Genomic DNA, 55983 nt, shown 5'->3' on the forward strand with positions numbered 1-55983 from the left:
CGGACAGCTCTTCGACGAGCAACATGCTTTCACCTCCTCAGCAGCGGACTCGGCCGTCGCGGCTTGACTTCTTAGGCACGTGAGATGTCTTTCGGCCTGCTCGGCAGGTTGCTGCGAGCTGATACGAGGTTCTTCCGTCGCGCCCATGACTACCCCAATTCACCTGCCTTTTCGGCGAGTTGCGGGATGGTGGCGTGAAGGTGGCACCCAGGTGGTACCTCCATGGCACTCGCATGGACCCCTGCTGGGTGCTTGGGTGCCGGTATGGATGTGGATGTTGCCACCGCGGTTGCCGAGTCGTTGCTTGCCGAGCCGTTGCCCCGCCGGTGGGCACACAGTCAGGGTGTGGCTGCTGCCGCCCGGACGCTTCGCGAGGTGATGGGGGCCGAGGCGCCTGCGCTGGAGGCGGCGGCGGTCTTGCACGACATTGGGTACTCCCCCGCCATCGCGGTCACCGGTTTTCACCCCTTGGACGGGGCCCGCCATCTGCGCGAGCTCGGCGCCGCTGATGACCTGGTGGTGTGTTTGGTGGCGAACCATTCGTTCGCCCTGATGGAGGCAGAGGAACGGGGGCTGTACGCCGAGCTGGCGGCCGAGTTCCCGTTGCCGGATCGGCCGGAACTGGTGGAGGCGCTGGTGTACTGCGACATGACGACGACCCCGCAGGGCCAGCCGACCACGACGGTGGACCGGCTCGCCGAGATCACGCAGCGGTACGGGCCGGACAGTGTGGTGGGCAGGTTCATCGCCCGCGCCACGCCGGGGATCCGAAGGGCTGTGGGCAATGTGGAGTCCCGGCTTGGCATGTGGCCGTAGCTGCGGTGGTCATTCTGGGCGCGGGTAGTCGCCGCTGAGGTAGACGGCGATCTGGTGGCGCATCGAGACGTGGATGTCGAAGGCATCGAGGTCGTCGGGGTGGATCCACCGCACGCCGTCCGCCTCGTCGTTGATGGTGGGTTCGCCGCCGATGGGCGTGCCGATGAAGGTCACTTCGAAGGCCTGCCGGATCTCGCCGTCGCTGTAGGCGACAACGTGTCCGGGCGGTGAGAACACACCCAGGAGGCCGGTGACCTCGGCGATGATCCCGGTCTCTTCCTCGCACTCGCGGGCGGCGCACTGTGCGGGTGATTCCCCGATGTCCTGCACGCCTCCCGGCAGAGCCCATTGGCCGGTGTCCCGCCGGCGCTGAAGGAGGATGCGGCCGGTCTCGTCGACGACGAGCAGGTTCGAGGCAGGGATCAGCGTGTTGGGCTTCGGGGCCTTGGGGTCGTTCCAGTACTCGGTGCGGGCCACGCGGTGCTCCGTTCGTGTTCAGGACCAGGGCTTCGCAGTGTTCCAGACCGCGTCGAAGCTGCTGGTGTATCCGTCGAACCAGCCTCCGGCACCGTCGAATCTCTGGAGGTGCAGGACCGGGTTGGCGCTGGCGGGCTGGCCCCAGACGTGGGGGTTGACCAGCAGGTGGTGGTCGTAGCGGAAGATCGAGTTGTAGAGGGTGGTGTCGTGCAGCCGCACCTCGCAGTTGGGCTTGCCCAGCAAGCTGCGGTAGTAGGAGAGCGAGGCCTTGATCTTCGCGCCCATGACGTCGCCGATGCCTTCTTCTTCGCCGCGCCGCATCGCGGCTTCACCGTCGGGGTCACCGAAGCACAGCCGCACCTGGGCTCCCTGTTCGGCGCGTTCGGCGAGCATGGCGGCCACGTGGGGGTTGGTCTGGGCGAAGAACGTGCCGGAGAGCACCAGGACGTCGATGTGGGCGCTGGCTTCGCCGAGGAGCGAGAGCCAGACCTCGCGGGGCACGGAGGCACGGTTGGGGTAGGCCTGGATGATCTCGTTGCTGACCGCTGCGGTGGTGCTGCTGCTGCTGCTGTTCGCATGGGGCCAGAGGTAATTCTCGTCGACGGCGAGCAGTTGGGCGGCGATCCACCGGTGCTTCTTGTGGGGTTGGCGGCCTTGAGTGATCCACCGGTCCACTGACTTGGGGTGGACTGCGCACCGGTTGGCCATGTCTTCCGTCGAGATCCCGCGCTGCATCATCATCGAGCGTAGTCGCGTGTTCACTCGGCCTATTGTGTCGGGACGTCTTGGAACGTTTCTGCGTTTCGGGGAAGTCCGCCCGCGTACGACTCGACTGTTTGCCGGATCGGGGAGGCACGCATCTACGCTGTCGGGATGCACCGCCTTGTCCTGTGGGACGTTGACCATACGCTGGTGGAGAACTCCGGTATCAGCAAGGAGACTTACGCCGGCGCCTACCTGCGTCTCACCGGGGAAAGCGCACGGTTCGCGGCCCGCACCGAGGGGCGTACGGACCGGGCGATCATGCGGACCATGTTCGAGGACCACGACCAGTTCGTGCCCCGGTGGCCGGAGGTGGAAGCCGCGCTCACCGCAGCCGGCCGGGAGCGGGCGGAGGCCCTTCGGGACCGGGGTATGGCACTGCCGGGAGCGGTGGAGGCGTTGCAGGCGCTCGCCGCGGCTACCGGTTTCGTGCAGTCCGCGCTGACGGGCAACATCCGTGCGAACGCCTGGATGAAGCTGCACGCCTTCGGCCTGGACAAGTTCCTCGACCTGGAGGTCGGCGCGTACGGGGCCGATGCCGACGACCGCGCCGACCTGGTGCCCGTGGCACGGCGGCGGGCCGCCCTGGCCTACCCGGAGCGGGACAGCTACCCGTCCGTCCTGCTGATCGGCGATACCCCTCGGGATGTCGCTGCCGCGGTAGCGAATGAGGTTCAGATCCTCGCCGTCGCGACGGGGGTTCATGGTGTTGACGAACTCCGTGAAGCGGGGGCCCGCGAAGTCCTGGAGGACCTTGCCGATACTGCCTCGTTCCTGGGCGCTGTGCAGCGGCTGATTCCGTAGGCGCAACACTTCCAGGGAGAGCCGAACAGCGCGTTCTGGTTCGCTGAGCTGCGACGACCAGGACCGGACGCAAGATGCTTCTGGTACGTGGCCACGGGTTGCCCGCTCACGTCCCCGGTCACGTCACCGCTGCCTCGCCCTGGCCGGGCAGGGCTCAGGGCCTGGAACGTCTGAGGGACGTTTTGGTGTCCGTAGACGTCTTCGAGATTCCTCTTCGGGTGGTTACTACGTTCTGCCTGCCCATTCGATGATCTAGCCGTCCAGTCAGCGACGGATCGGGATCGCGATGACACGGCAGCCACGCATCCTCTCAGGGCGCCCGAGTGCCCGTAGTACCAGGATGAGGTGCAGGTGGCACGCGCCGCGCGATGGCGGTGATACCCGCTTCGGTCGCACGCTGTCGAACCTTCCGAGCGTCACATGCCACCCCACAAGCGCCTGCTGTCAGGAACTTTCATGCTGACCGAAGTGAACAGACCTGTTGCCGAGCTCGACGTCGACGCGCACCAGACCGAGTATCTGCGTCACCTTGTCCGCCAGTTCCAGGAACTGGTGGCCCGGCAGGACACGCCGATAGGCCCTCCGGTGGATCAGTGGTGGGGGCTGATCCAGACCGTTGCGGGCTCGGCGGGGGACGCCGTGCTCGACTGGTTGGACCGCCATCAGCCCGGTGGATGCGGTCCGGTGCTGTGTTCCGGCGACAGCACGAGCCTGTTATGGCTGGTACCGCCCGGGGCGGCAGCACGGTGGTCACATGCGGGCGGGATCGCGCACCCGGAGGGCGGCACGGCACACGTGCCTTCCCACACGGTGGTTGCGCCTCCTGGCCTGCACTGGAAGCGCGTTCCGAAGCGGGAGGACTTCCACTTCGTGGGGGCGCGCATGCTGGCGTCCGCGCTTGACGCGGTCGCCGCTCCACCGCCCTTGCGGCGGCCTGCGTGGGAGGTGCTGACATGACCAGGACTCTCGACGTGCAGCGCGTCACGGCGGTCGATGCCGGCATTGGCTGGGATGCCGTGCGGGTCAGTACGGATATGGGTCGGCATCTGCGCCGGACGATGATCTGCCGGGGTAAGCGGACGGGCCCGATTCTGGTGGAGTCGGCGCGCGGCCTCATGTACTTCTTCGTTCCGGCGGGTTCTTTGGACGGGGAGAGCCTGCCCGGCGTGGTGGTGCTGGGTGAGGGCAGTTGCGTCGTCGCTCCCCCCTACGAAGCGGCGGAGGGGCAGGCGCCCTACGGGCTGGCCTGGGCGCACTCTCCGCTGTCCGTGGGGCCGGGGCCTGGCCGCTACGCCGACGCCGCGGGCCTGGTGGCGGCCGTCGAGCTGGCACACCAATGGGGTGTGGCACCTGGTGAGGCGGATGCAGCTCAGGGTTCGAGTGCCTCTGCGGGGAGGGTGTCGTGACCACGGGTCTCCGAACGCTTCGCCCGTGGGCGGAGCCGCCTGTGCAGCCGACCACCGACCAGGAAGCGGCTCACACGGCGGCATACGCCGCGTTCATGGATCACGCCGCGCTCTGCTCCTCGTGCGGTCAGGACCACGAGTGCGAGGCCAGCGTGGCCCTGCGTCTTGCCCTTCGGGAAGCGGGCCGGTGTCCGGCACGCCTTTCCCCTCCGACGCCCTCCGTTGGGGAGACACCGCGATGAGCACTACCCGCAACCCCCGGCGTCTGCTGAACGAGACCGAAATCTTGCAGGTGACGCAGGCGGTCCAGTGGGCGCACCCGGGCATGGACTTCGACCTCGCGGAGCGCATCGTCATGCAGACGCTTGCCTACGTCGACACGGTCTCCCACTCGGGCCCTGACGCCACGCTTGCCGCGCCTCCGGCCATCGCCGCTGGCTGGCAGGTGCTGGTCCTCCACACCCGGGTGTACGCGCGCTTGAACTGTCTCTTTCGCGTCTACGGCAACGACGTGCCGGTACATCACACCCCTCAGGACCCGGCGGCGCCCCCGGACCCGGGCGCCGTCGACCAAACGGCGGCTGCCGTTGCCGCGACCGGATACCTGGTGGACGCGGACCTGTGGCAGCCCGGTCTCAGCGTCGCTGACCTCATCGCTGCCGCAAGCGAGGCGCCCAGCGAGGCAACCGTTCCTCACGGTTCCGAGCCCTCGGTGGGGAGGGCGCATTGCGGGCCCTGATGGTGCTGCTCGTGCTGTGGTGCGCGCACGAGGTCGGTCGGCGTCTGACGGAGTCCCGTACTGGAGAACTGTCGCACCCGATGGAGCGCATGCAGCGCGTCGAGGTGGAGGCGTTCGCAAGTCTTCTCCATGCGGCCCGCGAACGGTTTGCAGGGGGCACGTCTTGATGCCCGTCCTGAACCCAGTGCGTTCTGTTTCGGCGTCCCGTCCCCTCGTCAGGGGACGTCCCGGGAGCTGGCGCAACGGCCCCCACCGTTCTCCTCGTTCTTCCGCCCCGGCTCGGCCGGCGAGGTCTTCCAACCCCCGGGCTACGGGGCGGATTCCACCCATGTGTATGTCGAGAAGGGACTCTCCGTATGAAAACCGCCCATGCATGGCTCGCGCTGTCCGTCGGCCAGGGGGCCGACGGCAACTTCAACCGGGTCTTGAACAGCGTGCGGCAGCAGGTCTCCCTTCCCCTGCATCGAGCTGCGTGAGCACGGACATCTACGGCACGAGGACTGGGGCACACCATGGCAGGCACTGACGCGAGTACCGAGGAGCCGATCGGGCGACTGTTGGGGGCTCTGACCTGTTTCCGGGATCTCAACGGTGCTGTTCTGCTGATGAAGCCCACGTCCGCACCAGCGGGCGACGAAAAGGGCTGGCGGCTCACCGGTGGACTTGTCGGGTTCGGTGAGCCGCTGACAGCTGCCGCTGTGCGGGCGGTGAAAGAGGTCACCGGCCTCACCAGGGAGCTGACCCAGCTGTTGGTCATCGACCGCGTCTCTGAGGGTGAGGACGACACCTTCGACTTCGTCTTTGACGGTGGGCTGCTGTCGCCGCACGACGCCGAGCAGGTCGTTCTGCGGTCGCAGGCGGCAGGCGACCAACCTGCTCTGAAGTGGGTTCCTCTCGGGCAGGTCCACGAGCACAGCTACTCGGAGCACGAGTCGCTGGTGCGCGCTGCGATCCGTGCAGTCGAGGCCCAGCAGGCATCCGAGAAGAAGGGCAAGCCGGTGTTCGTCTGGTGCCACACCTGCCACGGCACCGGCTTTGAACCTGCCTGACCGAGCGACGGGTGCGAGGTCGCCCCGCCCCTGGGCGGGGGCGGACTTCCGCAGTGCGTCCCACGTCGCAGTTATCCGCTAGGTGACCTGACGGGTCCCGGCACGAGAAAGGTGTATTCCATGGCACATGCCGACATTGATCCTGCGAACCCTCCCCCTCGGCGAGTGGGGGCGTTAGTCCTGGTGCGCAACCACGAGGGGGCCGTCCTCATGGTGAAGCCGACGTACAAGCACGCGGACTCGCAGCTGGGCTGGCAGCTGCCCGGGGGCAACGTCCACGCGGGTGAACTGCTGGTCGAGGCAGCCGCAAGGGAGCTGCAAGAGGAGACCGGGTTGACCTCTGCGCTCGTTGATCTGCTGGTCGTCGACCAGATTCAGGTCAGCGAGGACGGCAAGTCGGCGGAGGGCTACAACTTCGTCTTCGACGGTGGCGAGCTGTCCCGGAGCAAGGCGCTGGAGGTGGCCGTTCCGCCGGAGGCCGCCAGCGAGCTGTCAGCCGTGAGGTGGGTACACCTGGGCCAGCTTCACGAGCACGCATTTCCGTACCAGGAAGCTCGGGTGCGGGCTGCCGTGAAGGCGGCGGGATCCCAGGCGAGGTTGTCCCCTCTGTTCCACGGGAAGCCGACCGCCACCACGGGCTGACCCATTGCCCCGAGGCCGACTCGTCAGATCCTGCTCGGCCTCGTTGTGGCCAAGGAAGCCTCAGATCCATGCGTAGGGGCGAGCCCGTCGTCATACGGTGCCGCGGCCGGTCTGGCCGTGGCACCGAATCCTGCTCGCCCGCAGCGGGGCGGCCGTCCGTACCTCGGCGGTGGCCCCGTACCTCGGCCCACTTCTACATCCCGCTACGGCAGATCCCGAGGAGGGATTGTGCTCACCCCACCGATCTTCCCGTCCTTCGAGCAGGCTTACTTGGAGGTCCTGGACCACATATGCGGCCAGTACCAGTACCGCAATGCACCGCGCGGAAACGCTGCCCGCGAATGTCTGGGGCTCAGCTTCCAGATCAGTAACCCGAGAGAACGGCTGCCGTACTTGGCGGCCCGGAGGGTCAACCCGGCGTTCCACTTCGCCGAGGCCCTCTGGTTCCTCGCCGGCCGCAACGACCTCGACATGATCGCCTACTACGCGCCGCGCATGCGCCACAGTTCAGCCGACGGGTACACGGTCGGCGGATCCGCCTACGGTTCGCGCATCTTCAACCCTCAGCAGGCCGACAGCACGTCGCCCTTTGAGCACGTCATGGACCTCCTGCGCACGGAGAAGGACAGCAAGCGCGGCCTGCTTCCGATCTTCACCGCAGACGAGCTCGGTATCGAGAACAACGCCGACATGTCCTGTGCGGTCGCGCTGCATCTCCTGGAACGTGAGGGCAAGTTGCACATGGTCTGCTACATGCGGGCCAACGACTGCGATCGCGGTCTGTTGAGCGACGTCTTCAGCTTCACGATGATCCAGGAGTTCGCAGCTGTGCGGCTCGGGCTCCAGTTGGGTACCTACACGCACCACATTGGTTCGGCGCACGTGGGGGATCGTGACTTCGCGCGGGTCCTTGGTGTCCTGGAGGAGTCCGTCGACCGGCCCACCGCCATCCGGTTCCCGTTCCCGGAGATGCCCGCCACTACCGATTTCTCCACGGTGGAGGCTGTTTTGGTGCACGAGGAGAAGCTGCGCCGGAACGAAGTCCAGTACCAGCCGGACGACATTGTCTCGCTCGGTTTCGACCCGTACTGGCAGCAGGTGTTGTTGCTGTTCGAGGTGTACCGCCAGGTTCAGTACTGCCGGGTGGACCCTGTCGATGTGAAGGTGCTCCGAGCCTTGAACCCCGGGCTGCGGTGGTTGATGGCCTCCCGCTGGCCTTTCCGTGTGGAGCACGGGGTGACGGGATGAACCGGCAGCCGTTCCGGAGCGGCGACGTGGTCGACGGCATCGACTGGGATCGGTGGTCGGTGATCCTCCTCAAGCCGGACTGCGTCGAGCGTGGCCTCGTCGACAAGGTCCTCGACCGCTTCGCAGCCGTACCGGACATCACGGTGTTCGCGCGCATGGACGTGGTGGTGGAGCCGTGGCAGGTGCATGTGCACTACTGGGACCTTCTCGTCGACCGTGACTGGTACTCGGGCCGGGACATGCCTACATGCCTGGACGAGATGTACGTCGGCAAGACGGTGACGGTCGCTTTGGCCTCCGGGCCCGAGGGCACCCCGAGAACGCTCCGCAAGCTCCTCGGGTTCTTCGACCCGTCGCAAGCCGGCGCCGGATCGATCCGCGGCGACCTCGGGGTGGACAGCTTGGATGCCGCACTCGCGGAACACCGGCTGGTGGAGAACTTGGTGCACACCTCCGACAACGCCGAGGCCACCCGGCGTGACTTCGGAGTCTGGTTCGGCGCCGCCCGCCGGAACCTGCTCACCGCCTCAGGCCCGATTTCCGGCAAGACCGCCGGATCCGCAGTTCGACCCTAGGAGGCCTCCCATGACTCTCACTCCTCTCGCGGGCAGGCCTCTTCCCCTGCTCACTCCGCAGCAGATAGCGGGTATGCAGTCCGATCTGGCCGAGGTGGTCGAGTACCGCAAGTCCGGGCTGTCGTTGAACCACATCGTGGGCTGCCCGCTGGACTGCGGGTACTGCGTGCGGCATCTCTTCCAGAACTTCGAGATGAAGGTTCCTCGGGCGCTCATGACCGACGCTGAGGCGGTCGATGCGCTCGTGAATCACCCGTACTTCCGGGCGCACACCACGCCCGTTCAGTTGTTCAACCGGGCGACGGACCCGATGCTGCCGGTGGTCAAGCCGCACACGTTCAACGTGCTGCGCCTCCTGGACGAGCAGGGCCTGACCAACCATGTCCTGGTCATCACCCGGTGGCGGGTCACCCCCGAGGACTGCGAGGTGCTGAACTCCTTCAAGCACCTTCGGTTGACCGTCCTGGTCACCCACTCGGGTATCAGCAACACGGACATCGAGCCGGTGGACTCGGCGATCGCGGCGAAGAGCCTGCGCACACTGTTCGAGCATGCGCAGCGGTACCGCACCGTCCTGTACTGGCGGCCGATCGTTCCGGGTCTCAACGACAGCGACGCCCACCTGGCGCGGGCCCGGGAGCTGTCCCGGTACGCGCACGCCACCGTGTTCACCGGGTTGTTCTTCCGCGAGGAGATCGCCTCGTACTACGAGGCGCACGGAATGCCCATGCCGTACGAGGGCACCGCTCGGCGCAAGATCATGCCGGAGGAGGCGGAGGACCGGATCCTGCACTCCTTCCACGTGCCGGGAGACATGGAATCCCCGTACGGGGCCCTGTTCCGCAAGACCAGCTGTGCGGTGGCGTACGCGCACGGGGAGGCGGACTACAACGGGCACTACGGCATCCGCGAGTTGTGCGACATCTGCCCGAGCGAGCAGCTGGCGCGGTGCAGGGCTGCGTGGAAGGAGCCCGACCCGCGGGACGTCCTCACACAGGCGTCCAAGCTCGGGGCGACGGGCGTGGTGGAGGTGACGCAGCGGGCCATCATCGTCGAGGGTCTGGACACGCCGCCGCGCTACTTCCTCCAGCACCTCTACGGCTACCAGTGCCACGACCGCGCCAAGCCCCACCTGTTCCGCCAGCACGGCCGAGCCCCTATCGGGTGGTCGGCGGAGAACGGATCCACCCCATGAACTTCGAAACCTGGCCCGCGCTGTTCGTCATCGATGTCGAGGGCAACGGAGGCAACCCGCCTGACCTGGTCGAGGCCGCCGCGCTGCCGGTGCGCAACGGCATCCCCGACACGAGCGCCGCACGGTCCTGGCTGGTGCGCCCGCCCCACCCCGTCACCCCGTTCGCGGCCCGTGTCCACGGGCACACCAACGCCTCCCTGGCCGGGTGCCCCACGTGGAAGCAGGTCGCCGACAAGGCCCGCCGGCTGCTGGGCGGGGCGTGGATGTGCGCCCACAACGCGCACGTCGACTACAAGGTGATGACGGCACACCTGCCCGGCTGGCAGCCCGCCGGGGTCCTGGACACCCTCCGCCTGTCACGGGCCACCTATCCGGACCTGCCCAAGCACTCACTCGACGCGCTCATTGACCACCTGAAGCCGGACCTGTCGCAGGCTCCAGGACAACGGCACCGGGCGACCTTCGACGCGTACGCCACCGCCCAGGTCCTGCTGGCCATGGCGGCCCGGTACGAGTCGTGGGAGCAACTGGTCGCCGCCGCTGTACCGCCCGGGTTGCCCGGCGCCCCCGAACCTGACAAGGAGGACACCCTGTGGTGACCAAAGACCCGGTCTGTATCGGCATCACCGGCACCCATTCCACCGGGAAGACCGAGCTGCTGCGGCGCATCGAGATGGAGCTGCGCGGCCACGGCATCATCGTGGGGCGCACGGGCGGGCTGGGGAAACACGCTGCGGCCCTGGGCTTCCCGAAGATGCAGCACCACACCGCCCGCTCCACGGAGTGGATCATCGCGCGGGGTATCGCCGACGAACTCGCCCTCGGGGCATCAGGGGCTCAGGTGGTTCTTGCCGACCGGGCGCCAGTGGACGCGCTCGCCTACTTCACGGCCGCGCTGGAATTTCGGGGTGATGCGCCCGGCCCTTGGGAGGTAGAGCAGCTCACCGCGATGGCGAGCGTCCGGACGGATGGTTACGCGCTGCTGTTCGCCACGGTTCTGGACCCGACGGTGCCCGTGGCTGCCTCGCACGACTACAACCCGCGGTTCCGCACGCTGGTGGACCGGCACTGCCACACGATTCTGGCAACCGGCGAGGTGAAGCACGTGCGGGTGACCTCGGCTGCCGAGTCGAAGAATGAGGCAATCCGTATGGCGGTCGACGCTGTACTGGGGGTGGTCGTGTGAACGTGTCGCCGCCCGGCGGGTCCATTGTGATCGCCGGGAAAACGGTGTCCCGGCTGGGGCTGGGCACCATGCGCCTGACCGGCCCGGGGACCTGGGGTGGCCCCGCCGACCATGACGGGGCGGTCAGCCTGCTGCGCCGTGCCGTCTTCGCGCAGGGCATTACTCACCTGGACACGGCGGACGCCTACGGGCCGCACACCGTCGAGGAGTTGATCCACGAAGCTCTGCACCCGTATCCCAAAGAGGTCCTTGTCGCGACGAAGGTGGGGTTCCTGCGCCCGGCTCCGGATGTGTGGGTGCCGCACGGGCGGGCCGAGTACCTGCGTGCCTCGGTCGAAGGGAGTCTTCGCCGGCTGGGGGTCGATCATCTCGACCTCTGTTACCTGCACCGGATCGATCCCGAGGTGGGGCTGATGGATCAGCTGTGCACGATGGCTGCGCTCCAGCAGGAGGGCAAGGTGAGGCACATCGGGCTGTCGAAGGTGTCCGTGGAGGATCTGCGTTTCGCTGCCCGGGTGGTCGACGTGGCGGCCGTGCAGAACGTGCTGCACATGGAGGACCGGGACGACCCGGTTGTTGAGGAATGCCGGGCCAGGGGCATCCCGTTCGTGCCCTACCGGCCCTTGAACGCGGGAACGCTCGCTACCGGTTCGCTGCGGGATTCCGCACTGCACTGGTTGCTTGCCCTGGGGCCGCATGTCGCACCCATTCCCGGCACGAGTTCTCCGGTGCACCTGGACGAACTGGTCCTCTCGGTGGCTGGCTTCACCACTGCGGAGGGATCTGCTGCGGCGCCTGAGGATCACCGTGCGGAGGTGGATTCCCTTGCCCGGTGATCGGTTCGGTGTGGGTGTGCCGCTCGGATTGTGAGGAAGGCCCCCGCTTGGTCGGAACCTGCGGGGGCCTGGGCACCTCTTGGAAAGTGCCTGATCAGCGTAACAGTGCGTAGCGCAGGCCCTCCGGCCTCAAACCGGGCCCGGCCATCGGTATTCTACTAAGACATTGGTGTCGAGGTGAGGGAACCGTCGTGGCGAAGCCGCTGCTCTTGGGGCGCAAGGAGATCGCGTCCATCTACAACATCTCGCCGACTTCGGTCAGCGACAGTTGGGTGCCTCACGGAATTCTGTCGTACGACGATGCCGTGATCGTGTCCGGTAAGCCGTTCTGGCCGGGTGGCTTCATCGAGTCCGTGGCGCTGCCGCCGGGCAAGTACGGCCGGCAGTTGGACGTGGGCAAGCTGGAGGCCTTGGAGGCGGAGCAGGGGGCTTCGGTGAGGCCCATGAAGAAGGGCGAGCTGCCGCCGCTGGTGGGGGCGCAGGAGTACGCCAGCTTGTTCGGAGTGACGCAGATCGCGGTATCGCAGGCGAAGGGGCGTCTCCCGGCGAGCGACTACTACCTGTCCGGGTCGCACGTGTGGCTGCTGTCGACGGTGCTCGCCGCGGCCGAAGAAACCATGGCCGGGTCCCGGAAGGGTCTGTGGCGGCTCAACGAGGATGTAGCCGAGGCTCTGCGGACGGGCACCTATGACGGTCCTGGGTCCTCTTTCGCGAAGCGTGGTTTGGCGGCCAAGAAGTAGTTCGCGGGCGGTATCTGCGCAGGTCCATGCGGTTCGACGGGTGGGTGGCGGTCGTCGACTGCGCCCCTTTGCCGCCCTTGCCGCCATAGTTGACCCCACCCCCAGAGATAGTAGAATTTGCATATGAGGGAGGGGGTGCGAAGGACGTCAACCCTCGTAGCGCAAAATAGGCCCCAACATTAAAGAGAGGGGGGACCATGGTTCCCGTACAGCTTGAGCTGCCCGTCACTCCCCTGCGACACCCGGACCCGCAGAGCGCGGGCGCAAGCATCCAGGATCGATTCGAGGCGTTCCACCAGCTCAACCCGTGGATCCTGTCGAAGCTGGAGGCATTGACCGCCGACTGCATCGACAGCGGCCTGAAGCGGGTGGGCATAGGCATGCTCTTCGAGGTGCTGCGTTGGCAGTACGGGCGCGCCACGTCCGGCGATCCGTGGCGACTGAACAACGACTACCGCTCCAGGTATGTGCGTTTGCTCCTAGAGATGCACCCCGAGTGGTCTGCCCTGTTCGAGACCCGGGGCCTCCGCACCGCTTGAAATAGGCCGCAACATTTCGTTTTGTTCACCTCTTGGAGAGATCATGTCTTCCCCTGCTGTCCCCCAACTCCGCACCCGCCAGCCCAGCGGGGTCGTGCCGTGGCCGAAGATCCTGCTGGAAGGCGAGGAGAAGGCGGGCAAGTCCTTCACCGCCGCCGAGTTCACCGGCTCCGAGCACACCGGGCAGGCGTACTGGCTGGAACTCGGCGAGGACACTGCCGACGAGTACGCCGCCGTCCCTGGTGCCGACTACCTACTGATCGTCCACAACGGCACCTACCGCGACATCCTCGGACAGGTGGAGGCCGTGCACGCGGAGGCCAAGCGTGCCGCTGCTGCCGGGGAACCGCCGGTGGTGCTGGTGATCGACTCGGTGTCGCTGCTGTGGCGGATGCTCGTGAACTGGACGAACGGGCGTGCCCGCCGGTCCAACTCGGGCCAGGCCAAGCTGAACCGGGACCCGGACGCCGAGATAAAGCCGTCGATGAACCTGTGGAACGACGCCGTCGAGCGGTGGAACCGGGTGATGTACCTGGTGCGCACCATGCCAGGGGTCGTGGTGATGCTGGCGCGGGGCAAGGAGATCTCGGCCGTCGACGGGAACGGGGACCCGATTCCGAATACGAAGGACTGGCGGGTCGAGGGCCAGAAGTCGCTGGCGTTCGACGCGACCGCCTGGGTGCGGCTGCGCCGGGACAAAGATCCGCAGATCATCGCCGCCCGCTCGCTGAAGTTCCGGGTTCCCCGTGAGGGCAAGCCGATGACGGTTCCGGACCTCACGGTGGAGCGGCTGGTGTTCGGGCTGATGGGCTGCGCCTCCCATGTGGCGCCACACGCGACGCCGGAGCTCACCGGCGACCTGGCGGAGGCGTGGCTGCCGCAGGTCGAGGAGTCGGCGAAGGCCGGACTGGACGGCCTGAAGAAGCTGTGGTTCGCGGTCGAGTCGGACCAGGAGCTGGCCCGGGACGAGGTGATCGTCGTGCGGGCTGCCATCGAGAAGAAGGCCGCCTTGCTGAAGAAGCCCGAGGCGCTGCCCGACCCGACAGGTGAGCCCGACGAAAACGACAGCAGCGAGGCGGCTCGGCTGCGTGCTGCGGCGAAGGGCCTTGAGTTCGACGACGGCACAGAGACGTCGATCGACGGCGAGTTCGCCTCCGCCTGACCCCTCCCCCACTTCCCTTCCTTCTGTATTCCGCCGGGGCCCCGCGATCGGGCCGGGCCCCGGCCTGCCCTCTTGGAGAACTGCTGTGCCCACCCTGACCACCGGAAGAGCCCCCGTTTCGATCTGGGACGCCGCCCATGCTGTTGACGCCCGCCGGCCGCGCTCGCTCCAGGCCGAACTGGGAGCGTCCGACACGATCTGCTCGCGCCGGGCCGGGTACATCGTGACCGGTGCCGAGCGCACCCACGTGGGGGACAAGAAGGCGGCCATCTTGGGGACGTACATCCACCAGGGGCTGCTGGAGGATGCGCGCCGCGAGTACGGGTGGCTGGTCGAGCGGTCGGTGTCCGACGGGGTGGTCCGCGGGTACATCGACGTGGTGCAGCTCGACGCGGCGACCGCTGCCCGCCTCCCGAAGCGCCACCGGCCGGTCGTGCCTGCCGAGGTGGTGACGGTGGAGGACGTGAAGACGAAGTCGGCGCGGGTGTGGGACCGGGTGGTGCGGTACGGGCCGACGGCGGCGGAGATGCGCCAGGTGCTGCTGTACGCGGACCTGCTGCGGACGGTGGGGTTCGCGGATGTGCCCGGCCAGAGGTACCTGCACCGGCTCGGCCCCGTGGACGTGCAGCGGATTCGGTTTAGGTTCGTGTGCCGGGACACCGGTGAGGAGGAGATCCAGGAGTTCCCCTTCGACGAGTGGCTGGCGGTGCAGGCCCGTTGGTGGGTCGACCGGGTCCTCGAAGCGGCTTCGCCCGAGGAGTTGCGCCGCGACCACGATGGTCCGGGGTTGTCGCCGGTGTGCGACAACTGCCCTTTCCGTGACGCCTGCTGGGAGGGTGCTGCGCCGGGCGCTCCGGCTCAGACGGTCCTGGTGCACGACGACGCCGACCGTGCGAAGGCGCTCGCGGACTACGTGCGCGCCCACGAGAGGTTTAGGGAATCGAAGCGGGTCAAGGAGCTGGCGCGGGCGATGCTGGATGACTCTCCGGAGGGGAACTACGGGGCGAATCATCTGGGTTGGGGCGGGGGCAACGACAAGGAGGACACCGACGTGCAGGCGTTGGTGGAGAAGTTCGAGGACGCCGACCTGGTGGTGCCGATGGTCCCGGACAAGGACGCGATGGTGGCGATCCTGCGGCGGGCGGGGATCGTCGTGCCCCGGCGGAAGGTGGCGGGCCAGAAGACGGCCCGGTCGATCAAGGTCTCTCGCGCCAAAAAGCTCTGACAGTCCCGTGGCGGGCCCCGCACGTGCGGTGCGGGGTTCTTGCCCTCCTTGATCATCTGAATGCCCTGTACGGCCTTGGAGGCCTTTCCTGTGACGATTTTGCGCCGCCACCTCAGCACCGGGTTCACCGTGCTCCCGACGTCGACCCTGGAGGATGCGCGGCTGTCCTTCCGGGCGCGGGGCATCCTCGCGTTCCTGGTCGCCAAGCCCGATACGTGGGCCGTGCGCACGGACTCGATCGCGAAAGCGGGCAAGGAGGGCCGAGACGCGGTGCGCAAGGCTGTTCAGGAGCTGAAGCGGTTCGGGTACTACCGGGTGGTGACAGAGCAGTTGGCTGACGGGACGTGGCACCGGGTGACCGAGGTGTACGACACGGCGCAGGAGTGGGTGGCCGAGGAGTACGACCGGTTGGAGGCGGGGCGGCTCACGCGTCAGATGGTGCGCCGGTGGGAGCGTGACGACAGGGTCACGGAAACCGAGGACGGGTTTTCAGGCGTCGGTGAACCAGCCGTCGGCGGATCAGGCTTTATAGGTAGTAACCAGAGCCAATATCCAAAGGTAAAGACTCCCCCTACCCCCACAGCTGTCGCTTCTGGCGGCTCGGTGACAGCCCGCAGGGATGAGGCTGCGGAGGCGGTTGGGGAGTCGTCGGCTGGGGATGGCGAGAAGGCGGCGGGGGTGGACCCTGCTGCCGCTTCTGGGGGCGCTGGGAAGCCTGCTGGGTGCCTGGTGCACCCCCAGGGGGCGGGGAAGTCGTGCCGGTCGTGCGGCACGAGCCCCCGGGCGGTGCGTGAGGCGGGGAAACAGGCAGAGAGGGAGCGGTGCAAGGACGCCGAACGGGAGGCGAACGAGAGAGTGCTTGCCCAGGTGCGGGAGCGCCCGGGGGGTGACGACCTGTCGGCGCATGCGCGGGCTCGGCTGGAGGAGATGCGCCTTATCGGGCGGGGGGCGGATGGAGGGGGAGGTGCCGAGAACGAAGGTCAAATAGGTCGCAACAAATAGATATGCTCTTGCGGAGTCCCGACGCTTTGGACCCCTTCCAATTGAGCAGTAGAATTTAGACAGAAGAGATCGGCTCGACATCACCTCTTGGAGAAGGACATGACCCACCAGCACCGCACCGGAAAGCCGGGCGGCACCCCGCCCTTCATTGCCGCCGGACCCGCACGGCTCATCGAGGCGGACCTAACGGACGCGCTCGCCAGAGGATTCGGCTGCACCGTCTCCCACCGCGCAGGCCGGGTAACCCTCGTCGCCGATCTGCGTCACTGCCGCATCCGCACTCAGCGGCTGGCAACGGGACGATGGGCACTGATCTCCATCGCCACCTCCCCCACTCCGTGGGCACCGGAAAGCCTCACCCTCGTACTGCGCCCCGTCGTCAGCTCCCTGGCCTCACTCCTCCTGGACGTGCACGTACGGCTCACCACCGCGATGGCCGACGAGGACACCCTTATCCGCTACGGCTCGGACGCCGGGCGCCGGCCGGGCTCGGACGACGACTTCGAAGTGATCGTCTTCGGCACCCTGCACGGCTAGAAATAGGCCGCAACAATTTTGGAGTAGGTCATGGATTTCTCTACCGCAGCGGCAGCCTTGCGTGCCGCATACGGGCCCGACGAGGAGGAGGGCGCCGCCGCGTACGGCGATGTTCTCGCCGCGCTCGGAGCCGCAGGCGTCCACCCGTACGTCGAGACGCGCGGCGGGCTGGCCGTCTGCGCTCTCGCCGAGGACGGCACGGCGTTCGTCGTCGCCTCCAACGGGCCGCTGCCCTACAGCCGCTCCCCCCTGCCGGGCTGGCACATCTCCCACGTCCCGGAAGACGAGGTGCGACCGCCGTGGCGGTGCATCGTCCTGGACACCCTGCCCGCGGATGTGTGCTGCGACCCGCCGGGCACCCTCGACCTGACGCTGGTCACCGAAGCGGTCCGCGCCCATGCAGCCCGCTGCCCGAACAGCCCGGGGGCGAGCCCCCGGTGAACCTCAGCGAAGACGACCGGCAGATGGCGGTCCGCGACTTCTTCACCCCGGCCCGGCTGCTGGAGTTCATCACCCTCTGGGACACCGGCGACACCCTCGCCCTGCATCCGGCGGCCACCACGGCCGCCCGGCTGGAGGGGCAGCCGGATGCCGGCCGCGTCGCCCGGTTCACGCCGGGCCCGGACGGTTTCCAGTACTCAATCGATGCCGACCTGGGGCGACGCCACGGGTACCTGACGTGGCCGGAGGTGGCCCGCCGGATCCGCGAACGCCTCACTCCGGTGCGCTACGGGGCGCTGCACCAGGCCGTCACCGCCGAGCAGGCGCACGACGCCGCGTACCTCCCCTGCCCCCTGCCCTACCGCACCCCCGAGCTGTGGAGAGACCGGTTCTACCGGCAGTGGTCCGCGCACCGTGCCGTGCTTTCGCTGCGCTCGTCGAGCGCCCTGGACGCGATCCTCCCCGCCGCCGCCGAGCGCCCCGCCCTCTTCTGACACCCGCACTTCCTGGAGTCCTGCCGTGATAGCTGCCACCAAGTCCGCCGCATGGATGAGCGACGCCCCGTGCGTCGGCGTCCGCGCCTACATCCCCGACGCCTCCCTGATGCGGGAGGCGGAGAAGCTGCACCAGGCCGCAGATCCCCTGATGCGCCGATGCGTCGAACTGTGCCCGGTCCTGGAGCAGTGCCACGACCGCGTGCGCCCGGCCGAGAGCCGCTTCGACGGCGTGTGCGCCGCCCGCCTGTGGGTGGACGGGCGCGCCGTCAAGACCGCCAAGGGCGCCCCGCCGCTCCCGAAGCTGCCTTCGCGGGCGGGGTCGTGCGGCTCCAGTTCCGGGGTCGCTGGACACCACCGGCAGGGCGAACCCCTGTGCGCGGCATGCCAGGAAACGGCACAGCGCGCCGCCGTACGCAAAGCCGGCGCGGCGACGATCCGCACCCGCAAGCAGCGGCGCAAGCCCTTGGCGCTGGCGTCATGACCGACCCGAGGATGGCGCTGATCGCGGCGCTCCGCGACGAGTTGCCGGACATGTCGTGGGGCAGCTGCGTCCACCTTGCCGACGCCTTGGCCGCGCGGCTCGCCACAGACGGGATCGCCCTGGTCGCTATTCCGGATCAGCCACCCCCGCAAAGCTCTGACCTGCACAAACGTGATTGACACCCCCTCCGTTAATAGTAGAATTTAGCTATAAGGGGGAGGGAAAAGAACTCGCCCAACCATCCGACTGACTGGAGGAACTCGTGGGAGCCATCGAATTCACCGAGAAGGGCTCGGGCCCGGACTTGCAGACCGCTTTCCACAACGCCGTGGAGGACTCCGCGCACCAGAACGGGCACGGCGGCTACACGGGCTCCCTCGCAGAGAAGGACTCCGTGACCCTCATCGACTCGACCATCCGCCCCCTGAAGGAAGCCGAACAGCTCGCCAACCAGCTGATACGCCATTTCGACCCGCGCATCAACGACAAGTGGGGTCCTGCCGGAGCCCTGGAGTACACGACCGACGAAGACACCCGCAGCTGGATCTTCTTCGGCTTCGCCTCCTACTAGCACCCGGCCCGAGGGGCGCACCGGACACGTGCGCCCCACACCAGCACCCGCAAAGGACATCCGTGGGAACCACGAAGTTCTTCACCGTCGGCGACGGCCCCGACCTGCCGTCCGCTTTCACCACCGCCCGCGACCTCGCCGCCCAGCGCCGTTGGCGCCGCGCCCCGGGCCGTCTCGCCACCAAGTCCGAAGCCGTCCTCATCGAACCCGAGGTCCGCACCTATACGGCGGCCCTGCGGCGCGCCGAGGAACTGCTGAACGCCTTCGACCCCCGCATCGAGGACAAGTGGGGGCCCGCAGGAGCCCTGGAGTACACGGCCGAAGGCACCACACGGTCCTGGCTGTTCTTCGGCTACGCCCCCAACTGACAAGGCCGCCGCACTCTCCCAGTGCGGGACCGGCCTTCGCACCTCTTGGAAACCACGGAAGGACCGGCACCACCATGCCGCACAATCGCCTGCCGCTGCTCGCAGTCGGCGACGTCATCACCGACCTCAACCTGAACTCCTCACAGGTCGCACGCGCCACCAGCGCCATGGAGCAGATCGTCCGCCAGGCCTACCGGCGCCGGCGGGGAAGCAAGCTGCGCCTGCACTACGAGGAGTTCGCCGACCAGGTACCCGAGTGCCACTGGGTGCTCCTGTTCGAGGCGTGCGCGCTCATCCACCTCGGACGCCACCGCCAGGCGAGCACGCTCCTGGCCGCCCAGCGGCACATCGAGGCAACACGCCGCCACACCTCTTCCGCAACCGTCAGCAAGGACAACTGAGCATGTTCAAGAAGACGTTCGCCCTGAGCAACACCCAGCAACAGCACCTTGTTGCCCGCCTCATCGGCCGGGCGGTCGCCGCCCGGGACGGGGACCACCTCGCCGTCGTCGAGAACACGGGTCAGCTGTTCTTCCTGTGGCGGGGCACCGCTCCCGACGCCCGCGCCCAGGTGCTGCTGTCCTCGGCCTGGCAGGCCCGCACTGCTGGCTGGCACATGATGCGCGACAACCGGGAGCGATTCGCCGCCGAACTGAGCAACTACGCCGCCCAGTGGGTGTACGAGAACTACGGCGACGAGGACGGATTCGCCGCGACCCCGCACGTCTCTTCCCTGGCTGCCGCGCTGGCCCGCGACTACGACGACATCACCGTGTCGTGGGCGACCGCGATCACCCTGACCGCCTGGGCGCAGCGCGCCGCCGGGAGGCAGCGGTGAGGGTCGGCATGTTCGTGTGGCTGTGCCAGGACGACGGCGGCCACCTGGCCGACGCCCAGGGTACGCCCGTCCGGTTCGAGATCGGTGAAGTGCACACCACCGCGTCCGGCACCTTCTACCTGCTGTCGACCCCGCACCCCGTCGCGCAGGACATCTTCGGCGGCTGGCACACCGGCCAGCGCCTCACCCTCACCAAAGGACCCGTTTCATGAGCATCACGATCACCCACACCCGCGCCGAGGGAACCCTCGTCAACGGCACCGGTAAGGGCGACGGCACCGATGCCGCCCTGAGCCGCCGCAAGGGCGGACTGGGCTTCAAGTGGTCGGGAATGCTGGGCTGCTGGTACCTGCCGCGCAGCCGTGACCACCGCGCGGACACCTACACCATCAACCAGCTCGCCCAGCGGCTGCGCGACATGGGCTTTACGGTGACCGTCACCATCGACGAGGATCAGCGGCGCACCTTCGCCGAGGCGGAAGCCGACCGGGAAGAGCGGGCGGAAGCCCGCGCGGAACGCTTCGGCGAGTACGCAGGGAACGCGGCTTCACGCTCGGCCTCGCTGTCCGACACCGCCCACCGCATGGGTGATGCGATCCCGTTCGGGCAGCCCATCCTGGTCGGGCACCACTCGGAGGGGCGGGACCGCCGCTACCGGGAGCGCATGGACAACACGATGCGCAAGAGCCTCGCCGAGAGCGACCGCGCCTCGCACTGGGCGGGCCGGGAGCAGGCGGCGGCCAGCTACAAGGAGTTCCGCAACAACCCGCCGCGCACGCTGCGCCGGATCGCCAAGCTCGAAGCGCAGCTGCGCCGGGTGGAAAAGTGGCAGAAGGGGCAGTCCGCGGGCGGATACCCCCGGAACATCGAGAACCCGGCCGTGGTCGCGGAGCTGGCCCGTGAGCACCTGGAGGTGAGCGACGAGATCGCCCACTGGAAGGACGTCATCAAGCAGGCCGAGGCGGACGGGTTCAAGGTGTGGTCGCAGCCCGACTTCACGAAGGGGGACTTCGTGCGGTGCCGGGGCCGCTGGTACGAGGTGATGCGCGTGAACGCGAAGTCGCTTTCGGTGCCGCACGTCTTCACCGGCCAGCGACTGATACGGGCCGCCGACTCGGAGCGCGGCATCACGACGACGCTGCCGTACGACGACTTGTCGGGCAGGCGGTCGGCTGCGGAGATGACGAAGATCCTCGCCGAAGCAGCTCAGTAGCCCACTAGCCCAACTTTCCCGATGGGGTTCCCCACCCCTCATTCATAGTAGAAATAAGATACGGGGAGGGGGTACGGGCCGCCCCCTCCCCACCAAGGAGACAACCGGCATGACCACCGCCCTCATCGCCCCGCCCCCGGGCTCACCGAGCCGCTACCTGACGGGCCTCGCCCCGACCCCTCGCAACGTGATCAGCGCGGTGCGCGCGTTCACCCACATCGACCAGACCGGCTGGGCGGGGCGTGGCGGCTACCCCGGCAGCGACGTGCTGTGGGACGTCACATGCATGATCGACGGCTGGCAGGGGCTTCGCTTCTACTCCCACCTGCGCCGCAACAAGCCCCTCATGCGCCACCCCGGCTGCGCCCCCCTGGACCAGCACGCCCGCGCCCTCGCGGCCCTGGCGGCCTACACGACGGGGGTGTGCACATGCCGCACCACCCATCCCACCACCGTGCGGGACGTCATGGCGGCCTTCGACGCCATCGACCGGATCAGGCGACTGGGCCCGCCGGACGCGCTCGACCGGGCCCTCGGGCGGCTCCTCGACCCGTGCCCGGCGGGCACCGTTCGCGCGCAGGCTGTTGCCGACTTCGCCTCCCTCTCCCACTGATCCCGAAGGAGGTTTGATCATGTCGCGCAACAGCGCGCACACGCGGGACAGGCTGCCCCGGCTCGGAGTGTGGCGGATCATCTTCCAGGACCCGCGCGAGGACCGCGGATCGTGGACGTATGCAATACCGGCCCGCGCCGCCCGCACCGAAGCCCTGGCCCGGAAGGCGGCGAAGACCCTGCACGCGCAGGCCCGTGCGCGTGCAGCCGACCGGGCCCAGTGGTCGGGGCTTGCGATCGGGGAAGTGGCGCTCGTGCCGGCCGCGCTCTCGGCGGACAGGGCGGCAGCGTGGGCTGCACTCGTCGACTGCGGGGCCCTGCACCCGGTGCTCGGGTGGCGGTCGGCACACGCGGCACGCCAGTTCCGGGACGAGGGGTGGCGTGAGGATGTGCGGTCCCTCCACGAGCAGTACCGGGAGCAGACGACGGGCTGCGGTGTCTCGCTCGCCGACATCCTCCAGGACCTGGCAGGCACCGATGCGGCATTGGACGTGAAGCCGTACCGGGACGTCGCCGGGCGGGTGGACTGGGATGCGGTGCGCGCCGACATTCGGCACGGCGCGATGAGCACTCTGAGGCAGACGCCGTACGGGCTGATCTGGATCAACGACGGCTAGGAAAGACCACCCTGCACCTTCCGGCCCGGCCAGTCTGTGCTCCCCCAGGTAGTTCCGATCTAGATACTGACGGACTCCGGGCGGCAAGGTGGGCGCGACCAGAGTCTCAGATTGCTGGCCGTAAGTGCTCAACGAACTCGGCCCAGGAGGTGCACGCAGACAAAAATAGGTCTCCTGCGGAGCTCTTCCTGGGCCGGGACGCAACTGCCCCACGCCGGCGGAGGGACGCCGAGGGCAACGCACGTGACTGGCTGATCGACAGAACACCCCCACACTGGTGGCGAGAAAATCGCGACCTGCTCCGGCTTTACCGAAGGCACCGGTGGGGAGAACGCCGTAGCTAGCAGGGCGCGGATGATGTCGAGCGGATCACCCGACGCTGGTGAAAAAGTCGCGGGCGTACTCGGAGGTCCACTCGGCGAAGGCGGAACGCCCCCATGCTGGTGGGGAGGACTGGCGGCATACCCGGCCGCAGTAGATCGCGGGCGGAACACCCCCACGCCGGTGGGGAGGACTTCGCGCAGGGCGGTTGACATGCAACACTCTCCGGAACACCCCCACGCCGGTGGGGAGGACGGCCCGGTCGCCGTCGTGGGCGTGGCAGGCGGCGGAACACCCCCACGCCGGTGGGGAGGACTTCGACGCGTTCGAGATCCTTACCCCGCAGCGCGGAACACCCCCACGCCGGTGGGGAGGACCTGGTCACCGTGTGGCGGGTCCTCGGTGACGGCGGAACACCCCCACGCCGGTGGGGAGGACCTGGCGATGGCAGCTCAGCCGGTGTCCCACCTCGGAACACCCCCACGCCGGTGGGGAGGACGGCCGCGCGGTGCTGAGAGACGCTGTGCTCGCCGGAACACCCCCACGCCGGTGGGGAGGACGACCGGGGCCCAGCCCGCAGGGTCGGGCGGACAGGAACACCCCCACGCCGGTGGGGAGGACTTCCTGCGGATTTCCTCGGGGGAGGCGTTCGGCGGAACACCCCCACGCCGGTGGGGAGGACGGGCAGGTCCTCGCCCAGGCTGACGCTGATGTCGGAACACCCCCACGCCGGTGGGGAGGACTGGTGGTCGCTGGACGCCCTCCCCGCCCTCGCCGGAACACCCCCACGCCGGTGGGGAGGACAGGCTGTTGCTGGATTAATTTAAGTGCGCTAGCGGAACACCCCCACGCCGGTGGGGAGGACCACTCCCGCATCTTGCCGCCGGTCTTGGTGGTCGGAACACCCCCACGCCGGTGGGGAGGACCAGGTCTTCCTCGTGGCCGGCCTTCTTCTCGGCGGAACACCCCCACGCCGGTGGGGAGGACACTGCCTGACCTGCAACGCAGCGACCCCTTTGCCATCGCTTTGCTTTGACTGCGAGGCGGACGGACGCTGCTGGCCCAGCCTACAGACCCATCGATTGTCAGTGGCGTCTGCTTGGCTGACCGCTGGCACAACGACGTCGCCCGTGGGGAGCAGCAGATGATGCGCAGGCCGCCGCAGGAGGTCGATGAATCGGCGTGGGGCAAGAGTTGGGGGTTGGAGTTTCCGTATCCGTTGGTGCGGCACCTTCTTGATGCGGCCGCGATGGCGTTGCATCTGTGGGACTCCTTTCTCTCGGACAATCAGCGGCGGTCGATCGCGGAGGGTTTGGGGCTGGAGGAGGACCCGCTGGGTGCCCGTGCTCTTGTGGGTCTGTGTGCGGGACTGCACGACATCGGGAAGCTCTCTGGGTTCCAGCTGTGCGATGCCCGTGGCCGGGAGCAGTTGAGCGCACGGTTGAGCGGGGATCTGGGAAAGATCGGTGTGGAGCGGGCGTCACATGGTGTGGCGGGTATGGAGGCCGCCCCGGCGGTGCTTGAGGCTCTTGGGTTCGGCAGCGACGTTGACGGTGCGGTCCGTCGGGTAGCGGAGATCATCGGTGGGCACCACGGGCAGTTCCACCGGCGGCCTGAACGGTCGTGGTTCGCGGCACGCAGACTCCTCGGTGGTCAGACGTGGGAAAAGGAGCGGGCGGCGCACGCCGGTGCCGTGTTCGACGTGCTCGGCAGGCCGCCATGTCCTGGGCAGTTCAAGGCGCCGACGGCGGTGCTGGTGACGGGTGTGGTGATCCTGGCGGACTGGCTGGTCAGCCAGCAGGACTTCGTACGGGGGCAGCAGCGGCATCACACCACTTCGCTGGCGTGGCACTTCACCGCAGCCTGCGCCAAGGCGCCCGTGCTGGCGCAGCAGGCGGGCCTGGTGTCGGTTGCGTTGGAGCGCAAGCAGTTCAGGGAGGCGTACGACATCGACGGAGCGCCCAATGCCTTGCAGCGTTCCCTCGCCGGTGAGCTCGCCGATGCGGTCGGGGTGGAGGGCCGGGAGGGGCAGGGTGCGGGGATCCTGGTGGTCACGGCGGCGCCGGGGGACGGGAAGAGCGAAGCGGCGCTGGAGGCCGAGCGTGTGTTCTCCGAGGCTTTCGGGACGCGGGGCTTTGCCTTTCTGCTGCCGACGATGGCGACGAGTGATCAGATGCACAGCCGTGTGGCGGGTGCACTGGCCCGGCAGGGCGGAGTGGGGGCCGGCCTGACGTTGACGCACAGCATGGCGTGGCTGAGCAGCGCCTACTCCGACACTTCGCTGGCCCGGGGACAGAGCGTGCTGGTCTGCGAGGGCGAGGAGCCGAGCAGCGGTGCGGTGGATCGGTTGCGGGCGGCGATGCGGCCGAAGCAGTGGCTGCACGGCGGGAAGCGGCCGCTGCTGGCGCAGTACACGGTGGGCACGATCGATCAGGCGTTGATGGCAGTGCTGCCGGTGCGACACAACGCGCTGCGGCTGCTGGCCCTGTCGGGCAAGACGTTCATCGTGGACGAGGCGCACGCGTACGACCCGTACATGCAGGTGCTGTTGGGCCGGCTGCTGAACTGGCTCGGGGCGTACGGGGTGCCGGTGATCCTGCTCTCGGCGACGCTTCCCGCTTCGGTCAGTGACCGGCTGGTCAAGGAGTATCTGCAGGGTGCCGGGCACTCACTGCGTGACCTCAAGAAGCGGTCGTTCACGGTGCCCTACCCGGGGTGGCTCTACGTCGACGGGGCGAACGCCCACGAGACGTCCACTTCCGGGAGCGAGCAGCGGCAACAGGCCGCGGAACGCCGAATGGACCTGCGGGTCGAGGTGGAGCACGTCACCCAGAGCACAACAGGCGCGGAGCGAGAACGGCTTGCCGTCATCTCCCGTCACCTGGAGCCGGTCGTCGGCGGTGAGGGGGGCTGCGCCCTGGTGGTGTGCAACACGGTGGGTGATGCCCAGGACACCTACGCCTGGCTGCGGAAGCAGTTCACCGGCCGGGGACTCGGGAAAGATGACATCCAGTTGCTGCACGCCCGGTTTCCCGGCGACGTGCGCGAGAAGCGGACCCGGTCGGTGACGGATGGAATGGGCCGCTCCGGGCCGCGCCCGGTGCGGCGGATCATCGTGGCCACCCAGGTGGTGGAGCAGTCCCTCGACCTCGATGCGGATGTCGTCATCAGCGATCTCGCCCCGCTGGCCCTGCTGTTGCAGCGTGCCGGGCGGTGCTGGCGCCACGAGACGTGGTGGGCCCGGCAGGGTCGCCCCGGCGGCAGGGAGCGTCCCGCCTGGGCGCAGGCCACGGGGGCACGGCTGGTGGTACTGGACCCGCTGGCGGCCGGAGGGGTGCCGAAGCAGTGGGGGGAGGTGTATCCGGAGATCCTGCTGCTGGACACCTCCCGGGTGCTGGCCGACCGCGGGGGCAAACCGATCGTTGTTCCCGACGAGGTCCAGAACCTCGTGGAGGAAGTGCACGGGGATCGCCCCGGCCGCTTCAACTGGGAGACCGAGGAGCCCCGGCGGGCTGCCGCGAAAATCGCACACCACGGGCAGAAGAACGCGCAGGAGAGCGTCGCGCGGGTTATCGCCGTCCCCCGGGCAAGGACCATCACCGGATTGCACAACATGCATCATCTGCAGGGGCGTGAGGAGGAGTGGGAGGCCAGGACCCGGCTCGCTGCGGACTCGGTACGCCTGCTGTGCGTCTACCGGCAGCCCGACGGAGCCCTCACCCTCGATCCGGCCGGCGGGCGGGCAATGCCTGGCCAGTCCAAGGCCGAGGCGTTGACGATCGCCGATGTGCGTGCCGTGATGGACGCCACGATCCCCGTAAGGGCGGACTGGTTCCAGGGCGAGCGCGAGGCACATCAGCCGCCCCCGGGCTGGACCGAACATCCGATGCTCGGCGACCTCGTCGTCCTGGAGTTTCCAGCACGAGGGGGCACGGCGCAGCCCGTCACCGTCAAGGGCAAACAGCTCTTCCTGGACACCGAGTTGGGCCTCACCGTTGGCTAGGGCAAGGTCCAACCCGGCGCTCCCCCACGTCGGTGGGGAGTACCTGTGCTAGCTGAATTCAGCTGGCGCCTTCACGTGAATCACCCTCACTTCAGTGAGGACAGTTTCCCGGCTGCATCATCGCCAACTCCTAGGCGATACGACGGAGCGCATTCACCACGCCAGCCAGCAGCGCCCCACACGTGGCCACGAGAAGCGGGTCTGGCTTCACGAGCAGGATGGAAATTACCACTACAAGCACGAAAATCGCAGCCTGCACCGGGAACGGCCGACGCCGGTTCGAATTCGCCTCATTCGAACGCAAGTTCATCATTCTCCTTTTTGTTGCAGAGCAACAGTACGCGGATCTTCACCCGCCCAACCGCCTGCGGAGTTGGGAGAGTAGGGCATGACAACAGAAATTTCAAACCACCTTGGCAACATGACCTGTAGCAAGATGAATCACACCTAGCGCCTTCACTCTTCTAGGAGAAGAGCAACCGCTCGCCACACCTTCGAGCGGAAGTTGAATCCCAGCTCGGCGCCTTCACGCTTCTTGAGACACGGGAGCCCACGACTAGTACTTTCACTCCTTGGGACGCACCCCGGGCGCAACGGCCACCCCTCAATCCCTCCATCAACGGGAGCACCTCGCGCGGCCCCCATCTCGAAGTCACGAACGGAGGACTAATGGAAGAGATTTTCGATTTACGTGACAGTCCTTGGATCCCTGTCAAGATCGCAGGAATCCCCCAATTCATTGGGTTGCGAGAAATGTTTCACCGCGCCCATGAAATTGATGATCTTGAGTTGCCGGTTCCGCCTGCCGCGTCCGGACTGATGCGGATCCTGGCGGCCATCACCGCTCGGATAGTGAGCATTTCTGGAATAGCCCTCGACGACGCACATCTCGCCGAGGAACCCGAGAAGTGGATCGAATTCAGGAACCGCTTTCTGAGGGAGGGGAGATTTTCTCCGGATTCAGTAGAAACCTACTTCAATAATTACGTTCCCAAAGGTCGCTTTGATCTTTTCGATCCTGAACGCCCGTTCCTTCAGGATCCGCGACTGCGCACGGAGTGTGTGGACGCCAGGGGGGTGCCGAATCCGTCCGGGGTGAACAAGGTGGTTCTCGGGCGCCCTACCGGGGTCAACGGGGCTGTGATGTTCGGGCACTTCACCGATGCTGACCCGGTTCCGGTCCCGGCGGGCGAGGCGGTCTGGTGGCTGATCGCGCAGCTGTACTACGGGCCCTCGGGGCAGTGCACTCCGCGCCGCATCACTGATCACAAGCCCGGCAATGGTGATGCGGGCCCTCTGCGCAAGAGCGTGTCCTTCCACCCGTGGGGGCCTGACCTGTTCCACACACTGGTCCTGTCCGTGCCGGCTCCCGTCGATGTCGACGATCCCGATGTCGCAGATCTCTGTCCGTGGGAACGCGACCGGCTTCCCTCGCCGCTCGCGCCGCTGGACCCGGTCACCTGGCCCGGGGGGCTGCTGACCGGGCGGGCCCGCCACGCGGTGCTGCTGGAGCCCTCCGCTGACGGCACCGAGGTAGTGGACGCGTATGTCACCTGGTCCACGCACGAGCCCGCGCCCACTGTTGCTGACCCCTATGTGGTGCTCGACATGCCCCGTTCCGGCGACGGCGGTCCTTTCGCGCGGCCCGCGGACGGGCACCGGGCGATCTGGCGGGACCTGGACGCGCTGCTCCTGAAGGGCAACGGGCAGTCCCAACGCCCGGCCATCCTGGAGGACTTGCCACGAGAGCTCCGCTCCCAGCTGCGTGTCCGGGCCTACGGCTTCGACCAGGACGGGCAGCAGCGCGACAACGGGTGGTACGAGGCGAGCACTCCCCCGGTCCTCGCCTGGCAGGAAGAGGCGGGCGAGGAAGCCGCGGCGATGGCATCGCACATCGGACGCTGCCACGAGGCGGCCGAGGAGGTCGGGGAGCGTCTCTCCTTCGCGGCCCGTCTCGCCTGGAAGCTGACCACCGACGCCGGAGCCGACCCCACAGCGAAGATCAAACTCGACAGGAAGAAACCGGGCCCGTGGGAAGCAAAGGCGCTGGCCCGGTACTGGCCCGCCGCCGAGCACGTGTTCTGGCAACTGGCCACCCCGGAACACTGCGACAAGCCCGCACACCGGCCGTTCGTGGAGGCCGCGCTGGACGCACTCGACGACACGCTGGGCGCGGCACGCGCCGACATCCGGGCCGCCCGCGCCCGCAGCAGGGCCCGCTCCACACTCCGCGCCCTGCTCGCTTCTCGCGACTAACCCATCCCCTCTGCTTCAGGGACACACGATGACTCCCACACCCACACCGACGGCCACAGCCGCGGTGGCCAAGCCTTCGGCACGGCAGGACCAGTTCGACCGGCACGACAAGTTCACCGGCTACCTCATCGAGCTGTGCCGGGACAGCAAGAAGGCCCAGTCCGATCTGCGCAGCGGTCTGGGCCGTCCCGTGGAACGGTGCCACTACCTGCACCGCTACCTCGTTCCGCGCCTGCCCGAACGCCAGCACCCCGACGCCCGCAGGGCGCACTATGCGATCGCCGCGCTCATCGCCGCCCGGCCTCGCAAGGCCCGTGACGCGGACACCGCAGCAGCCGAGCAGCCCGCCACCAGCACCGGCAGCACCGAGCCACCGGCATGGTGGGTGCGGCCGAACCTGGGCGCCTCGCTCGCGCTCGCTGTCAACGACGGCTACCTGAAGCCGGATTCGGCCGAGGACGACCTGCACCTGATGACCCGGCAGAGCAGCGACGCCATCCACCCCCGGCTGCCCGCACTGACCCGGCACCTGCTGACCTGCGGGGTGGCCGTGGACTGGTCGGTGCTGCTGGAAGACCTCACCTGGTGGAACCGCGACCGCGACCGGATCGCTACCCGGTGGCTGGAGAGCTACTTCCGGGTGCGCACATACGAGAACAACGACGACTCGACGAAGGAATCCCGCTGATGTCCGTCTTCCTTGACCTCAACGCCCTGCAGTCCGTTCCGGCGGCCAACCTGAACCGGGACGATCTCGGTTCGCCCAAGACCGTCAAGTACGGAAACGCCTCCCGGATCCGGGTCTCCAGCCAGTCCTGGAAGCGGGTGATCCGCCACGCCGTCGAGGCCGATCTCGGGGAGAGGGCCGCCCGGACCCGCTTGGTGCCCCTCAAGGTCCGCCAGGCCCTGGAGGACGCCGGATGGCCCGCCGACCTCGCCACGTTCGCCGGCGCCCAGGTAGCGGCCAGCGCCGGGAAGAAGCCGCTGAAAACGGAGAAGGCCGGGCACACCTCAGTGCTCCTCTTCCTTCCGAAAAGCAGTATCGGCGACCTGGTCGCCGTGTGCACCGCGCACCGTGACGCCCTGGAGCAGGGGCTGAGCAAGAAGAACCCCGGCGCGCTGCTGCCCGTCACCGAGGTGGAGGAGATCCTCAAGCGGCGTACCGCGTCCATCAGCCTGCTGGGCCGGATGCTCGCCGAACTGCCGGGGGCCAACGTCGACGGGGCCGTGCAGGTCGCGCACGCGTTCACCACCCACGCCAGCGAACCCCAGCGCGACTACTTCACCGCGGTCGACGACTGGCTCGCCGACGACGAGACCGGCAGCGGTCATCTGGACACCGCCGAGTTCAGTGCCGGGGTGTTCTACCGGTTCAGCACCGTCAACGTCACCGACCTGGTCACCAACCTGGACGGCGACCGCAAGGCCGCCCGCACCGTGCTGGCCGCGTACGCCGACCAGTTCCTGATGACGCTGCCGCAGGCGAAGAAGAACAGCACGGCTCCGCACACCGTGCCCGACCTCGCCTACCTCGCCGTCCGCGAGCAGCGGCCCCTGTCGATGGCCGCCGCGTTCGAAACGCCCGTCACCGCCGACAGGGCGGGCGGCTTCTCCGTCCCCTCCCGCCTGGCGCTGGCCGCCTACGCCCGGGACATCAACCGGCTCACCGGGGGCCGTCACCGTCCCTTCCACGGCCACGCCGCGATCACCGGCGACCCGCTCGACGGACTGGGCGACGTCCACGACTCCTTCACCGCCCTCATCGACGCGGCCCTCGCCACCGCCCTGCCTACCGCCGAGGACGACCAGTGAGCGGACTGCTCCTGCGGCTGGCGGGCCCCCTGCAGTCCTGGGGAGAACGCTCCGTGTTCTCCCCCGAACGCGACAGCGCCGGCTTCCCCACCCGCTCCGGGCTCATCGGCATGTTCGCCGCGGCCGAAGGACTCCCCCGCCACACCGGCCTGGAACGGTATGCGCCGCTGGAGTTCACCGTGCGCATCGACCGCCCCGGCACCCCCCTGACCGACTACCAGACCAGCGGCGGCGGCCTGCCCGACCACCTCACCCCCGCGACGAGCGGCGGCAAACACAAGGGCAACGCCGTCATCACCCGCCGCCACTACCTCGCCGACGCCGTGTTCACCGTCGCTGCAACCGGCCCCTCAGCCGACATCGCCCGGATCGCCACCGCACTCCAGCATCCGCACTGGGCGCCCTACCTGGGGCGCCGCGCCTGCCTCCCCGATGAGCCGTTCCTCCTGCGCAGCCGTGTGGCGGACCCCGTGGAAGAACTCCTGCACCGCGTCCCCCTCTCCCCACCCGCTGCCCACGGCGGCCGTCGCCCGTCCGCGTCCGGCACGACCCTGGCGGTGCCCTTCCTGTGGGAACGCTACCGCCGTGACCAACTGCCCGCAGACGCCGTCGCGGTGTCCGCCTACGACCAGCCCCGCAGCTTCGCCCCCCACAGCCGCAGCTACGGCAAACGCACCGTGCACCGCACCCTCGAACAGCTCCCCACCACCCTGGCCGCCGACCAGAGCACCCTGCACCGGCAACTGATCGACTACGCCCAGGAGGACGCCGTATGAACCCCGACGCGCACCTCGCCCGCATCCAGCTGAACCCGCACAGCCGCGACGTCCAACGCGACCTGCGCGACGCCGCCCAGATGCACAAAACCCTCATGCGGATGCTCCCCGACAACCTCGGGCCCACCCCCCGCCACGACACCGGCCTCCTCTACCGCCTCGACGAAACCGAGCAGACCAGCACCCTCCTCGTCCAGGCCGCCGTCCCCCTCAACACCCAACACCTGCCGGACAACTACGGCCACAGCGACCACAAGTCCCTCGCCCCCCTCTTCCGCGCCCTGCGCCCCGGACGGACCGTCCGCTACCGCATCACCCTCAACCCCGCCAAACGCGAACGCCTGCCCCACGACCAGAAAACCAAGAACGGCAGGATCGTCCCGCTCACCGGCCCGGAGGCCGACCAGTGGTGGACGCGCCGCGCCGCACAGGCCGGCCTCACCCTCCACACCCTGCTGCCCACCCCCCAGCGCCCCGCACAACGCACCCCCACCGTCAAAGGCGCCCCCACCATGCGCCACCACCTCATGCGCTACGACGGCACCGCCACCATCACCGACCCCACCGCCCTCACCACCGCACTCCTCACCGGCATCGGCCGCGGCAAGTCCTACGGCGCCGGCCTCCTCAGCCTCGCCCCCGCCAACACCCCATGAGCGCACCCCGCAAACGCGGCGACGCCCGCCGCAGACTCGCCGCCCCCACCCTCGCCATGCTGCCCCGCGTCGCGGACTCCCTGTCCTTCCTCTACCTCGACATGGTCCGCGTCATCCAGGACGACACCGGCGTCTGCGCCCAGATCAAAACCGACAACCACCGCACCGACCACGTCTACCTGCCCACCGCCGCCCTCTCCTGCCTCCTCCTGGGCCCCGGCGTCTCCATCACCACCCGCGCCCTGGCCACCCTCGCCCGCCACAACACCAGCGTCGTCTGCACCGGCTCGGGCGGCGTCCGCGCCTACGCCGGCATCCTCCCCGACTCCCTCACCACCCACTGGCTCGAACAACAGGTCAACGCCTGGGCCACCCCCGCCACCCGCCTCGGCATCGCCATCCGCATGTACGGCATGCGCTTCGACGACGACATCCCCGCCCACGTCACCCTCGACGAACTGCGAGGCATGGAGGGCTACCGCATGAAAACCCTCTACCAACTCCTCGCCCAGCAACACGGCATCGGACGCTTCCGCCGCAACTACCACCCCGACCAATGGGACCAACAAGACCCCGTCAACCTCGCCCTCTCCGCAGCCAACACCTGCCTCTACGGCATCGTCCACGCCGCCCTCCTCGCCCTGGGCTGCTCCCCCGCACTCGGCTTCGTCCACTCCGGCACCCAGCACGCCTTCGTCTACGACATCGCCGACCTCTACAAAGCCCACACCACCCTCCCCGTCGCGTTCTCCCTCCACCAGTCCACCCACCCCGAACAAGAAGCACGCCGAAAATTCCGCGAAGAACTCCGCCTCTTCCGCCTCCTGCCGAGCATCGTCAAAGACATCCAGGCACTCCTCACCCCCGGCCAACAACCAGAAGACCCCGAAGAACGCTCCGAACGCCACGACACCCCCATGGTCCACCTCTGGGACCCCACCACAGCCGCCCTGCCCGCCGGCACCAACTACGCCCAAGGCACCGACTGACATGCCCTCCCTGCTCGTCCTCGCCACCACCGCCGTCCCCGACCACCTCCGCGGCGCACTCACCCGCTGGACCACCGAAGTCGTCCCCGGCATCTTCGTCGGCAGCGTCTCCGCCCGCGTACGCGACGAACTCTGGAAAGCCGTCACCGCAGTCGTCGGCGACGGCGCCGCCGTCCTCGTCCACCCCGCCCCCACCGAACAGGGCTACACCATCCGCACCGCAGGCACCCGCCGACGCGTCCCCATCGACTTCGACGGCCTCACACTCATGCGCATGACCGCACCCCCACAACCACCCCCAAACGCAAAGAACACGCAAAGCCCCTCCTAAAGCCCAGGTCAGGAAGTGTCCTCCCCACCCGCGTGGGGGTGTTCCGCAACCGCGCCTCGGATGGCCTTCTGAGCGCGCGTCCTCCCCACCCGCGTGGGGGTGTTCCGCTGCTCCTCCTTCGTCGGCTTCTCGCCCGGGGGTCCTCCCCACCCGCGTGGGGGTGTTCCGAGGTCGAGCTGTCCCTCCTCGTCCGTGGCGTCGTCCTCCCCACCCGCGTGGGGGTGTTCCGCCGGAGCCGAAGATCCCGGCAGCGGCCAAGTAGTCCTCCCCACCCGCGTGGGGGTGTTCCGCTCCCGGATCCTCTCGTCCACACCGTCGAACGGTCCTCCCCACCCGCGTGGGGGTGTTCCGCCGCTGAGTTACGACGCTCAGCCGGAGTGGCGGTCCTCCCCACCCGCGTGGGGGTGTTCCGTCGGAGCGGCCCCATCTGCATGCGCTACGCGGGTCCTCCCCACCCGCGTGGGGGTGTTCCGGTGCTGGTGAGGTGGTCCGGCATGCGGTAGCCGTCCTCCCCACCCGCGTGGGGGTGTTCCGCTGGCCGCGACGGCGTCCGCGTCCACGAAGAGGTCCTCCCCACCCGCGTGGGGGTGTTCCGTGGTCCTCAAGGTCGGCGACCAGCAGCGGGTCGTCCTCCCCACCCGCGTGGGGGTGTTCCGCAGCTCTGACCCCCTCACCCCTCAGGAGAACCGTCCTCCCCACCCGCGTGGGGGTGTTCCGTAGAAGCCCGGGTCGGTGACGCGGAGGGTGGGGTCCTCCCCACCCGCGTGGGGGTGTTCCGTCCTCGGTGGGTTGGTCGATGGACACAACGATGTCCTCCCCACCCGCGTGGGGGTGTTCCGCGGCCGACGGTGTCGCGGTCGGTGTAGTGACGGGTCCTCCCCACCCGCGTGGGGGTGTTCCGTCGGGCAGGTACGTGGCCCCGGACGGGAGGGTGTCCTCCCCACCCGCGTGGGGGTGTTCCTTCAGGTGCTCGCCGAACAGCACCGTCGACGACGTCCTCCCCACCCGCGTGGGGGTGTTCCGAAATAAGTGTGGGGGGTTGGCATGCTTGGGCGGTCCTCCCCACCCGCGTGGGGGTGTTCCGCCGACGATGCGGGCCGGACGGCCTTCGTGCTGGTCCTCCCCACCCGCGTGGGGGTGTTCCGGACCCCGGGAACCCGATGCGCAACCTTCAGGTGTCCTCCCCACCCGCGTGGGGGTGTTCCGCGCACCACCGGCGACATCCTCGGCCTCCGCTCGTCCTCCCCACCCGCGTGGGGGTGTTCCGCTGATCCGCGACCTGATCCCGCACATCGCCGCGTCCTCCCCACCCGCGTGGGGGTGTTCCGCCGGCCGGGACATAGCCCGGCGGCTCGACGACGTCCTCCCCACCCGCGTGGGGGTGTTCCGCTGACGGCCCGTAGAAGACCAGATCTCCGATCGTCCTCCCCACCCGCGTGGGGGTGTTCCGCCGCAGCGATCCGCCGCGCGCAGTCCTGATGAGTCCTCCCCACCCGCGTGGGGGTGTTCCGGTGCTGTCGGGGGAGGCGGGGGCCCGGTCTGTGTCCTCCCCATCCGCGTGGGGGTGTTCCGCTCGGGGCCGGAATCGGGGCCGCCGGGAGGACGTCCTCCCCACCCGCGTGGGGGTGTTCCGCACGACAGCCAGTCCCTGCAGCAGCTCCACGAGTCCTCCCCACCCGCGTGGGGGTGTTCCGGCTCGGGGCGACCAGGACAACAGGGCCCTACCGTCCTCCCCACCCGCGTGGGGGTGTTCCGCCGCCAAGGCACAAGGATGGTCCGAGTCGTGGGTCCTCCCCACCCGCGTGGGGGTGTTCCGCCCCGCTGATCTGCTGGGAGGACGTGCACACGGTCCTCCCCACCCGCGTGGGGGTGTTCCGGATACCGTTCTCGAACACTGGCAGGAGTCCTCGTCCTCCCCACCCGCGTGGGGGTGTTCCGACCCGTGGATCACCTGCGCTGCCCTCGCCCAGGTCCTCCCCACCCGCGTGGGGGTGTTCCGGTGCCCAGGGCGTAGCCGCTGGCCCGCGCGAGGTCCTCCCCACCCGCGTGGGGGTGTTCCGTACGGCACCACCGTGGCCAAGCTCCAGCAGCTGTCCTCCCCACCCGCGTGGGGGTGTTCCGCAGATGGGCGTCCCCTACAGCTGGGGCGGAGGGTCCTCCCCACCCGCGTGGGGGTGTTCCACGTTGGGGGGTTACGCACCCGGAGCGGGCGATGTCCTCCCCACCCGCGTGGGGGTGTTCCGGGCCTGTCGTATGCGGACGGCGGGATCCGGGCGTCCTCCCCACCCGCGTGGGGGTGTTCCGTCGACGCTAATGGAGGCGTGCCGGATCGGCTGGTCCTCCCCACCCGCGTGGGGGTGTTCCGCCGAAGGCTCTGCCTTCCGCCCCACCCGCACCGTCCTCCCCACCCGCGTGGGGGTGTTCCGGGGCGGTGACCACGTTCCAGGGGCCACGTGAAGTCCTCCCCACCCGCGTGGGGGTGTTCCGCTGGCCGCGGACTTCTCGGAGCGCGCGCGTGCGTCCTCCCCACCCGCGTGGGGGTGTTCCGGGCGTCTTCGTCCTGGACGCGGGCGCAGAGGAGTCCTCCCCACCCGCGTGGGGGTGTTCCGCGGAGATCTTCGCGGCGGCCGGCCGTAAAGCGGTCCTCCCCACCCGCGTGGGGGTGTTCCGCTGCCCGGCAGTGGATGTTCGCTGCCTCCTCGGTCCTCCCCACCCGCGTGGGGGTGTTCCGCCAATGCGGCGTCCGGGCGTGAGGACCTCGCAGTCCTCCCCACCCGCGTGGGGGTGTTCCGAACGGCCTCGTCACCGGCCTCGCGCAGGCCATGTCCTCCCCACCCGCGTGGGGGTGTTCCGACCACACCAGCCTCCACGGCCTCAAGGTCGCGGTCCTCCCCACCCGCGTGGGGGTGTTCCGCTGGCGGTGGGGGTGCTGTCGTTCCTGCTGCCGTCCTCCCCACCCGCGTGGGGGTGTTCCGACGCAGGCCGCGCTGAAGGAGGCGCGCGCGAACGTCCTCCCCACCCGCGTGGGGGTGTTCCGCGACCGTCTTCGGGTGGACCCGCTCCCCGAGGTCCTCCCCACCCGCGTGGGGGTGTTCCGGCCCCGAGCACCTCTGAGGACGGCAGCACCCCGTCCTCCCCACCCGCGTGGGGGTGTTCCGGCGAGCACAGCGTCACACAGGCCCGCGCCGCCGTCCTCCCCACCCGCGTGGGGGTGTTCCGCGTGGGCACGGCTCGGCCGCGCACTCCGAACAGTCCTCCCCACCCGCGTGGGGGTGTTCCGCGTGGGCACGGCTCGGCCGCGCACTCCGAACAGTCCTCCCCACCCGCGTGGGGGTGTTCCGCGCGCCAAAGTCGACCTCTCCCGGGCCGGTGCGTCCTCCCCACCCGCGTGGGGGTGTTCCGCGGGCACCCCACCGGGCCCGGACCGTGATCCAGTCCTCCCCACCCGCGTGGGGGTGTTCCGTAGTGGCCCCCCTTCTGCACACGCCAGTCCGGGTCCTCCCCACCCGCGTGGGGGTGTTCCGTCTGATCGCGCGGAGGTGCGCCGGTGGGCGCGGTCCTCCCCACCCGCGTGGGGGTGTTCCGTGGACCACGAAGAACGCCCCGTGGAACTCCACGTCCTCCCCACCCGCGTGGGGGTGTTCCGCAGCTGCTCGGTCGTGGGGGCGGTCACGGTACGTCCTCCCCACCCGCGTGGGGGTGTTCCGATCCACGTCCGCCCGTCCTGGCCCCGTCTGGGGTCCTCCCCACCCGCGTGGGGGTGTTCCGTACCTGGCGGGCGAAACGCTCACCGTCACGGAGTCCTCCCCACCCGCGTGGGGGTGTTCCGGAAGCTGGCAACGCCGTTTAGATCACGGACAGGTCGTTACCTGCGGGGGTGGGTGCCCGGAAGGCCCGCACTGGGCCCTCTTCACCGGTGCCGGCCGGGCCGTGCGGTTGATGAGTTGACCCACCCCTCACCTCTAGTAGAATTTAGCTAGAAGGTGAGGGGGGACCTCACCACAACACTTGGAGAAACCCATGCTCGGCACCCTCACCCCGGCCAACACCGTCACGTTCGATCTCGTGGCCGTCGAGGTCGCCGTCACCGTCGACAGCCTCGCCATGCGCACCGTGGCTCTGCCCACGCTCGACAACAGCACGGTCCTGCTCATCACCCTCCCCAACGGGCACGTCTCCTACGTGACGCTCATGAACGGCCGCTACGCGGTGGGGGATTCCGAGGGCACCTACTACCGGTCGCGCACCGCCCCGCGCAGCGACGTGGAGGACCTGAGCGAGCTGATCCACATCCTCGATCTGCTCGACGACCGCGCCTGACGCCCAGGAGAGGGCACAGCCCCCGCCCTCTCCCCGGCCCAACAGCTCCGCCCGCCCCCGCCCGCCCCCGGCCGCCACGGCCGGGGGCGGCCTCGTACTCACACCCCCGCAAGGAAGCACGTCATGCAGCTCGACCTGTTCGCCTCCCTCCTGGACGAAGAGCCCACCCCACCCTCCGCTCCGACACCGCAGCCGCCACGCCGCGAGGCGCCTGTACCGCGCCCCGACACCCGCCGCACGGCCAGCACCCCGACACCGCTGCTGCACGCCACCCCTCACCCCATGCCGGCGGGCGGGGTCGCCAATCCGTCCGAGCGCGCCTTCAGCCTGGGAGAGGCCGTTGCGAACAGCTGGCACAAGAACCACGGCGGCACGCGCATCGAGATACCGATCGGCATCGTCGCCTCCCTGGCCCTCATCGGGCAGAAGGACAAGGACGGCCCGGACCTCAAGTCCCAGATCCTCGCCCAGGACGACCGGGAACTGGTGGAGATGTACCAACAGCTCTGGTGCGCGCACTGGATGCACCGCCCCGACCTCGTGGAGCGGGCCCGCATCCTGCACGAGTGGGCGAACGAGGACAAGCACACCCGGCACGAGCTGTACATGGTCCGCGTGATCACCAAGACCGCGCTCGACAAGGGCCTGTTCGACCTCACCGGGCACGCCGACCCCTACCTCCGGTCCCAGGCCGACGTCCTGTCGCCGACCCTGACACTCATGCGCTCGACCGGCGCCATGCAGGGGCTCGGCGAGTTCCACACTCCCCCGCCTGTCACCGACATGATGGCCTGGTCCACGCTCGCCGACCTGTCCGCCGACATCGGCGACGGCGGGAAGGCGCTTGAGCCCGGCCAGAGCATCCTCGACCCGGCGGCCGGCACCGGGGGCATGATCCGCTCCGCGGCCCAGAACATCCGCCGCAGGGGCCTGGACCCTGCCGACTTCGAGTGGGCGATGGTCGACATCGACCCGATCGCCGCAGCGTGCGCAGCGGTCAACGCGATGGTGTGGGGGCTCGGCCCCCGCGTGACGGTGGCGTGCGACGACTCCCTGGCCAACCGCAACGCGGTCGAGGACGCGTGGCAGCAGGCGCGGGCCGCTTTCGAGCACCGGGACCGGATGCTCGGGCAGGCGAAGATGATCGCCGCCGTCCGGCAGACGCAGCAGCTCCTTGAGCAGGCTGTGGGGGCCGCCGCGTGAGCCTCGACGTGGTGAGCTATGGCGGCGGGGTGCAGAGCACGGCCCTGATGGTTCTTGCCGCCCGCGGGGAACTCCCCCACCGCACGTTCCTGTTCGCCAACGTGGGCGAGGACAGCGAAGACCCGGAGACCCTGGAGTACGTGCGCCAGGTGGCGGCCCCGTACGCGAAGGCACACGGCCTGGACCTGCACCTTCTGGATCGCACCCTGGGCAGCGGGGAGACGGAGACCCTGTGGGGGCGCATGACCCGGCAGGGCTCCCGCGCCCTGCCGATTCCGATCCGCATGTCCAATGGTGCACCCGGCACCAGGGGCTGCACCCGCGATTTCAAGATCAAGGTGACCGGGCGGTGGCTGCGCGGGCACGGGGCGAGCGCGGCGAATCCGGCGACGGTCGCCGTCGGGATCTCCCTGGACGAGATCAGCCGGGCCAGCAACCGGCGCACCGAGCCGTACGAGAACGTCGTGTATCCGCTGCTGGACCTGGGGATGCGCCGTACGGACTGCCAGCGGGTGATCGCGGACGCCGGTCTGCCGATGCCGCCGAAGTCGGCGTGCTGGTTCTGCCCCCTGAAACCTCTGGGGAGCTGGAGGGAAATGAGGCGCGACAGGCCCGCGCTGTTCTTCCGGGCGTGCGCCCTGGAGGAGTCCCTGAACGAGGTACGGGCGTGGGACGGGAAGGGCGAGGACCCGGTGTTCCTCACCCGCACCGGACGCCCGCTGATCCGGGCCGTGGAGGCGGCGCAGGAGGCCCTTCCGCTCGATGTCGGCTGCGATTCCGGCTGGTGCATGACCTAGCCCTAAACCCCCTCTGACCTGCACGAACGCAATTGACCCACCCCTCAAAGATAGTAAAATTTAGTTACGAGCTGAGGGGGAACCACAGCGCCCACACCAAGGAGAAGCCCATGACCGACACCGTCACCGCCCTTCGTGTCGCCCTCGACGGAAAGGTCACCGAATACACCCTCGGCGATACCCGCAGCGAGCAGGCAACCACCCTCGCCCGTGCCCTCACCGACGCCCCCGAAGCCATCGCCTACCTCGACCGCCCCGGCCACACCAGCATCGTCGTCCTCGCCGGACTCCACCGCGCCCGCCACCTCCCCAACCTCTTCGCGGAAATCATCCAGACCGAGATCGCCAGGGAAGCCGTACCCGTTCAGGGACCGGCCGTCTTCACCGGAGTCACGCACGACGGACAGTTCACCGCCCTGCCCCTGGAAGCCGCCGCCGCGATCCGCAACCTGTGCCCGGACAACCCCGACGGCATCCCCGTGCTCATCAGCTTCCCCTTCTGACCGCACCCCCTCGGGGGCGGAACACCCACCGCCCCCCGAAGGACCTGCTCAGCCCACCCGCACCTCTTGGAGACCACCGTGGCCACCGCACCCACCACCGGCATGCCCCTTCTCGACTTCTACGTCCTCACCGACCAGGTCGCCCAGGCCCTCGGCGACACCTGGGACAGGGACGACACCACCAGCGACGACCCCCAGACCGTGCGCTTCGTCCACTCCGACGGACGCACCGTCGGCATCCGCCGCCAGTTCCGGGGCCAGGGCTTCCAGACCTACAGCACCAACCCCGACGCACCCCGCTACAACGCCTCCGGCTACTTCGACGACACGACCGCGCCACTCGACACCGTGATGCTCGCCCTGCAGATCCGGCTCTTCCCCGCCTTCTACGGCAACCGCCTCCCCCTCACCCTGGGCGGGACCCGCATCCTCCCGGAGCCCGCCCCGGCACCGGAGACACCCACCGTCGAAGCTCCTGCACCGCACCCGGCTGCGCAACCGGCCACCCCGGCCGTGGAAGCCGCCCCCGAACCCGTGGCCAAGAAGCCGGCACCGCGCAGGGCTCCGGTGAAGAAGGCCCCCGCCGCACCCCGCAAGACGACCGCCTCCCGCGCCACGGCCGCGAAGAAGACGACGGCGAAGAAGACCGCGACGAAGGCCCCCGCCAAGCGCAAGCCCAAGCCCGCCCCCGCCGCCTGATCCCCACTTCATCCACCGGTGCGGGCAGTACACGCTGCCCGCACCCCCACCCGAGGGACCCGCCTTGAGCACCGCAACCATCACGGCCAGCACCGACAACGACACCACCACCGACAGCGGCAGCGCCTCTGTGCCCGGCTTCACCGGCCGGTTCGCCTGGGTCGACCCCTATGACCTGGTCGTCGACCCGTACAACCACCGCCGCTACCGCGAGGAAGGCAAGGAGGACGGCACCCAACCCGATCCCGACCTGATCGCCTCCGTCGAAGAAGTCGGCGTCCAAAGCCTGCTGCTCCTGCGCCCGCAGACCGGCGACCAGGAAGGCCGCCTCGGCATCGTCTTCGGGCAGCGCCGCAACAAGGCCGCCGTCCTCGCCGCCGACAAGGCCAAGGCCGAAGGCCGCCCCTACCGGCTGGTCCCCGCACTGATCCGCGACGACCTCACCGGCGTCGACGACGAGGCCCTGGCCCTGTCCGTCCTGGAGAACAAGCACCGCCAGGACGCCCACGCCCGCGACTACATCGACGCCGCCCGGCAGCTGTCCCTCATGGACCTCCCGCCGGCCGTCCGTGACAAGCACGCCCGCACCATCGGTATCTCCACCGCCCAGATGGACGCCGCCGACAAGGCCGCCCAACTCACCGACACCCAGCTGAAGCAGGGCATCAACTCCGACTTCGACCTCTTGGAACTGGCCGACTTCCAGGAGGTGGAGCACATCGCGGAAGCCCACCGCAAGCTGACCAACGCCAAGCGGTGCGACCTCGCCGAGGGCTCCAGCGGCGGGAACTGGGCGCACACCATGGCGGAACTGCGCGAGCGCAAGGCCGAGCAGGCCCGCCGGGTGCAGCTCCTGGCCGAACTCACCGCCTCCGGGATCACACTCCTGCAATGGAAGTGGAGTTGGCACGAGACCGCTGCCCGCCCGCTCGAAGACCTCCTGTCGCAGCTCGGCACCCCGCTCACCGCCGATCTCCATGCCCGGTGCCCCGGACACGCGGCAGCCCTGCACCCGCGCGAGACGGAAGTGACGTGGCTGTGCGCGGACTGGAAGAAGCACCAGCACGAAGCCCCCGGCGCCACCCCCGAGGACACCAAGAGCAAGGAACTCGCGAAGGAAGCACGCCGCAAGGTCATCCGCTACAACAAGGCGTGGCGCTCGGCCCGGGAGGTCCGCCAGGAGTTCATCACCTCGTTGTGCGACCAGCCCGGCGACGCCCCTGACGACATCTGGGTCCTCATCCTCGAAACGATCACCGGCACCTCACACGAGTACTCCCGGTACCTGACCCGCCGCCGCACCGACCTCACCGCCCGCTTCCTCAAGGTCCCCGACCCCAACCACGACCTCAACCAGTGGAACCGGGTCAGCCAGCCCTTCCGGCCGCTCATCAGCCGCACCGGCAAGACGCGCCGCTGGCGTCTGCTCTTCGCGCAGGTCGCGGCGATGTTCGAGCACGAGCACCTGCACGACCGGGCCTGGGAATCCCCCGACGCCCAGACCGCCCAGTGGCTCGAACTCCTCCGGGCACACGGCTACGCGCTCAGCGAGGTCGAGGCCGAAGTCGTCGCGACACGCCGCAAGCGGGACAACGGCACCAGCGACGAAGCAGCCGGGCAACCCGCAGCGGACGCAACCGACACCGACTGACCTACCAACCGTCAACGGGGGCGGCCCCGCACACCGTGCCAGGCCGCCCACACCCCAAAAGGAACAGCACCATGCACCGGCCCACCCGCACCGACATCCTGAACACCCTCACCGCACACGACCACCCCGTACAGCGATTCGACCTCGCCCTGCGCACCTTGTGGACCACCGGATACGACCCGAAGACCTACCGCCACATCCGCGACATCGACAGCCCGGACGTCAGCGCCACCACTCGCCTCATCGACCAGATGCGCGCAGACGGATCGCTGCTCCTCCTGACGACCGACGACTGGCGCAGCCTGTTGGGCGGACGGTTCACCGCCGAATCACTGCACTTCCGCAGCGGCTACCACTGGTACGCCACCGCGGAACAGTTCACCCGGTGGGGAGGTCAGCAAGGGGAGATGCAGGCGCGTCTCGACGGCATCCGCGCCCGTGTGGCCCAAGCAGCCCTTCCCACTCTGTTCTCCGACACCGTCTCCTGGGATGTGAAGGGCAACGAGGTGAAGGACGCCAGCCCGGAGGCTGTGCGCACCCACCACAGCATCGTCACGGCGGAAGGGCTCGTCGTCGCCGAGGTCGACTGCACCCACGACCCCGAAGAGTGCGACGATCCGGCGCAGGCCGACGAGGACCGAAGGGCGTCGGCTGCTGCTGCCACGCTGTTCACCGAAGCGGCTGCCGATCTCGCTTTCCTCCTCGCCCTGCTGGACGGCCGCAACCCGGCAGGTGGAAGGTGAACGGCAGCCACGGCACGGGGACCTGGCTCCGCAAGGAGTACATCGGCCGCGAGGCCGAGCTGATCCACTTCAGCGGGGCCGCCAAGCTCGTCGGCCTCAGCCGGGCAGCTGTCTCCAACTGGGCGGCCCGCCACGAGGACTTCCCGAAGGTGGCGTTGCTGACCGGCACCCACCTGAAGCCGGTCAAGTTCGTTCCCCTCCAGGAGTTCCATGCCTTCGCCGCCAAGCACATGCAGCGGAGCAGGAGTGGGCCCACCCCCGGGCAGAAGCAGGCGCCTCGCCGGCCGCGCGCGGAGATCCGGGCGGCGGAGGTGCAGCACCAGCGGAGCCAGGTGGAACGGCTGACTGCGCTGCGGGCCGCACAGGCGCAGCGGCTGGCCCGTACGACGAGGGCGTTGAAGGTGTCCCGGGCGCGGCTGGCAGAGGCAGAGGCAGCGTTGGCGGCCGAGGTAGAGGCGGTGCGAGCGGCCGTGGAGCGAGGCCTGCACGGCTGACCCGCGCAAAGGATCAAGGAGGTTGCCCCTCCCCTCAATCCTAGTAGAATTTAGCTATACGGGAGGGGGTCAACCCCTCCCCCAACACCCACAGAGAGCCCCTCAATGCCCCAGCACGAAGAGCGCACCATCAACGTCGGCGCCCTGCCCGTCACCATCCGCACCACCAACCGCACCAGCTTCGACGCCTACGTCACCACCAACGGCCACGTCGTCGTACGCGGCCCCCACGGCACCACCGACGCCCAGGCCACCAGCATCATCGAACGCCGACGCACCTGGATCTACAACCGCCTCACGCACATCACCGAGAGCGCCCCCGAAGACCCCACCCTCCACCTCGCCGACGGCGAAACCTTCCGCATCTTCGGCCACCCCCACAAGCTCCGCATCGTCCCCGACAGCAAGGACGAACAGCCCGTCACCCGATTCCACTTGCCCGCCGGCCGCAACGAAATCCGCCTCCACCGCAGCCACGCCATCAACCCCGACAAAGCACGACGAACCCTCGCACGCTTCTACGCCCACACAGGCCAACAATGGCTGAAAGATCACGGTGCACGCATCACCCGACTCACCAACAACCCCGACATACCCCTCACCACCTCAACCCGCCTGCGCACCAACTGGATCACTCACCACCCCACCCACGGCATCACCCTCCACTGGGCAACCACCCAGCTCCCCACCCTCCTCCTCCGCGAACTCCTCCACCGCACCCTCGACCTCCACACCGTCGCCCACACCCACGAACTCGAACGCACCCTCCACAGCCTGTGGACCGGCAACCTCACCACAGACACACCAACCACCCCCACCCAAACCGCTCCCGGCGAACGCTGCCCCAACTGCCTGACGCCACCCAACAAGCTCCACGCCGGACACTGCGACCTGGCCCGCTGCGCCTTCACCGGCCGACAGCGATACGAATGCCACCCGGACTGCAACACCATCTGGACCGGCAAGTTCCCCGGCCAAGCAGAGTGCGAGGAGTACGGCTTCTACTGGCGCACGGGCCCCAACGGCTACGAACACTGCAACGCCAACGCCCCCGGCGCCGACCACGACTACAACCGCCTCTACGCCGAATGCACCTGGGACATCGCCACCCAGCGCATGACCCTGCCCGGCTAAGCCACACAGCCCCACCGTCAGGGCATGTCGCCCAGCGGAAACAACTCCACACCAAGCCGGTGCCCCGGCTCGGCGTGCGGGACACCGTCCGCCCCCAGAAACAGATAGAAGTACAGCGTCGTCAACGGCCTCGACACCGACGATCCGCCCTCGGCAGCACCAGTCAAAGCACCCGCCGAGTAGACGTGCGGCAGCCAGGACGGGCCGACGATCTCCCCCACCCAAGCCCGCGCCTCCCCCGGGTCAACCGCCGGGCGAGTACCGAACCGCTTGTGCTGCGCGGCGATCGACAGCATCAGCACACTGCCAGCCCGGCCTGGCTCATCCAGAAACACGGACTGGTCAGTGATGTCCCCAACAACGGTCAGGACGGCATCCTGGGTGGTCACCGAGCGCACCGGCCCGAAACGACGCGGCACAGTCCTTCCCGTCGCCTGCAACTGCTCCAGCACGCCTGCGGGCAGCACAGAGGCCAGGCCACTATCAGCAGCGTCCAGGGAGAACAGGCCCCGACGAAAGCGCCGCAGCTCCTTGTCGTGCTTGCGTACCACACCACGAATATCTACATACATGAATATAAAGGTACAAGTCGCTCATGGATCCGGCCCGTGGGACGAGCCCCGACCACTGCGGCCCCTGCTGCATTGCCCCCAGGCACTACTCAGGGATCTCTTAGCGCCGACGAGAACGAAGCGATTGCGGCGCTCCCCTCTTCACGTGTAGCCGGCAACCAGCGCGCCTCTCTCGCGAGAGTCGAGACGCATCGCGCCTGGCCCCCGTGGGGACAGAAGGTGGACACGGGGGACAGGCGGGGGACGGAAGGGCGCAGACAGATCCGAGGTCTCGCGAATCATCGCGTCCAACCGGTCAGCGATCTCCCGTGCCCGAATCGCGGCCAGCGCAAGGAAGCATGATCACTCACCCCAAAGCAGCTCCAGCCCGAAGCCGCGCCACCGGCCTACGTACTCGATCGTGCGGGCGAATACCGTCAACTGCTCTTCACAACACGTTGATCGTCAGTAGCGTCGCAACATGACTACCAACTTCGGCATAGAGATCCGGAAGCTTCTAGCCCAGGTCAGCGGCTTCGACATCAGCGACACGGACTACGTCGCCTACTTCGTCAATGACACCGGGGAACGTCTGATCTTCGTACAGGCCAGAGGTCAGGCGTCGGCGTTGCACTCCGACTTGGGCTGGGAGCCCCAGTCTGTCGATGGCCCCACGACAACAATGGCCGACAGCGTGCCAGCGGAGCTGAAGGAGAAGGCCGTGAAAGCCGGTCTGAACAACGGCATGCTGGACACGCCCATGCTCGGGTCCACGATCCTTGGCAAGGTCGAGGCACAGTGGCTCAACGCGTGCTACGCAGCCAGTGAACCGCTACGCCAGGCCGGATGACGCGCTTGCAGAGTGACCGCTCCGTGCCACTCCCGTGCCAGAACGAGCGGGAACCCACGGGCACTCGGAGGGCCGAGGGGCCGCCGGACCGCACTCCGCCGCAGAGCGGCTTCTCGCAGTTCACGTCATTGATCGCCCCACCACACTCCGGAAGCTGGTATCGCAGGTTGAAATCCTGCCTGGACACATAGAAACACCAGGTCAGGCCGGTGTAGAGCATCAAAGAAGGGCCCTCGGGAACTTCCCGAGGGCCCTTCCCGTGCCCCCACGGGACAAGCGAGGGGCGGGCGGTTTCCAAGTGCCCACCCATCAGTTGTCTGATCTGCCTGACAAAGCAGCAACCGTTCCCTGACACTTCTGTCTGTGTCCGTTGACGGCATCGAAGGGGCAGAGGACGTGGTGCGAGAGCGGGACTCTTTGGCCGATGCCGAAAAGTTGGTGGGCTACGCCTCAGAGGTCATGCGGCGCGCTGTGGCTCTGGAGCGGAATCGAGGCGTCACGTGGGACGAGATCGGCGCCCGCCTGGGGGTCTCAAGGCAAGCGGCGCACTCTCGATACGCTGGCGCCCTGGAGTGGCCCTCCGAGCAGAGCGCGGAGTCCATGCAGGGTCTTCTCTGGGCTGCGTGGCGGGAGGTCCACACCATTGCTGATGAATACCTGCAGCGCCCAGAACCCACGTCCCCCCCAGATGATGCAAGGGCATGGGTCGTGGAGGACGAGCCCTACAGTGGCGACAGGCCCTACCTCGTGTACTGCGCTGAGTGTGACACAGCGCACGAATGCCTATCAGTTCTCGAAGGCAACGGGCGGTGCACCTCTTGCGGAGTCCCGGTACCGCTTCCGGACATGTACGCGAAAGTCGTGCGCAGGGCTACGACCACGAAGCCAGCCACAGCCAGCAGTAAGACCTGCCGGAGTTGCAAGCGGCCTCACAACCCCAGCGTGCGCGACGACCCCGGTTCTTCGCTCTGCCCAAACTGCGTCACACGCCGACGGCTAACGGAGTTCCTCGGGCAACTGCTCGTGCCGTCGTCGGAGACCTCCGCCGCAGCAGTCGATGATGAAAAGGCCGCAGAGCCTGCTACACGGGCTCATCTACTACAGGTGATTCAGATTCTCACGGCGGCCCACGCATCTTCAGATGAGACGGCAGCGCAACTCATCGCCATGAAGCATCGACTAGAAGTGGTCGAAGCCACCCTGCGGGAGGCGCAGCGTACCTAAGACTCCGCCAGGCCCAAGCAACTTTCGACGGAGGCAAGGGCCCGGCGGGACCACCCGCTCACCAACAGAGAGGAGCAGTCATGGGCAGTATGCCCTTACACCGCGCCGAAAACGATGGCCCGCCGTGGCCGGTGGCGGTGTTCGCCGCGCTGGTCTGCGGCTACGCCGTGGGCGTCCACCACGAGGAACTGACCTCCGCAACTCAGGGGGTGGTGGAGTTCGTGGCGCCGATCGCGGCAGATCAAGTAGTCGCTGCACTGCTGGCGCCGGTGGTTGCCGGTGCGGTTGCGTGGATGAGACGCCGCCGGTGACCGGTTGAACGTTGAGGAGGGGCCCGCATGGTGCCGGGCCCCTCCTCTTCGCGGTTCAGGCGGCTTGGGGTATCTCCGGCCAGTCGGGGGCGAGGGCGACCGATGGTCGGAGAAAGGCCCGTCAGCACAGGCCTCTCCTTGTCAGATATACGCCGTTCTGCAATCACTCGGCACTGGACCCGTAGTGCTTCTTCCGGGTGGTGCTCCCGCGGGAGCACACATTGGCATCGAGGGGCATTGAGTGGCACCCCATGGCGTCGAGTTGAACCATTTCGTGCCTATTTTTGGCATCGCCGCAGGTCAACGGGGGCGCTCCAGACAAAGGCCGGCTTCGACGTCGAGGAGTGCAGGCGCAGGCTGCTGGAGACCCCGTGAGCGGTCAGTGCACCGGCAGGGTGAGTTCCGGGCGGTCCCAGCGGACCGCGGGCGGGTTCGCCCTGACCGTGCCGGTCCGGTGCGCGCCGACACTGCGGTAGAAGCCTTCCGACGGCGGGTGGGAGACCACCCGCACCGCGTCGATCCCCGCCGCGCGGGCACGGCCCTTCAGATGCGTGATCAGCCGGCGGCCGATGCCCAGGCCCTGGGCCGTGTCCGCGACGAAGAGCAGGTCCAGTTCCGGCGGGTCGAGCAGCAGCGCGTAGAAGCCGAGGACCGTGTCGTCGCCGGTGGCGACGGCCACATGGACCTCGTGGGCCTCTATGTAGTCCGGGCCCACCCGGTAGCCCGCGACCATCGACTCGTACGGGGCCTTGTACGCGCGCGAGTGGCGGACGATGCGGGTGAGACGCCTGGCGTCGCGGGCGGTGGCACGGCGTACGACGATGTCCGCACCCGGCGTAAGAACTGAGGTCACCCGGAGAGTATTACTCGCCGGACGGGCGCCGCGCCGTTGGCCGACCCTTCGCTTTCGATCGGATACTTTCCGTGAGTGACCACTTTTGTACGAAGAATGCTCGCGGTAGCGGTGGCGGGTGCGGCCCTGGCGGGGTGCGGAACGGGGAGTACGGGCAGTGCGGGCGGCGACGGAGCCGGTGCCCAGGCGCACCGCACGCCCGCCGTCTCCGCCCCCTCGAAGCCCGCCGCCGACGCGTCCGCCCGGCCCTCGCCGACCGCCCCGCCGACCGTCGCCGCAGGTCCCGGCGGGCGCACGCCCGTCTTCGAGCGGGCCCGCGGGGGGAGCCGGGAGAAGGTCGTCGCGCTCACCTTCGACGCGGACATGACCGCCGATCAGGGGCCGCGCGCGGCGGCCGGTGAACGGTTCGACAATCCCGGGCTGATCGCCTCGCTGCGCCGGTTCAAGGTGCCCTCCACCGTCTTCATGACCGGCCGCTGGGCCGAGGAGTACCCCGACCAGGCACGGTCGATCGGCACCGACCCGCTCTTCGAGATCGCCAACCACTCCTACAGCCACCACGCCTTCAAGTCCCCCTGCTACGGCCTGCCCACCGTCGCGCCGGAGAAGATGCGCGCGGACCTGGACCGGGCCTTCGACGCGTTCCGCAGGGCCGGGGCGCGCAACGTGGTGCCCTACTTCCGGTTCCCCGGCGGGTGCTACGACGACCGCGCGCTGCGCGGCCTCGGGCCCGCGAAGGTGACGGCCGTCCAGTGGGACGTGGTCAGCGGGGACGCCTTCGCGACGGACGCGGACGCGGTGGCCGAGCAGGTGCTGGCCGGGGTGCGGCCGGGGTCGCTCGTCGTCATGCACTGCACGCGCAGCGCGGCGCCGACGACGGAGCGGGCCCTGAAGCGGATCGTTCCCGAACTGCGGAAGAAGGGCTACCGGTTCGTCAAGGTGTCGGAGCTGATCGGCCGGCGCTGAGGGCCGGTCCGGCGGGGGCACGTTTGCTGCGGCCGGCCCGGCGGACGGCGCTGGCGCTGAGAGCCGGCCCGGCGGTGGGCGCGGTCGCTGAGGGCCGGCCCGGCGGACGGCTGGGTCGCTGAGGGCGGGCCCGGCGGACGGCGCGGTTCAGGCCCGCCGCGCGGACAGGGCGCAGACCACCGCGCCCGCCGCGCCGGCCAGCAGCAGCGCGCCCACCAGCGCCGAGTACGGGAGGTCCACCGTCCCGGTGTGCGAGCCGGTGACCAGGCCCGTGACGGCGCTGCGGGCGGGCGACCCCGCGGTGACCAGGGCCAGCAGCGCGCCCAGCGCGGTGAGCGTGACGCCCCAGCCGGTGCCGCGCAGCAGCGGCCAGGTGCCGAGCGCGCCGACCGCCGTGCCGAGGAGCGCGCAGACGGCCGCCGCCAGCAGCCCCGCCGCGCCGGCCGCCACCGGGTCGATGCGGACGGTGTTCTCGGTGTCGGCCCACTTGCTGATCGCCAGCACGAGTCCGGTGCCCAGCGCCCCGAGGGCCGCCGTGCAGCCGAAGGCGGTGAGCAGCGCGGCGAGGTGGGCCCGGCCGGGGCCGGTGGCGGCGGCGACGCAGGCGCGGGCGGCCGGGGGCTCGTTGGTGACGCAGACCCGGGTCAGCCAGGCCGCGACGGGCAGCAGGATGGCCGAGCCGTACCCGAGCGAGTCCAGCACGGGCTGGCCGCCCTGGATGCCGATGGCGAGGAAGGCCGCGTACAGCAGGACCGGGGCGAGCCACTTCTGCGACCTTCCCAGCAGGGCGAGTTGATACCGCAGCAGTGCGCTCACGCGTGGTCCTGCTCCTGTTCCTGTCTCCGGTGCTGGTGCGTGCCGTGGGAGCCGTTGGCCGTGGGCGGCGCGGGGGGCTCGGGCGAGTCGTGCGGTGGCAGCGGCTCGGGTGGTGCCAGGGGTTCGTGCGCCGCACGGGTCCCGTGTGGTGACAGCGGCTCGCGGGGCGTGTGCGGCCCGTGCGGCCCCTGCGGCGCCAGCGGCTCGCATGGCACGTGGGTCTCGTGCGGCGTCAGCGGCTCACGCGGCGCGTGCAGTGCCAGCGGTTCGTGCGGCGCACGGGTCTCGTGCCGTGGCAGCGGCGCGTGCGGCCCCTGCGGTGCCATGGGTTCGTGCGCCGCGTGGGTCTCGTGCGGTGCCGGCGGCTCACTGGTCCCGTGCCGCCCGAGCCGCTCCGACCCCGCCGCGCCGTCGAGCGCCGTCACCTCCCGTACGTGCCAGGGCGGGCGTGCTCCCAGCAGTCCCCTCAGCACCCCGTCGGAGTGCACCGCCGCCACCGTCAGTACGGTCGCGCCCTCGGGTCCGGGTTGCGCGGCCGGTGCTCCGGGAAGCCCCGCGGGCACCGCGGCGCCGGGCGGGCCGACCGCCGTGATGCGTACCCGCGGACCCCGGTCCGCCGTCGCGGGGCCGGTGTCGACGGGCAGCACGCGGGTCGCCTCCACCCGGAACCCGGCGTCCACCACGTCCGCCAGCCGCAGCGGGTCGTGGTCCACGAAGGCCACCGTCGCGCCCGCCGCGACCCGTTCGGCGACCACCCGGTCGAGTTCTCCCCTGGCCGCCTCGTCGAGCCCGGTCCACGCCTCGTCCAGGACGAGCAGTCCGGGCTCCGCCAGCAGCGCCTGGGCCACCGCGACCTTCTGCGCGGTGCCCTTCGACAGTTCGGCCACCGGGGTGCGGGCGTGCCCGGCCGCCCCGAACCGTTCCAGCCACTCCCCCGCCGCGCCCCGCGCCCGCCCGCGCCCGAGCCCGTGGATACGGCCGAGGTGGGTGAGGTAGCCGAGTGCGGTGAAGGGCAGCGCGCCGGGGAAGCGTTCGGGCACGTACCCGACCCGGGCCGGACGGCCGGTCACCCGCCCCCGGCTCGGCGCGTCGATCCCGGCGAGCACCCGCAGCAGGGTCGACTTCCCGGTGCCGTTTGCGCCCTGGAAGCGGACCAGGGTGCCCGGCCGGAGTTCGAGGTCGACCTCCCGCAGCACCCACGTCCCGCTCAGCCCGTAGCGCCGGCCCACGCCGTCGAGTCTCAACGGTCCTGCTTCAGTTGGCCTGGGGCTTGTGCTGGGTCAGCTCGCTGGGACGTACGATCACGAACCCCTCGCCCTGGAGCATCAGTTGCACGGCCTCGCCGGAGCCGCCGCGGATCATCGAGCCGACCGACTGCGAGCGGTGCAGCGAGGTGTTGAGCTGGGCGCTCCAGCCGACGACCGCGTCGGTGTCGACGTACACCGGCGACTGGCCGGTGACCGGGATGATCAGCGGGCTGCCGTCGCAGACCACGGCCAGCTTGCCGTAGCCGGTGAAGAGGCTGTTGAAGAGGCCGCCGCCGGTCATGCCGGCGCCCTTCACCATCTTGATCTCGTAGCTGAGGGTCGGGTCGAAGCACAGCACGTTGCGGCCGTTGACGGTGAGCGCGTCGCCCTGGTCGAGGTCGATGATGAAGCAGTTCTGCGCCTCGTGCGCGAACCACGCCTCGCCCTGCCCGCGCACCGCCATCAGCGGCAGGCCCTCGCCGGTGACGGCCCGCTTGAGCATGCCGCCGATGCCCTGGCCCTTGCGCTCGAACTGGAGGTCGCCGCGGTAGGCGATCATCGCGCCCTGCCGGGCGTGCATCTCGCCGTTGACCGCGTACTTCACCGATTTGGCGTTCTGCAGGGTCATGCCGGGGACGGTCGCCGGCTGGGCCATGTTCTCCGCCGCAAAAAGATCGCTCTTCATACCGGACATCCTGGCTTGCGGGGATTCGGTCCCACAAGGCGATACCCGGCGGGTTCCGCTTCAAGCCCTGGCAAACTTGTCCGGATGAGCAGCCAAGACATCCCCGCCGACGAGCGCGACGCGGCCCCCCAGTACGTCCTGCCCCTGGTCGTCCACATCGAGAAGACCGACCCGCCGGCCCGTACGGACGCGCTGGAGACGGCTGCCCGCGCGGTCCTCGTGATGCTGTCCGACGCACGGTCGCTGGGCGACGGCGAGTGGGCCGAGGCGGTACGGAACTGGGAGGACGCGCGGATCCGCAAGGTGGTGCGGCGGGCGCGCGGCGCGGAGTGGCGCAAGGCGTCGGCGCTGCCGGGGATCACGGTGACCGGGAAGGAGACCGAGGTACGGGTCTTCCCGCCGATCCCGCTGGACGGCTGGCCCAAGGAGCTTGCCAAGCTCCAGGTGTCGGGGACCGAGCTGGACGACCCCGAGGAGCCGGGCGAGCCGGATCCGGCGGCGCCCGTGCTGTGGGTGAACCCGGACCTCGGCATGTCCGCGGGCAAGACGATGGCGCAGGCCGGGCACGGTGCGCAGCTCGCCTGGTGGGATCTGTCGGACGGGGAGCGGGAGGCCTGGCGGGCGACCGGGTTCCCGCTGTCGGTGCGCACGGCCCCGGCGGCGAAGTGGCGCGAGGTGGCCGCCGATCCGGCGCTGCCGGTGGTGCGGGACGCGGGCTTCACGGAGATCGCGCCCGGGAAGACGGTCGCGGTCGAGGGACACCACCGGGTGGGGTCGCTGCCGCGTCCGCAGGAGTCGCCGGCGCTTCCGCAGGAGTCGCTGCCGCGTCCGCAGGAGGGGTGAGGGAGCGGCGGCCCGGCCCCGGCGGCCGGACGCCGGGCGCGCGCTCCCCGGGCCCGTTGGACACGACGGCCCCTGCTGTACGGCGGACAGGTGTGCGACCGGTGCGCCCCGTCACCGGCTGAACGCGTCAGGTGCATCACACGTACCCATGAATGCCGCCAAGTTCCTGAAGGATCAAGGCACTTGGCGGTGGAGTCGACTCCGTACGACGGGGATCCGGTACGCCGCCAAAGGCTCGGGAGCGATCTTGTCCATGTCCACCTCCATGTCCAGCACCGCCTTCGCGCTGTTACGGCGCGTCAACGGCACCGCGCTCGTCGTGGTGGCCCTGCTCGCCACTCTGGCCGCGCTCGCCTTCCCGGTCTGGTCGTACGCCGACCGCTCGGGCACCGGCCAGGCCAACCTGGCGGCCTCCACGGTCGCCACCAAGTGGGGGCCGCTGTCGGCCGCCGACCGGGACCTCCTGGTGAAGGTGCGGCTGGCCGGGCTGTGGGAGCTCCCGGCCGGGCAGCAGGCGATCGAGCGGGCCCCGAGCCAGTCGGTCAAGGCGGCCGGGGACCATCTCGTGGTCGGTCACACGGACCTGGACGCGCGGGCCCGTTCGGTGGCCTCCCAGCTCGGCATCGAACTGCCCAACCAGCCGACCGACGAGCAGCAGGGCTGGCTGCGCCAGCTGACGGCGGCGACCGGGACGACGTACGAGCGACTGTTCGCGAACCTGCTGCGGCGGGCGCACGGCAAGGTCTTCACCGTGATCGCCCAGGTCCGCAACAGCACCCGCAACGCACTGATCCGCCAGCTCGCGGACGCCGCCAACCAGACCGTGCTGGACCACATCACCATGCTCGAAGGGACCGGGCTGGTCGACTTCGACGCGATCGCCAACGAGGCGGCGGGCGCGGCGACCGCCAGCCCGACCGGGCCCCCTCCGCCGGTGCCGGGCGCGCGTGTCCCGGTCCCGGCGCCCGCCGTTCCCACCGGTACGCAGAACTTCACGTCGCTGCCCTCGGCGCCGCCCGCGGGCGACATCGGCAACCCCGCCGCCCAGCACTGAGGCCCCGCCCGGGGCCCGCCGCCGGAGTGGTGCCCTCCGCCGTCGGAGGGACCCGCCGGAACCTCAAATCAACCTCTGAACGTCCCCCTCGGTGGATTCAGCGCCATCTGTCGGGGCCATGACCCCTGCACAGCACGGAGTAGGGGGACGCACATGGACCAGCGCACAGAGCGGCCGGGCACCCGGCCGACCGGCACACTCGACGCACTCGCCGCACCGGGCGCACGCGGCACGGCCGCCGTGTCCGGCGCCCTGCCCCGGCTCGGTGTCGGGATCGGCTGGCGGCCCGAGATCGCCGACACCGTCGAGGCACTGCCCGGCGTCGACTGGGTGGAGGTGGTGGCGGAGAACATCTGCCCGGGTCATCTCCCCGACTCCCTCCTGCGGCTGCGCGCCCGGGGCACCCAGGTGGTCCCGCACGGCGTCTCGCTGGGCATCGGCGGCGCGGACCGCCCGGACCCGGCGCGGCTGGCGGACCTGGCGGCACGGGCCCAGGCCTTGGGCGCGCCGCTGGTCACCGAGCACATCGCGTTCGTCAGGGCCGGCGGGGCGCAGACCGCGTCCCCGGTCCTGGAGGCGGGCCACCTGCTGCCCGTGCCGCGTACCTGGGACGCGCTGCACGTGCTGTGCGAGAACGTCCGCATCGCGCAGGACCAGCTGCCGGTGCCGCTCGCGCTGGAGAACATCGCGGCACTGATCAACTGGCCCGGCGAGGAGCTGACCGAGGGCCAGTTCCTGGCCGAACTGGTCGAGCGCACCGGGGTCCGGCTCCTGATCGACGTGGCCAACCTGCACACCAACCACGTCAACCGGGGCGAGGACCCGGCCAGGGCCCTCGACGAACTCCCGGTCGAGGCCATCGCGTACGTCCACGTGGCGGGCGGTGTCGAGCGGGACGGCGTGTGGCACGACACCCACGCGCACCCGGTGACCCAGCCGGTGCTCGACGTCCTGGCGGAGCTGCGCGCCCGGGTGTCACCACCGGGCGTGCTGCTGGAGCGCGACGAGAACTTCCCTGCCGCGGAAACCCTGGCCGCCGAACTGGACCTGATCCGCGACACGGTGGAGCGGCCCGGCGCGGCGGGGTGGGCAGGCACGGCGGGAAGCGCCCGGCCCGGAGCGGCGGGGCGGGCAGGCACGGTACGGCGTCCCGGCGCGGCGGAAGCGCCGGCAGCCGAACCGGACCTGGTCCACGGCACCGTGGAGCGGACCGGCGCGGCGGGCCAGCCAGGTGCCGCGGAGCGGCCCGGCACGGCGGGAAGCGCGCGGACCGTGCCGGGGCCGGGCACTGCGGCCACGGAGGTGTCCGGGCCCGCC

At 69.3% G+C, this 55983-nt stretch carries 60 protein-coding genes, 1 pseudogene and 2 CRISPR repeat arrays (1 of these 63 only partly in view); of the genes and pseudogenes, 54 read left to right on the top strand and 7 right to left on the bottom strand.

The window, feature by feature from the left end:
- Positions 1-264: 264 nt before the first annotated feature.
- The gene (locus ACFYVL_RS17095) at positions 265-816 is read left to right on the top strand and encodes an HD domain-containing protein (RefSeq protein WP_389245415.1); all 552 of its coding nucleotides are present in this window, start codon (positions 265-267) and stop codon (positions 814-816) included.
- 9 nt (positions 817-825) lie between these two features.
- Here ACFYVL_RS17095 and ACFYVL_RS17100 read toward each other — a convergent pair whose 3' ends face one another.
- Both ACFYVL_RS17100 and ACFYVL_RS17105 read right to left on the bottom strand, forming a co-directional pair.
- Positions 826-1293 carry an NUDIX domain-containing protein gene (locus tag ACFYVL_RS17100; protein WP_389245417.1) on the bottom strand — a complete coding sequence of 156 codons (468 nt, stop codon included), beginning with the start codon at positions 1291-1293 and terminating at the stop codon, positions 826-828.
- Between the two features lie 18 nt (positions 1294-1311).
- Positions 1312-2055, bottom strand: coding sequence for a helix-turn-helix domain-containing protein (locus ACFYVL_RS17105; protein WP_389245419.1), 744 nt, complete (start codon positions 2053-2055; stop codon positions 1312-1314).
- Between the two features lie 111 nt (positions 2056-2166).
- Between ACFYVL_RS17105 and ACFYVL_RS17110 the strand changes: the two genes are divergently transcribed.
- From ACFYVL_RS17110 to ACFYVL_RS17340, 47 genes are all read left to right on the top strand, one after another.
- Positions 2167-2859, top strand: a complete 693-nt coding sequence (locus ACFYVL_RS17110) for an HAD family hydrolase (protein WP_389245421.1) — start codon at positions 2167-2169, stop codon at positions 2857-2859.
- A 456-nt stretch (positions 2860-3315) separates the two neighbouring features.
- Complete coding sequence (locus ACFYVL_RS17115; RefSeq protein WP_389245423.1) at positions 3316-3816, top strand: hypothetical protein; 501 nt, start codon at positions 3316-3318, stop codon at positions 3814-3816.
- Positions 3813-4265, top strand: coding sequence for a hypothetical protein (locus ACFYVL_RS17120; RefSeq protein ID WP_389245425.1), 453 nt, complete (start codon positions 3813-3815; stop codon positions 4263-4265). Before ACFYVL_RS17115 ends, ACFYVL_RS17120 begins: the two co-directional genes overlap by 4 nt.
- Positions 4266-4503: 238 nt before the next feature.
- Positions 4504-5004 carry a hypothetical protein gene (locus tag ACFYVL_RS17125; RefSeq protein WP_389245427.1) on the top strand — a complete coding sequence of 167 codons (501 nt, stop codon included), beginning with the start codon at positions 4504-4506 and terminating at the stop codon, positions 5002-5004.
- A gap of 512 nt (positions 5005-5516) precedes the next feature.
- Positions 5517-6053 carry an NUDIX domain-containing protein gene (locus ACFYVL_RS17130; protein ID WP_389245429.1) on the top strand — a complete coding sequence of 179 codons (537 nt, stop codon included), beginning with the start codon at positions 5517-5519 and terminating at the stop codon, positions 6051-6053.
- Positions 6054-6218: 165 nt separating this feature from the next.
- A complete protein-coding gene (locus tag ACFYVL_RS17135) occupies positions 6219-6695 on the top strand; it encodes an NUDIX domain-containing protein (protein ID WP_389245431.1) in 477 nt (158 codons plus the stop codon).
- 228 nt (positions 6696-6923) lie between these two features.
- Positions 6924-7943, top strand: a complete 1020-nt coding sequence (locus ACFYVL_RS17140) for a thymidylate synthase (RefSeq protein WP_389245433.1) — start codon at positions 6924-6926, stop codon at positions 7941-7943.
- Complete coding sequence (locus ACFYVL_RS17145) at positions 7940-8518, top strand: nucleoside-diphosphate kinase (protein WP_389245435.1); 579 nt, start codon at positions 7940-7942, stop codon at positions 8516-8518. The genes ACFYVL_RS17140 and ACFYVL_RS17145 overlap by 4 nt, the downstream gene beginning before the upstream one ends.
- Positions 8519-8528: 10 nt before the next feature.
- Positions 8529-9713, top strand: coding sequence for a radical SAM protein (locus tag ACFYVL_RS17150; protein WP_389245437.1), 1185 nt, complete (start codon positions 8529-8531; stop codon positions 9711-9713).
- A complete protein-coding gene (locus ACFYVL_RS17155; protein WP_389245439.1) occupies positions 9710-10312 on the top strand; it encodes an exonuclease domain-containing protein in 603 nt (200 codons plus the stop codon). The genes ACFYVL_RS17150 and ACFYVL_RS17155 overlap by 4 nt, the downstream gene beginning before the upstream one ends.
- Positions 10306-10899 (top strand): hypothetical protein, encoded by a 594-nt coding sequence (locus tag ACFYVL_RS17160; RefSeq protein ID WP_389245441.1) that lies wholly within the window; start codon positions 10306-10308, stop codon positions 10897-10899. The genes ACFYVL_RS17155 and ACFYVL_RS17160 overlap by 7 nt, the downstream gene beginning before the upstream one ends.
- Positions 10896-11735 (top strand): aldo/keto reductase, encoded by an 840-nt coding sequence (locus ACFYVL_RS17165; RefSeq protein WP_389245443.1) that lies wholly within the window; start codon positions 10896-10898, stop codon positions 11733-11735. The genes ACFYVL_RS17160 and ACFYVL_RS17165 overlap by 4 nt, the downstream gene beginning before the upstream one ends.
- A gap of 191 nt (positions 11736-11926) precedes the next feature.
- A complete protein-coding gene (locus tag ACFYVL_RS17170) occupies positions 11927-12475 on the top strand; it encodes a hypothetical protein (protein WP_389245445.1) in 549 nt (182 codons plus the stop codon).
- Between the two features lie 197 nt (positions 12476-12672).
- Complete coding sequence (locus tag ACFYVL_RS17175) at positions 12673-13014, top strand: hypothetical protein (protein ID WP_389245447.1); 342 nt, start codon at positions 12673-12675, stop codon at positions 13012-13014.
- A 43-nt stretch (positions 13015-13057) separates the two neighbouring features.
- Complete coding sequence (locus ACFYVL_RS17180; protein WP_389245450.1) at positions 13058-14176, top strand: hypothetical protein; 1119 nt, start codon at positions 13058-13060, stop codon at positions 14174-14176.
- An 85-nt stretch (positions 14177-14261) separates the two neighbouring features.
- Entirely contained in the window at positions 14262-15401 is a 1140-nt protein-coding gene (locus ACFYVL_RS17185) for a PD-(D/E)XK nuclease family protein (RefSeq protein ID WP_389245452.1), read from the top strand.
- A 90-nt stretch (positions 15402-15491) separates the two neighbouring features.
- Positions 15492-16403 (top strand): hypothetical protein, encoded by a 912-nt coding sequence (locus ACFYVL_RS17190; protein WP_389245454.1) that lies wholly within the window; start codon positions 15492-15494, stop codon positions 16401-16403.
- A gap of 99 nt (positions 16404-16502) precedes the next feature.
- Entirely contained in the window at positions 16503-16940 is a 438-nt protein-coding gene (locus ACFYVL_RS17195) for a hypothetical protein (RefSeq protein ID WP_389245456.1), read from the top strand.
- A 30-nt stretch (positions 16941-16970) separates the two neighbouring features.
- Complete coding sequence (locus tag ACFYVL_RS17200) at positions 16971-17381, top strand: hypothetical protein (RefSeq protein WP_389245457.1); 411 nt, start codon at positions 16971-16973, stop codon at positions 17379-17381.
- Positions 17378-17875, top strand: a complete 498-nt coding sequence (locus ACFYVL_RS17205; RefSeq protein ID WP_389245459.1) for a hypothetical protein — start codon at positions 17378-17380, stop codon at positions 17873-17875. The genes ACFYVL_RS17200 and ACFYVL_RS17205 overlap by 4 nt, the downstream gene beginning before the upstream one ends.
- A 25-nt stretch (positions 17876-17900) precedes the next feature.
- The gene (locus tag ACFYVL_RS17210; RefSeq protein ID WP_389245461.1) at positions 17901-18359 is read left to right on the top strand and encodes a hypothetical protein; all 459 of its coding nucleotides are present in this window, start codon (positions 17901-17903) and stop codon (positions 18357-18359) included.
- Positions 18356-18538 (top strand): hypothetical protein, encoded by a 183-nt coding sequence (locus ACFYVL_RS17215; RefSeq protein ID WP_389245463.1) that lies wholly within the window; start codon positions 18356-18358, stop codon positions 18536-18538. The genes ACFYVL_RS17210 and ACFYVL_RS17215 overlap by 4 nt, the downstream gene beginning before the upstream one ends.
- A gap of 83 nt (positions 18539-18621) precedes the next feature.
- Complete coding sequence (locus ACFYVL_RS17220; RefSeq protein ID WP_389245465.1) at positions 18622-18930, top strand: hypothetical protein; 309 nt, start codon at positions 18622-18624, stop codon at positions 18928-18930.
- A 62-nt stretch (positions 18931-18992) separates the two neighbouring features.
- Complete coding sequence (locus ACFYVL_RS17225; RefSeq protein WP_389245466.1) at positions 18993-19298, top strand: hypothetical protein; 306 nt, start codon at positions 18993-18995, stop codon at positions 19296-19298.
- 74 nt (positions 19299-19372) lie between these two features.
- A complete protein-coding gene (locus tag ACFYVL_RS17230; RefSeq protein ID WP_389245468.1) occupies positions 19373-19699 on the top strand; it encodes a hypothetical protein in 327 nt (108 codons plus the stop codon).
- A 2-nt stretch (positions 19700-19701) separates the two neighbouring features.
- Complete coding sequence (locus ACFYVL_RS17235) at positions 19702-20136, top strand: hypothetical protein (RefSeq protein ID WP_389245470.1); 435 nt, start codon at positions 19702-19704, stop codon at positions 20134-20136.
- A complete protein-coding gene (locus ACFYVL_RS17240; RefSeq protein ID WP_389245472.1) occupies positions 20133-20348 on the top strand; it encodes a hypothetical protein in 216 nt (71 codons plus the stop codon). The genes ACFYVL_RS17235 and ACFYVL_RS17240 overlap by 4 nt, the downstream gene beginning before the upstream one ends.
- Positions 20345-21349, top strand: coding sequence for a DUF3560 domain-containing protein (locus ACFYVL_RS17245; protein ID WP_389245474.1), 1005 nt, complete (start codon positions 20345-20347; stop codon positions 21347-21349). The genes ACFYVL_RS17240 and ACFYVL_RS17245 overlap by 4 nt, the downstream gene beginning before the upstream one ends.
- Before the next feature lie 109 nt (positions 21350-21458).
- Positions 21459-21962 (top strand): hypothetical protein, encoded by a 504-nt coding sequence (locus tag ACFYVL_RS17250; RefSeq protein WP_389245475.1) that lies wholly within the window; start codon positions 21459-21461, stop codon positions 21960-21962.
- A gap of 19 nt (positions 21963-21981) precedes the next feature.
- The gene (locus tag ACFYVL_RS17255; protein WP_389245477.1) at positions 21982-22578 is read left to right on the top strand and encodes a hypothetical protein; all 597 of its coding nucleotides are present in this window, start codon (positions 21982-21984) and stop codon (positions 22576-22578) included.
- 425 nt (positions 22579-23003) lie between these two features.
- Positions 23004-23886: direct repeats of the CRISPR family, unit length 29 nt; unit sequence CGGAACACCCCCACGCCGGTGGGGAGGAC.
- 112 nt (positions 23887-23998) lie between these two features.
- Positions 23999-26902 (top strand): CRISPR-associated helicase Cas3', encoded by a 2904-nt coding sequence (gene cas3, locus ACFYVL_RS17260; protein WP_389245478.1) that lies wholly within the window; start codon positions 23999-24001, stop codon positions 26900-26902.
- Between the two features lie 669 nt (positions 26903-27571).
- Complete coding sequence (gene casA, locus ACFYVL_RS17265) at positions 27572-29158, top strand: type I-E CRISPR-associated protein Cse1/CasA (protein ID WP_389245480.1); 1587 nt, start codon at positions 27572-27574, stop codon at positions 29156-29158.
- Between the two features lie 28 nt (positions 29159-29186).
- A complete protein-coding gene (casB, locus tag ACFYVL_RS17270; protein WP_389245481.1) occupies positions 29187-29846 on the top strand; it encodes a type I-E CRISPR-associated protein Cse2/CasB in 660 nt (219 codons plus the stop codon).
- Entirely contained in the window at positions 29846-30970 is a 1125-nt protein-coding gene (gene cas7e / locus ACFYVL_RS17275) for a type I-E CRISPR-associated protein Cas7/Cse4/CasC (protein ID WP_389245483.1), read from the top strand. Before casB ends, cas7e begins: the two co-directional genes overlap by 1 nt.
- Positions 30967-31746, top strand: a complete 780-nt coding sequence (cas5e, locus tag ACFYVL_RS17280) for a type I-E CRISPR-associated protein Cas5/CasD (protein WP_389245485.1) — start codon at positions 30967-30969, stop codon at positions 31744-31746. Before cas7e ends, cas5e begins: the two co-directional genes overlap by 4 nt.
- Positions 31743-32402, top strand: coding sequence for a type I-E CRISPR-associated protein Cas6/Cse3/CasE (gene cas6e / locus ACFYVL_RS17285; protein ID WP_389245487.1), 660 nt, complete (start codon positions 31743-31745; stop codon positions 32400-32402). Before cas5e ends, cas6e begins: the two co-directional genes overlap by 4 nt.
- 56 nt (positions 32403-32458) lie before the next feature.
- Positions 32459-33391: a type I-E CRISPR-associated endonuclease Cas1e gene (cas1e, locus tag ACFYVL_RS17290; protein ID WP_389245939.1), complete on the top strand. Its 933-nt coding sequence runs from the start codon at positions 32459-32461 to the stop codon at positions 33389-33391.
- 1 nt (position 33392) lies between these two features.
- Entirely contained in the window at positions 33393-33722 is a 330-nt protein-coding gene (gene cas2e / locus ACFYVL_RS17295; RefSeq protein ID WP_389245491.1) for a type I-E CRISPR-associated endoribonuclease Cas2e, read from the top strand.
- Positions 33723-33739: 17 nt separating this feature from the next.
- Positions 33740-37551: direct repeats of the CRISPR family, unit length 29 nt; unit sequence GTCCTCCCCACCCGCGTGGGGGTGTTCCG.
- A 191-nt stretch (positions 37552-37742) separates the two neighbouring features.
- Positions 37743-38042, top strand: coding sequence for a hypothetical protein (locus ACFYVL_RS17300; RefSeq protein WP_389245493.1), 300 nt, complete (start codon positions 37743-37745; stop codon positions 38040-38042).
- Between the two features lie 123 nt (positions 38043-38165).
- Positions 38166-39245 (top strand): N-6 DNA methylase, encoded by a 1080-nt coding sequence (locus ACFYVL_RS17305; RefSeq protein WP_389245495.1) that lies wholly within the window; start codon positions 38166-38168, stop codon positions 39243-39245.
- The gene (locus ACFYVL_RS17310) at positions 39242-40042 is read left to right on the top strand and encodes a phosphoadenosine phosphosulfate reductase (RefSeq protein ID WP_389245497.1); all 801 of its coding nucleotides are present in this window, start codon (positions 39242-39244) and stop codon (positions 40040-40042) included. The genes ACFYVL_RS17305 and ACFYVL_RS17310 overlap by 4 nt, the downstream gene beginning before the upstream one ends.
- Positions 40043-40152: 110 nt before the next feature.
- Positions 40153-40545 carry a hypothetical protein gene (locus ACFYVL_RS17315; RefSeq protein WP_389245500.1) on the top strand — a complete coding sequence of 131 codons (393 nt, stop codon included), beginning with the start codon at positions 40153-40155 and terminating at the stop codon, positions 40543-40545.
- Positions 40546-40623: 78 nt separating this feature from the next.
- Complete coding sequence (locus tag ACFYVL_RS17320; protein ID WP_389245502.1) at positions 40624-41244, top strand: hypothetical protein; 621 nt, start codon at positions 40624-40626, stop codon at positions 41242-41244.
- Positions 41245-41308: 64 nt separating this feature from the next.
- Complete coding sequence (locus ACFYVL_RS17325; RefSeq protein WP_389245504.1) at positions 41309-42895, top strand: ParB/RepB/Spo0J family partition protein; 1587 nt, start codon at positions 41309-41311, stop codon at positions 42893-42895.
- A gap of 71 nt (positions 42896-42966) precedes the next feature.
- On the top strand, positions 42967-43638 hold the full coding sequence (locus ACFYVL_RS17330; RefSeq protein WP_389245506.1) for a hypothetical protein: 672 nt from the start codon (positions 42967-42969) through the stop codon (positions 43636-43638).
- Complete coding sequence (locus tag ACFYVL_RS17335) at positions 43635-44132, top strand: hypothetical protein (protein WP_389245508.1); 498 nt, start codon at positions 43635-43637, stop codon at positions 44130-44132. Before ACFYVL_RS17330 ends, ACFYVL_RS17335 begins: the two co-directional genes overlap by 4 nt.
- Before the next feature lie 105 nt (positions 44133-44237).
- Complete coding sequence (locus ACFYVL_RS17340) at positions 44238-45266, top strand: YgjP-like metallopeptidase domain-containing protein (protein ID WP_389245510.1); 1029 nt, start codon at positions 44238-44240, stop codon at positions 45264-45266.
- Between the two features lie 17 nt (positions 45267-45283).
- On the opposite strand, the gene ACFYVL_RS17345 is transcribed toward ACFYVL_RS17340, so the two are convergent.
- Positions 45284-45838, bottom strand: coding sequence for a hypothetical protein (locus tag ACFYVL_RS17345; protein WP_389245511.1), 555 nt, complete (start codon positions 45836-45838; stop codon positions 45284-45286).
- Between the two features lie 460 nt (positions 45839-46298).
- On the opposite strand from ACFYVL_RS17345, the gene ACFYVL_RS17350 reads away from it, so the two are divergent.
- Both ACFYVL_RS17350 and ACFYVL_RS17355 read left to right on the top strand, forming a co-directional pair.
- Positions 46299-46667: a hypothetical protein gene (locus tag ACFYVL_RS17350; protein WP_389245513.1), complete on the top strand. Its 369-nt coding sequence runs from the start codon at positions 46299-46301 to the stop codon at positions 46665-46667.
- Between the two features lie 1304 nt (positions 46668-47971).
- Complete coding sequence (locus tag ACFYVL_RS17355; protein WP_389245515.1) at positions 47972-48202, top strand: hypothetical protein; 231 nt, start codon at positions 47972-47974, stop codon at positions 48200-48202.
- A 379-nt stretch (positions 48203-48581) separates the two neighbouring features.
- Here the strand turns inward: ACFYVL_RS17355 and ACFYVL_RS17360 are convergent, their stop codons facing one another.
- Entirely contained in the window at positions 48582-49055 is a 474-nt protein-coding gene (locus ACFYVL_RS17360; protein ID WP_389245516.1) for a GNAT family N-acetyltransferase, read from the bottom strand.
- 96 nt (positions 49056-49151) lie between these two features.
- Here ACFYVL_RS17360 and ACFYVL_RS17365 point away from each other — a divergent pair, with 96 nt between their 5' ends.
- Positions 49152-50021 carry a polysaccharide deacetylase family protein gene (locus tag ACFYVL_RS17365; protein ID WP_389245941.1) on the top strand — a complete coding sequence of 290 codons (870 nt, stop codon included), beginning with the start codon at positions 49152-49154 and terminating at the stop codon, positions 50019-50021.
- A 147-nt stretch (positions 50022-50168) separates the two neighbouring features.
- On the opposite strand, the gene ACFYVL_RS17370 is transcribed toward ACFYVL_RS17365, so the two are convergent.
- From ACFYVL_RS17370 to ACFYVL_RS17380, 3 genes and pseudogenes are all read right to left on the bottom strand, one after another.
- Positions 50169-50837 carry an ABC transporter gene (locus tag ACFYVL_RS17370; RefSeq protein ID WP_389245518.1) on the bottom strand — a complete coding sequence of 223 codons (669 nt, stop codon included), beginning with the start codon at positions 50835-50837 and terminating at the stop codon, positions 50169-50171.
- Between the two features lie 422 nt (positions 50838-51259).
- Positions 51260-52081: pseudogene (locus tag ACFYVL_RS17375) on the bottom strand (ATP-binding cassette domain-containing protein); the annotation flags it as partial.
- Between the two features lie 10 nt (positions 52082-52091).
- The gene (locus tag ACFYVL_RS17380) at positions 52092-52769 is read right to left on the bottom strand and encodes an AIM24 family protein (RefSeq protein ID WP_389245520.1); all 678 of its coding nucleotides are present in this window, start codon (positions 52767-52769) and stop codon (positions 52092-52094) included.
- An 84-nt stretch (positions 52770-52853) separates the two neighbouring features.
- Between ACFYVL_RS17380 and ACFYVL_RS17385 the strand changes: the two genes are divergently transcribed.
- From ACFYVL_RS17385 to ACFYVL_RS17395, 3 genes are all read left to right on the top strand, one after another.
- Positions 52854-53612, top strand: a complete 759-nt coding sequence (locus ACFYVL_RS17385; protein ID WP_389245522.1) for a peptidyl-tRNA hydrolase — start codon at positions 52854-52856, stop codon at positions 53610-53612.
- 253 nt (positions 53613-53865) lie between these two features.
- Positions 53866-54666 (top strand): DUF4142 domain-containing protein, encoded by an 801-nt coding sequence (locus ACFYVL_RS17390; protein WP_389245524.1) that lies wholly within the window; start codon positions 53866-53868, stop codon positions 54664-54666.
- A 153-nt stretch (positions 54667-54819) separates the two neighbouring features.
- A protein-coding gene (locus ACFYVL_RS17395) for a DUF692 family multinuclear iron-containing protein (RefSeq protein WP_389245526.1) crosses the window boundary here: on the top strand, positions 54820-55983 show its 5' portion. It continues 528 nt past the right edge of the window; the window shows 1164 of its 1692 coding nt (coding positions 1-1164); the start codon lies at positions 54820-54822; the stop codon falls past the right edge of the window.

The sequence above is a fragment of the Streptomyces sp. NPDC004111 genome, from assembly GCF_042874215.1.
Taxonomy (GTDB): Bacteria; Actinomycetota; Actinomycetes; order Streptomycetales; family Streptomycetaceae; genus Streptomyces.

What these genes read in the sequence shown, in the direction of transcription:
- ACFYVL_RS17095 (WP_389245415.1), top strand. Translation starts at nt 265, where the DNA reads ATGGATGTGGATGTTGCCACCGCGGTTGCCGAGTCGTTGCTTGCCGAG.
- ACFYVL_RS17215 (WP_389245463.1), top strand. Translation starts at nt 18,356, where the DNA reads ATGACCGACCCGAGGATGGCGCTGATCGCGGCGCTCCGCGACGAGTTG.
- ACFYVL_RS17305 (WP_389245495.1), top strand. Translation starts at nt 38,166, where the DNA reads ATGCAGCTCGACCTGTTCGCCTCCCTCCTGGACGAAGAGCCCACCCCA.
- ACFYVL_RS17365 (WP_389245941.1), top strand. Translation starts at nt 49,152, where the DNA reads ATGCTCGCGGTAGCGGTGGCGGGTGCGGCCCTGGCGGGGTGCGGAACG.
- ACFYVL_RS17380 (WP_389245520.1), bottom strand. Translation starts at nt 52,769, where the DNA reads ATGAAGAGCGATCTTTTTGCGGCGGAGAACATGGCCCAGCCGGCGACC.
- ACFYVL_RS17155 (WP_389245439.1), top strand. Translation starts at nt 9,710, where the DNA reads ATGAACTTCGAAACCTGGCCCGCGCTGTTCGTCATCGATGTCGAGGGC.
- ACFYVL_RS17235 (WP_389245470.1), top strand. Translation starts at nt 19,702, where the DNA reads ATGTTCAAGAAGACGTTCGCCCTGAGCAACACCCAGCAACAGCACCTT.
- ACFYVL_RS17180 (WP_389245450.1), top strand. Translation starts at nt 13,058, where the DNA reads ATGTCTTCCCCTGCTGTCCCCCAACTCCGCACCCGCCAGCCCAGCGGG.
- ACFYVL_RS17315 (WP_389245500.1), top strand. Translation starts at nt 40,153, where the DNA reads ATGACCGACACCGTCACCGCCCTTCGTGTCGCCCTCGACGGAAAGGTC.
- ACFYVL_RS17130 (WP_389245429.1), top strand. Translation starts at nt 5,517, where the DNA reads ATGGCAGGCACTGACGCGAGTACCGAGGAGCCGATCGGGCGACTGTTG.
- casA (WP_389245480.1), top strand. Translation starts at nt 27,572, where the DNA reads ATGGAAGAGATTTTCGATTTACGTGACAGTCCTTGGATCCCTGTCAAG.
- ACFYVL_RS17245 (WP_389245474.1), top strand. Translation starts at nt 20,345, where the DNA reads ATGAGCATCACGATCACCCACACCCGCGCCGAGGGAACCCTCGTCAAC.
- ACFYVL_RS17110 (WP_389245421.1), top strand. Translation starts at nt 2,167, where the DNA reads ATGCACCGCCTTGTCCTGTGGGACGTTGACCATACGCTGGTGGAGAAC.
- ACFYVL_RS17145 (WP_389245435.1), top strand. Translation starts at nt 7,940, where the DNA reads ATGAACCGGCAGCCGTTCCGGAGCGGCGACGTGGTCGACGGCATCGAC.
- ACFYVL_RS17230 (WP_389245468.1), top strand. Translation starts at nt 19,373, where the DNA reads ATGCCGCACAATCGCCTGCCGCTGCTCGCAGTCGGCGACGTCATCACC.
- ACFYVL_RS17330 (WP_389245506.1), top strand. Translation starts at nt 42,967, where the DNA reads ATGCACCGGCCCACCCGCACCGACATCCTGAACACCCTCACCGCACAC.
- ACFYVL_RS17115 (WP_389245423.1), top strand. Translation starts at nt 3,316, where the DNA reads ATGCTGACCGAAGTGAACAGACCTGTTGCCGAGCTCGACGTCGACGCG.
- casB (WP_389245481.1), top strand. Translation starts at nt 29,187, where the DNA reads ATGACTCCCACACCCACACCGACGGCCACAGCCGCGGTGGCCAAGCCT.
- ACFYVL_RS17150 (WP_389245437.1), top strand. Translation starts at nt 8,529, where the DNA reads ATGACTCTCACTCCTCTCGCGGGCAGGCCTCTTCCCCTGCTCACTCCG.
- ACFYVL_RS17390 (WP_389245524.1), top strand. Translation starts at nt 53,866, where the DNA reads ATGTCCACCTCCATGTCCAGCACCGCCTTCGCGCTGTTACGGCGCGTC.
- ACFYVL_RS17175 (WP_389245447.1), top strand. Translation starts at nt 12,673, where the DNA reads ATGGTTCCCGTACAGCTTGAGCTGCCCGTCACTCCCCTGCGACACCCG.
- cas7e (WP_389245483.1), top strand. Translation starts at nt 29,846, where the DNA reads ATGTCCGTCTTCCTTGACCTCAACGCCCTGCAGTCCGTTCCGGCGGCC.
- cas1e (WP_389245939.1), top strand. Translation starts at nt 32,459, where the DNA reads ATGCTGCCCCGCGTCGCGGACTCCCTGTCCTTCCTCTACCTCGACATG.
- cas6e (WP_389245487.1), top strand. Translation starts at nt 31,743, where the DNA reads ATGAACCCCGACGCGCACCTCGCCCGCATCCAGCTGAACCCGCACAGC.
- ACFYVL_RS17385 (WP_389245522.1), top strand. Translation starts at nt 52,854, where the DNA reads ATGAGCAGCCAAGACATCCCCGCCGACGAGCGCGACGCGGCCCCCCAG.
- ACFYVL_RS17200 (WP_389245457.1), top strand. Translation starts at nt 16,971, where the DNA reads ATGGATTTCTCTACCGCAGCGGCAGCCTTGCGTGCCGCATACGGGCCC.
- ACFYVL_RS17350 (WP_389245513.1), top strand. Translation starts at nt 46,299, where the DNA reads ATGACTACCAACTTCGGCATAGAGATCCGGAAGCTTCTAGCCCAGGTC.
- ACFYVL_RS17125 (WP_389245427.1), top strand. Translation starts at nt 4,504, where the DNA reads ATGAGCACTACCCGCAACCCCCGGCGTCTGCTGAACGAGACCGAAATC.
- ACFYVL_RS17255 (WP_389245477.1), top strand. Translation starts at nt 21,982, where the DNA reads ATGTCGCGCAACAGCGCGCACACGCGGGACAGGCTGCCCCGGCTCGGA.
- ACFYVL_RS17345 (WP_389245511.1), bottom strand. Translation starts at nt 45,838, where the DNA reads ATGTATGTAGATATTCGTGGTGTGGTACGCAAGCACGACAAGGAGCTG.
- ACFYVL_RS17340 (WP_389245510.1), top strand. Translation starts at nt 44,238, where the DNA reads ATGCCCCAGCACGAAGAGCGCACCATCAACGTCGGCGCCCTGCCCGTC.
- ACFYVL_RS17250 (WP_389245475.1), top strand. Translation starts at nt 21,459, where the DNA reads ATGACCACCGCCCTCATCGCCCCGCCCCCGGGCTCACCGAGCCGCTAC.
- cas2e (WP_389245491.1), top strand. Translation starts at nt 33,393, where the DNA reads ATGCCCTCCCTGCTCGTCCTCGCCACCACCGCCGTCCCCGACCACCTC.
- ACFYVL_RS17355 (WP_389245515.1), top strand. Translation starts at nt 47,972, where the DNA reads ATGGGCAGTATGCCCTTACACCGCGCCGAAAACGATGGCCCGCCGTGG.
- ACFYVL_RS17300 (WP_389245493.1), top strand. Translation starts at nt 37,743, where the DNA reads ATGCTCGGCACCCTCACCCCGGCCAACACCGTCACGTTCGATCTCGTG.
- ACFYVL_RS17195 (WP_389245456.1), top strand. Translation starts at nt 16,503, where the DNA reads ATGACCCACCAGCACCGCACCGGAAAGCCGGGCGGCACCCCGCCCTTC.
- ACFYVL_RS17120 (WP_389245425.1), top strand. Translation starts at nt 3,813, where the DNA reads ATGACCAGGACTCTCGACGTGCAGCGCGTCACGGCGGTCGATGCCGGC.